The organism is Pseudomonas sp. Z3-6 (assembly GCF_051131985.1).
GTDB classification, from domain to species: Bacteria; Pseudomonadota; Gammaproteobacteria; order Pseudomonadales; family Pseudomonadaceae; genus Aquipseudomonas; species Aquipseudomonas zanjanensis.
Map to the genome: position 1 here is coordinate 6,550,031 of NZ_CP071644.1, position 57,533 is coordinate 6,607,563.

Sequence of the window (57,533 nt, forward strand, 5' to 3'; positions counted from 1 at the left end):
AGGTTCTCCAGGTCTTCGCTGGCGATGCGGGTCGAGGCCAACAGGCCGAAACCGGTGTTGATGCCGTAGGCGGTACGGTTCTCGGCGAGGATCTGTTCCACGCACGCAACACTGGCTTCGATCTGCGCCGACGCGCTGGCGTCCAGGCTCAGGGTGACCGGGTGCTGATAGATGTCACGCAATTGAGCCAGGCTCAATTGGCCGGGAATCAGGTTTAAGGCAGTCATGTATTGCTCCTTTTGAGAGTTTTGTTTTTCACCCGCCAGTCGCTCCGGAATGTTCCGTTATCCGTCACCTTCGCTTTTTGGGCGATGCCTTGTGGGCTATAGGTGCCTTGGCACGCTGGCGCTATTTTTGATCAGTTCAAATGGGGTAGTACGTTGTGCAGCACGTTCGGATCCTTTAGCAGCCCGGCGGCGCTGGCGATGTCCGGCGCCAGCCAGCGATCCTGGTCGTAGGCCGGAACACGCTCGCGCAGCAACTTCCAGGCGATGTCCGTCCCGGCGCCGAAGCGCTGCGTCTTGAGAAATTCAAAGGCCTGGGCCGCCAGCAAGTATTCGATGGCGAGGATCTGCGTGCAGTTTTCCAACGCCCGGTGCAGCTTCAGGGCGGCGTTGGTGCCCATGCTCAAATGGTCTTCCTGCAACCCGGAGGTGACGAAATTGTCCAGCACCGCCGGTTGCGCCAATTGCTTGTTTTCCGCGCACAGCGATGCGGCGACGTATTGCACGATCATCATTCCCGAGTTCACGCCGGGGTTGGCCACCAGGAAGGCTGGCAGGCCGCTGACGTGCGGGTTGATCAGCCGGTCGAGGCGGCGCTCGGCGATAGAGCCGATCTCTGCCATGGCAATCGCCAGCAGGTCTGCCGCCAACGCCACCGATTGGCCGTGGGGATTGGCCTGGGACATGACCCGGAAGTTCTCCGGTGTCCCCAGCAGCAGCGGGTTATCGGTCACCGAGTTGAGCTCGGTTTCGATCTGTTGCCGGGCATGGGCCAATTGGTCGCGAGCAGCGCCGTGTACCTGGGGAATCGAACGGATACTCAAGGCGTCCTGGGTGCGAATGCCCAGGCTCGCGGCGATGACTTCGCTGCCGTCGAGCAATGCCCGCAGATTGACGCCGACCTGCTGCATGCCCGGATGCGGCTTCAGCGCCATGACGTCGGCGTCGAACGCGGCGATCTGGCCGCGCTGGGCCTCGAAACTCATGGCGCCGATCACGTCGGCCCATTGCACCAGCCGCGTGGCATCGGCCAAGGCCAGGCAACTGAGACCGGTCATGCATGGCGTGCCGTTGACCAGGCACAAACCGTCCTTGGCCCCCAGTTGCACCGGTTGCAAACCTTCGGCGGCCAGGGCCTGTTGCGCCGGGACGATTTGCCCGCGATAGCTGACCTGGCCAACGCCCAGCAACGCAATGCCGATGTGGGCCATGTGGGTCAGGTAACCCACCGAACCCTGGGACGGCACTTGCGGGGTGATGCCGCGATTGAGCAGGGCCAGCAGCGCCTCGACCACGCGGCGGTGGATGCCGGACTTGCCTTGGCTGTAGTTGTGGATGGCCGCGCAGAGAATCGCCCGGGTCTGCTCGTCGCAGAGCACCGGGCCGACGCCACAGGCATGGCTGAGCAGGGTATTGCGCGACAGTTGGCTGAGTTGTTCGTCCTTGAGCGAGACATTGCACAAGGCGCCCAGGCCGGTGTTGACGCCATAGGCACGCTCGCCGCTGGCGACGATGCGCTGGACGATGGCCTGGGCATTGTCGATCCGTGCCCAGGTCTGGGTCGACAGCTCGAGCACAGCGCCGAAGCGGGCGACGGCGACCACGTCCTGCCAGCGCAACGGGGCGCCGGTGATGATGATTTTTTCAGCCTGGGACATCTCAAACCTCATGGAAAATTCTTTTCAGCAGCACATCTGGCTAAAGGCACAGCCTCTGTGGCGAGGGAGCTTGCTCCCGCTGGACTGCGCAGCAGGCCCAAAAGAAGCGGCCGCTACGCGCCCGAGCGGGAGCAAGCTCCCTCGCCACAAAAGCGCGCCAGCCACCACAACCTCAAACCACCGCAGCCCTGCGCTGCACGAACCGATCGACATACTCATCCGCCGGCGAGTGCAGGATCTCCCGCGGCGTGCCGACCTGGATCAGCTTGCCGTCCTTGAGAATCGCAATGCGATTGCCGATGCGCACGGCCTCGTCGAGGTCGTGGGTGATGAAGACGATGGTCTTGTGCAGGGTCTTTTGCAGTTCCAGCAACTGGTCCTGCATTTCCGCGCGGATCAGCGGGTCGAGGGCACTGAACGCTTCGTCCATCAGGATGATGTCCGTGTCCGCCGCCAAGGCCCGGGCCAAACCGACGCGCTGGCGCATGCCGCCGGAGAGCTGGTGCGGGTATTTGTTCTCGTAGCCTTTCAGGCCCACGGTGTTGATCCAGTGCAGCGCTCGCTCGGCGCACACCTGCTTGCTCTCGCCGCGCACTTTCAAGCCATAGGCGACGTTGTCCAGCACACTCTTGTGGGGCAGCAGGCCGAAGCTCTGGAACACCATGCTGATCTTGTGCCGGCGAAACTCGCGCAAGGCGTCCATGTCCAGTTGCAGGATGTCTTCGCCGTCCACCAGGATCGCGCCGCTAGTGGGATCGATCAGCCGGTTGAAATGGCGCACCAACGTGGATTTGCCGGAGCCGGACAGGCCCATGATCACGAAGATCTCACCGGTGCCGATGCTCAGCGACAGGTCGTTCACGCCGACCACGCAGCCGGTTTCGGCCAGCACCTGGTCCTTGGTCTTGTTCTGGCGGATCAGCTCCAGGGCTTCCTTGGAGCGGTTGCCGAAAATCTTGAAGACGTTTTTGACTTCTATCTTGCTGATGGCTGCGTTGCTCATTTGCTCACCTCATGCCGAGGACGACCATAGGCCTGGGTAATGCGGTCGATGACCACGGCGAGAATCACAATGGCCAGGCCCGCTTCCAGGCCACGCCCGACGTTGAGGGTCTGGATGCCCACCAACACGTCTTCACCCAAGCCACGGGCACCGATCATCGAGGCGATGACGACCATCGACAGGGCCATCATGGTGGTCTGGTTGATCCCGGCCATGATGCTCGGCAGGGCCAGGGGCAGTTGCACGCCGAACAGCTGCTGCCAGCGGTTGGCGCCGAAGGCGTTGATCGCCTCCATCACTTCGCCGTCCACCTGGCGGATACCCAGGTCGGTCAGGCGAATCAACGGCGGCGCGGCGTAGATCACCGTGGCGAAGATCGCCGGGACCTTGCCCAGGCCGAACAGCATCAATACCGGAATCAGGTACACGAAGCTCGGCATGGTCTGCATGATGTCCAGCAACGGCATCAGCACCGAACGCAGGCGATTGCTGCGCGCCGAGAGAATGCCCAGGGGAATGCCGATCATCACCGAGATCAGCGTCGCCACCAGCATCAGGGCGAGGGTCTGCATCAATTTGTCCCACAGGCCCACCGCACCCACCAGGAACAACAGGCCGACGATCACCGCCGTAGCGACGACCTTGCGGGTGGCGTGCCAGGCAACGCCGCCGACGATGGCCAGCATCAACCACCACGGCGCCATGCGCAGCAGGCCTTCGAGGTTGACGATGGCCCACAGCAGGGTGTCGGAGATGTGCCGGAACACATCGCCATAATTGGTCACCAGGGAATCGACCCAACCGTTGACCCAGTCGGCGATGGAGAAGGTAAAGCTTTCGGGAAACATAAGAGACTCTCGATCAGGTGGATGCGGTGAATGTCCCGGCCAGCCCCACGGTTGGCCGGGAAAGATTCGACCTACAGAGCCGCGTCGATTTTCTTGGCAGCGTCTTCACTGACCCAGGCGTGCCAGACTTCAGGATGTTCCTTCAGGAAGATCTTCGCCAGTTTCGGCGACTCGATCCGCTCTTTGGCCATGCGCCCGAGGTTCTGGTTCAGGATATCGATCGGCAGGTTGACCTTTTCCAGCACCGCCACCAGCTCCGGGGCTTCGTCGTGGAAGGTCTTGGACAGGCCGACCTTGATGCTCACGCTTTTATCCACGCCGGGTTTTTCTTCGAGTTTGACCAAGTCCACCTGGCCCATCAGCGGCGTTGGCGACCAGTAGTAGAACAGGATCGGCTCGCCACGCTTGTAGCTCGACAGCACCGCCGCATCCAGGGCCGGGCCGGTGCCTGGACGGAAGTTGGTGTAGGTTTTTTCCAGGCCGTAGCTCTTCAGCATTTCGCTGTTGTCCAGCTCGCAGGTCCAGCCGGCCGGGCAGTTGTAGAAGCGGCCCTTGGACGGCTCTTCCTGGTCCTTGAACACGGCGGCGTACTGGCCCAGGTCGGCGATGTTCTTCAGGCCCGGGGCCTTGGCTTCGAGCTTGCGCTTGGCATCGCCTTCGATCACGTAGCGCGGCACGTACCAGCCTTCGATGGCGCCCACCACCGGGGCCCCGACGCCGACCACCTTGCCGGCCTTCTCGGCCTTGTTCCAGACCTCACTGCGGCCGACCCACTCTTCGGCAAATACCTGGATGTCGTTGCTGCTCAGGGCGTTTTCCATGGTGATGGAGTTGCCGGGCAGGCTGTCGGTCTTGCAGTCGTAGCCTTTTTCCAGCACCACTTGCAGGACGTCGGTCAGCAGCATGCCGCTTTCCCAGTTCAGGCCGGCGAATTTCACCGGTTTACCCGACTCGCACCAACCGGCCGCTTGCGTGGCGCCGGCGCTGGCCAGCAGGCCCATGGAAAGCAATGTGGTCAGCAGGGTCTTGTTCGACTTCATTATGTGACGCTCCTAATCAGTTGGATTGGCTTACGGCAGTCAAGAGGCATCCAGCCCTGTCAACGTCCCATCAGACCGCTTGGATGCGGCCCGCCCTGCTCGGTTGTGCGTCAACCGCGTCCTGCTCGACCGGCAGGATCAATTGATCGGGTACTGCGCTGTGCCACTTCCTGGCGAGGACGTAATACAGCGCCGCCGGGACCACCAGGCCGATGATCCAGGAGATGTCCACACCGCCCATGGCTTTCACCAACGGACCGGTATAGAACTTGGTGGCAATGAACGGCAACTGAACCAATACACCAAAGACGTAGACGCTGATGCCGAGGGCATTCCAGCGACCGTAGCGACCCTTCGGATCGTTCAATGCCGGCACGTCATAGCGCTCGCGCGTGATGCAGTAGTAGTCCACCAGGTTGATTGCGCTCCACGGCGTGAAGAACGCCAGCAAGAACAAGATGAAAGACTTGAACGCACCGAGGAACGAGTGCTGGCCGAGCAGCGCGATCAAGGTCGCCGCGCCGACAATGAACAGCACGAACACCAGACGCTGCACACGCGTTACGTTCAGGTGTCCCCGGAACCCGCTGATGATGGTCGCGATGCACATGAAGCTGCCGTAGGAATTCAGCGTGGAGATGGTGACCTTGCCGAACGCGATGCTGAAGTACAGCAACGCAGCCGTGGCACCGGTACCGCCCAGGCCAACGATGTAGGCCACTTCGTGACCGGCGAACTGCCCGTTGGCCGAGGCGGCGGCAAACACGCCGAGGATCATCGCCACTTGTGCGCCGATGACTGAACCGGCACCTGCGGCAAAAAAGGTTTTCACCGAAGAGGTTTTGCTCGGCAGGTAACGCGAGTAGTCCGCCACGTAGGGGCCGAAGGCGATCTGCCAGGAGGCCGCGAGCGACACCGCCAGCAGGAAACTGCTCCAGCTGAAATGGCGGATTTGCAGGAGTGCGCCCACGTCGGTCTGGCTGATCAGGCGAGCAAACAGGTAAACAAAGGCAATCACACCAATCACGCTGGCGACACGGCCAATGAAGTGAATCACCCGATACCCGAGCACCGTGACCAACACGATGACACTGGCGAAAATGAGGATGCCGACACTGTCGCTGACGCCGAACAACTGGCCCAGTGCCTGGCCGGAAAGCACCGTGCCCGTTGCGGTGAAACCCAGGTACATCAGGCACACCAGCACGATCGGGATGGCCGCGCCATACACACCAAACTGCACCCGGCTGGAGATCATCTGCGGCAGGCCCAGCTTTGGCCCCTGGGCGGCATGCAACGCCATGACGCCACCGCCGAGCACTTGGCCTATCAGCAAACCGATCAACGACCAGAACACATCACCGCCCAGCACCACCGCCAATGCACCGGTGACGATTGCAGTGATTTGCAGGTTGGCCCCCATCCAGAGGGTGAACTGGCTCAACAGCCGACCGTGTCGCTCCGCTTCCGGGATGTAGTCGATCGAACGTTTCTCGATCAACGGCTTGCTGCTTGCGCGTGTGCTGGTGACAGCCATGGTTCAACCTCTGTGGATTGTTCGGGTTCGGGCGATATTTTTTTGTGGGAGCGGGCTTGCTCGCGAAAGCGGTGTGTCATTCAACACCTGCCTCGGATGTAAAACCGCCTTCGCGAGCAAGCCCGCTCCCACATGGAGTGTTGCGTTATTTGCCAGTAATCATCGGCAGGTTCAGCCCCTGCTCCTTCGCGCAATCAATGGCGATCTGGTAACCGGCATCGGCATGGCGCATCACCCCGGTACCCGGGTCGTTGTGCAGTACGCGAGCAATCCGCTCGGCCGCTTCGTCGGTGCCGTCGCAGACGATCACCATGCCCGAATGCTGGGAGAAGCCCATGCCGACGCCGCCACCGTGGTGCAGCGATACCCACGTCGCGCCGCTGGCGGTGTTGAGCAAGGCATTGAGCAGCGGCCAGTCGGAAACGGCGTCGGAGCCGTCCTGCATGGATTCGGTTTCACGGTTCGGGCTGGCCACGGAGCCAGAGTCGAGGTGGTCGCGGCCGATGACGATCGGCGCCGACAACTCACCGCTGCGCACCATCTCGTTGAACGCCAGGCCCAACTTGGCGCGCTGGCCCAGGCCAACCCAGCAGATACGTGCCGGCAAGCCCTGGAAGCTGATGCGCTCGCGAGCCATGTCCAACCAGTTATGCAGGTGGGCGTCGTCGGGGATCAGTTCCTTGACCTTGGCGTCGGTCTTGTAGATGTCCTGCGGGTCACCCGACAGCGCCGCCCAGCGGAACGGGCCGATGCCACGGCAGAACAGCGGACGGATGTACGCCGGGACGAAGCCGGGGAAGTCGAAGGCATTTTCGACGCCTTCTTCCTGGGCCATCTGGCGGATGTTGTTGCCGTAGTCGAAAGTCGGCACACCCATTTTCTGGAAGGCCAACATGGCTTTGACGTGGACGGCCATCGATTGCTTGGCGGCCTTCACCACGGCGGCGGGCTCGGTCTTGGCGCGGGCACGGTATTCGTCCCAGGTCCAGCCGGCCGGCAGGTAGCCGTTGAGGGGGTCGTGGGCGCTGGTCTGGTCGGTGACCATGTCCGGGCGCACACCCCGACGGACCATTTCCGGCAGGATTTCAGCCGCGTTCCCACACAGCGCAATGGAAATCGCCTTGCCTTCGGCGGTGTATTTCTCGATGCGCGCCAGGGCATCGTCGAGGTCGGTGGCTTGCTCGTCGACGTAGCGGGTTTTCAGGCGGAAATCGATGCTCACCTGCTGGCACTCGATGTTCAGCGAGCATGCACCGGCCAAGGTCGCGGCCAGCGGTTGTGCGCCGCCCATGCCGCCCAGGCCGGCGGTCAGGACCCAACGGCCCTTGAGGTTGGAATCGTAGTGCTGGCGACCAGCCTCGACGAAGGTTTCATACGTGCCTTGGACGATGCCCTGGCTGCCGATGTAGATCCAGCTGCCGGCGGTCATCTGGCCGTACATGGCCAGGCCCTTGGCGTCGAGTTCGTTGAAGTGCTCCCAACTGGCCCAGTGCGGCACCAGGTTGGAGTTGGCAATCAGGACGCGAGGCGCGTTGCTGTGGGTCTTGAACACACCCACCGGCTTGCCGGATTGCACCAGCAGGGTTTCGTCGTCGTTCAGGTGGGTGAGGCTTTCGACGATCTTGTCGTAGCACTCCCAGTTGCGCGCCGCGCGGCCGATGCCACCGTAGACCACCAACTCCTTGGGGTTCTCGGCCACTTCCGGGTCGAGGTTGTTCATCAGCATGCGCAGCGGCGCTTCGGTCAGCCAGCTCTTGGCGGTCAGCGTGTTACCGCGAGGGGCGCGAATTTCAACGTCACGGTATTTTTCGGGTTTGCGGGTAGCGTCGGTCACAGCAAAAACTCCTCAGCGATCAATCCAGACCAGCCCGGGCAGTGGGCAGCGATTTCTATGAACATTGCGTTGAATATCGGCGACTCATACGCATACGTCTTTACTTGTATGTACAAGCATATGCAATCAAGCGGCCAACTTGTTAGAGGTAGTGTTCAGAAACGGTTGGGGAATTGCTGAAAGCCTTGTGATTCAAGGGCTGCTGAGCGGCATGAAATTTTTGACGGGGGGTTTCAAAGGGAGGAATCGGGGGGACACAAAAGCGTGATATTGCGCCACGCTGGGGCATTCAGTAACAAGTTGGTGCGTGCGGAAGGAACAATAAACACGCTTTTTGTGGCGAGGGAGCTTGCTCCCGCTGGGCTGCGAAGCAGACCCCAAAAAACAGGGCCGCTGCGCGCTGGAGCGCCAGCCCGGCCCAGCGGGAGCAAGCTCCCTCGCCACAAAAGCTCTGTCGCAGGATTTCTTTAGTGGGCCGTCAGCTCGATCACGCAGCATTGGCCGTGGGTGGTGATTTCCAGCAGCCCGGTGTTGCCGCTCAGTTGCAGGCAGTCATAAAGCCCCAGCGCCTCGACAGCCTCATCCATCTTGATCCTCAGCGTCGGCGCGGCACTAAACACCAACACCGTTCCCGCCTCGCTGAAAAACCGCTGCTGCCCGCCCAACCATTGCAATCGCGCGCGGTAACGCTGCGGTGCGTAGATCAGGTTGAAGTCACGAATCGGTCCGCCCAGCAGCGTGCAATGCACATGGCTCTCGCCGCTGAACGCAAAAGCGTCCAGCGGATAAAGCGCCCGCGTAGCCTGACCATCGACATTCAACGTCATGCCGTCACCCTGCAAGACACTGATGACCCGCTCGTAGCCGGCGAAGGTGGAAAAACCACCCGACTCACCGATATCGGCAATCGACAGTCTCCAGCCGAAACCTTCCAGGCCCGTGCCGGCATCGCGAGTGATTTCCTCGGTGCTGCCGCCACCGTTCTTCCAAGGCATGCGCGGGTAATCCGCGGCACGTAACACTTTCAACTGGCTCATTTATGAAAACGCCCTTCCAGACTGTGACGGGAGCCCGGATGGATCAGGCGTGCGGCGGTGACCGGCTGGCGTCCAGACCAAGTGCGGCGGCGAATCAACAAGCACGGCTCGCCCCTTTCGATCTGCAACAGCTTGCACTCACTCGGCTCGGCCAGGATCGCCTCCACTACGTGCTCGCCTTCGGTCAGCGGTGCAACCTGGTTCAGGTAGGCGTAGGGGGTTTGCACGGTGAAGTCCTGCTTGAGGTACTCAGGTGCCACCAGTGCGTTGACGAAACGGTCCTCGATTTGCACGGGGATGTCGTTCTCGAAATGCACGATCAGTGAATGGAACACCTTCTGGCCTTCACGCATGTCCAGGGCCAGGGCCCGCTCGGAACCGGCCGCCTCTTCTTCCAGGGTGATGACCTTGCAGCTGTGACGATGACCACGGGAGGCGATTTCATCCGCGATGTTATGCACTTCGAACAACGCGGACTGGCTCTTGGGCTCGGCCACGAAGGTGCCGACACCCTGCATGCGCACCAACAGGCCGTCCGCGGTCATTTCCCGCAGGGCACGGTTGATGGTCATGCGGCTGAATCCCAGCTGGCTGACCAGCTCGCTTTCCGACGGCACACGGTAATGCGGCGGCCAGTTTCCACTGTCGATCTGCTGGGTGATCATTTGTTTAACGCGGGCGTACAAGGGCGCCGGACTGTCACCCATGTTTGCGGCCAGCGGTGGTTTGGCAGGCGGAGTCGGCACGGCGGTTCCCTGTTCTGCGAATAAGGTTGCTAGCTTGCCGGAGTTTACCGGCCAGGCAAACGTCTGTATATGTATATACAAATTACGCACGATGAGGTTGAACCATGTCCGCCTTCTTTGCCGAACGCGCGCTGCTGCCTAGTGGATGGGCCGATGATGTACGTCTTGAGGTGGATGCCGCAGGCGTCCTGACCCATATCCAGGTCGGCTCCCACGCAGACGGCGCCGAACGGCTGGGCGGTCCGCTATTGCCGGGCATGCCGAACCTGCACTCCCACGCCTTCCAACGGGCGATGGCCGGGCTGGCGGAAGTGGCGGGCAATCCCAACGACAGTTTCTGGACCTGGCGCGACTTGATGTACCGCCTCGTCGGAAAAATCAGCCCCGACCAACTCGGCGTCATCGCCCGCCAGCTGTACATCGAAATGCTCAAGGCCGGCTACACCTCGGTCGCCGAATTCCACTACGTCCACCATGACACCGACGGCGCGCCCTACGCCGACCCGGCGGAGCTGGCCCTGCGTATCAGCCACGCCGCCAGCGCCGCCGGCATTGGCCTGACGCTGCTGCCGGTGCTCTACAGCCATTCCGGCTTTGGCGGCCAGGCACCCAACGACGGGCAGCGCCGCTTCATCAACAACACCGAAAACTACTTGAAACTTCAGTCGCGCTTGCAGCCGATCCTGGCCGGGCAAGCGTCCCAGGCGCTGGGCCTGTGCTTCCACTCGCTGCGCGCCGTGACACCCGGGCAGATCCAGGACGTGCTGGCTGCCAGCGACCGTGATTGCCCGGTGCACATCCACATCGCCGAGCAGCAAAAGGAAGTCGACGACTGCCTGGGCTGGAGCGGCGCGCGTCCGCTGCAATGGCTGTATGACAACACCGAGGTCGATCAGCGCTGGTGCCTGGTCCACGCCACCCACGCCAACGCCCAGGAAGTCAGCCTCATGGCCAAGAGCCGGGCGATTGCCGGTCTGTGCCTGACCACCGAAGCCAACCTGGGGGACGGGATTTTCCCGGCCGTGGATTTCCTCGCCCAGGGCGGACGCCTTGGTATTGGCTCCGACAGCCATGTGTCATTGAGCGTGGTCGAAGAATTGCGCTGGCTGGAATATGGCCAGCGCCTGCGGGATCAACGGCGCAACCGCTTGTATCGGGCGGATCAGCCGATGGTTGGTCGCACCTTGTTTGACGCCGCATTGGAAGGCGGCGCCCAGGCCCTGGGGCAGCCGATCGGCGCTCTCGAAATCGGCAAGCGCGCCGACTGGCTGGTGCTCGATGGCAACGACCCATACCTGGCCACGGCCCAGGGCGACGGGATCCTCAATCGCTGGCTGTTCGCCGGCGGCGATCGCCAGGTGCGCGATGTGATGGTCGGCGGACAGTGGGTGGTGCGTGAGAGGCGTCATGCCGGCGAAGAAGAAAGCGCCCGGGCGTTTACCCAGGTACTGCGCGAACTGCTGGGCTGACCCCAAGAATCAATGTGACAGATACCAAATGTGGGAGCGGGCTTGCTCGCGAATGCGTTGTACCAGACACCTAGATGTTGACTGATACACCGCATTCGCGAGCAAGCCCGCTCCCACACTATGATCCCAGGCGTCGCTTAGTCCGAAGTCTTGGCCATCTGCCGGTCCGACGCGCGCCAGACCAGGCGTGTCGTGTCGTAGCCCTGCTGGCGCGCCTTGCTCAGCAATTCCTCGCGCACAACGCTGTTGACGGTCGGTGTGCGGGACAGCAGCCACATGTAGCGACGGCTCGGGTCGCCGACGATGGCGGTCTTGTAGTCATCGCTGACATAGAGCACCCAGTATTGCCCCTTCGCCACGCCCGGGACGATCCGGGAAAACCAGTTATCAAATTCGACCCAGAGCTTGTCGGTCTTGCCCGGCACCTGCGGCGTCGCGGTGCCCCTGGCTTCTTCCCACTGCCAGTCCGAGGTCAGGCAGCGATTGAGCACGCCAACGTTGCCGTCTGGCTTGAGGGTGTAGTGCGCTTCCGATTGCGCGCAATTGCGCTGGAAATACATGGGCAGGCGGGCCAACTCATACCAGGTCCCCTGGTAACGCTTGAGATTGACGCTGTTGACCGTCTTGGGTGCCAACGGATCCTCGCCAGAAGTGGCACAGCCAGCCAATATCAGGCCGGCCAAAAGCACAAAAACTAACCGCATCATTATTTTTCTCCCGCAGGCCTGTGGCCTCGGTTTACTTCAGGCCTTGGCCGGAAAACATCAACACTTTGTCACCGGCGTACTGCACGCTGATAAAGCTTTTCTGGTCGCCCCAGGTGCAGCTGGACATGCCGAGGGCGCCTGAGCAATCGGTCGGTTTCCCCAGCAACGTTTCGACTTCGGCCTTGGGCATGCCAGCCGACAGCTTCGAATAGTTTTCCTGGTTGACCTTGCTGCATGCGGTCAGCACGACGCACATAAACAGCAGAGCGATAGAACGCAGCGACATGGTGTAACTCCTGGAGCGGAAGGGAGGTGGCAGGGTGCCAACCTGATCCTTAGAAGAGAAAACCCCTATCTGGTTCCCTCGCGCCGCCAGTATTTATTGGCCATACAGAGGTGTGTCAGGAATGAATCAACCGGATTGTGACGCCGTCGTACCTTTCGTCGGGATTGGACCCGGGACGCCTGATGAGCCGGGCTTCTACGCCGATAAAAAGTCACAGCGCAAAATCCTGCGTTATGGCAAATTGACAGCCCGTCCTGACCCGTCCCTCCGCGGTAGTGTTCTTAATGACCAGAAACATGAAATTCAGCCATAAAATTCTGCTGGCTGCCGCCCTCGTGGTGGCCGTTGCATTCGCCTGTTTCATCCTGTTCAACGACTATCGTCAACGCCAAAGCCTGCACGCCAGCACCGAGACTTCCATGCAGGAACTCGGCAGCCTGACCAGCCGTAACATCCAGACATGGGTCGACAGCCGTATCCAATTGCTGCAATCGCTGGCCCAACAGATCGCCGTGGACGGCAGCGGTGCCGACAGCCTCAAGCGCGCCGTGGGCCTGCCGGCCTACACCGGCAACTTCCAGCTCAGCTATTTCGGCGGCACCGACGGCGTGATGTTCTCGGTGCCGGCCGGCAATCGCGCCGCCGACTACGACCCTCGCGCCCGTGGCTGGTACAAGGCTGCCAACAGCGCACAGCAAACCATCGTCACTGAACCCTACATCGCCGCCTCGTCGGGCAAGCTGGTGATCACCGTCGCCACTCCGGTACAACGCCAGAACCAGATGATCGGCGTGGCCGGTGCGGACATCGACCTGTCCAACGTCAGCGCCATCATCAACTCGCTGAACTTCGGCGGCCACGGCCACGCGTTCATCGTCAGCGCCGACGGCAAGATCCTGATCCACCCCGACAGCAAGCGCGTGCTCAAGACCCTGGCCGAGGCCTACCCCAACGGCGCGCCGCAAATCAGCCCGGGCGTGAAAGAAGTCGATCTCGACGGCAAGTCCCAATTCATCTCCTTCACCCGGGTCAATGGTGTGCCGGGCGCCGATTGGTACGTGGCGCTGGTGCTCGACAAGGACACCGCCCTGGCGATGCTCAGTGAGTTCCGCACTTCGGCACTGATCGCCATGTTCATCGCCGTGGTGTTCATCATCGCTTTGCTGGGCATGTTGATCCGCGTGTTGATGCAACCGCTGCTGACCATGGGCCGCGCCATGCATGACATCGCCGAAGGCGAAGGCGACCTGACTCGGCGCCTGGTGATCCACGGCCAGGACGAATTCGGCGCCCTGGGCACGTCGTTCAACCGTTTTGTCGAGCGCATTCACACCTCGATCCGCGAAGTGGCCTCGGCCACCGGCCAGGTCAACGAAGTCGCCCTGCGCGTGGTCAGTGCATCCAACTCGTCGATGTTCAACTCCGACCAACAGGCGTCGCGCACCAGCAGCGTGGCCGCGGCCATCAACCAGCTCGGCGCCGCCGCCCAGGAAATCGCCCAGAATGCCGCCCTCGCCTCGCAACATTCCAGCGAGGCCCGCAACCTGGCCGAAGATGGCCAGCAAGTGGTGGATAAAACCATCGCGGCCATGCAGCAGTTGTCAGCCAAGATCAGCGATTCGTGCGGCAACATCGAAACCTTGAACAGCAACACGGTGAACATCGGCCAGATCCTCGAGGTGATCACCAGCATCTCCCAGCAAACCAACCTGCTCGCCCTCAACGCCGCCATCGAAGCGGCACGGGCCGGTGAAGCCGGGCGCGGCTTCGCGGTGGTGGCCGATGAGGTGCGCAACCTGGCCCACCGCACCCAGGACTCGGCGCAACAAGTGCAGAAGATGATCGAAGAACTGCAAGTCGGCGCACGGGAAGCGGTACTGACCATGACCGACAGCCAGCGCCAGAGCGAAGGCAGCGTCAGCATCGCCAACCAGGCTGGCGAACGACTGGGCAGCGTGACCCAACGCATCGGTGAAATCGACGGCATGAATCAATCCGTGGCAACCGCCACCGAAGAACAGACCGCCGTGGTGGAATCGATCAACGTCGACATTACCGAGATCAACACGCTGAACCAGGAAGGCGTGGAAAACCTGCAAGCCACCTTGCAGGCCTGTGCCGACCTCGAACAACAGGCGGCGCGGCTTAAGCAGTTGGTGGGCAGTTTCCGGATCTAGTGCTTTCAAGGGCCCTTTCGCGAGCAAGCCCGCTCCCACAGTTGACCGCGTTCCGTCAGGGAAACCTGATCAGCTGTGGGAGCGGGCTTGCTCGCGAAGAGGCCGGCACATCCAACATTTTCGTCGACTGTGGCACCCCTATCGCGAGCAAGCTCGCTCCCACAATGGTCTTGCGGTGTCACCGAATTGGATGAGATGGATCTTCAATGAGCGTACATGGAGAATTTACAGACTTGCCCCGCTCTTAAGCAGCAAGCATCGCGGTTGAAGCATCTGGCCCCATCGCGAGCAGGCTCGCTCCCACACTGGGTTTCTGTTGAGCAGCAAAAGGTGCGTCCGTGGAAGATCAACTGTGGGAGCGAGCCTGCTCGCGATGGCGATAGCGGCCACAACACTATTTAGAACCTGGACCCAGGCCTACTCAAGAACTCCACTTCCTCAGCCGTGGACTCGCGCCCCAACACCGCATTGCGATGGGGAAAGCGGCCAAACCGCGCAATGATCTTCTGATGCCGTTCGGCATAATCCAGGTTGTCCTCAAACACCGCACGCTGCGCCTCGGGCTGTTCTCGAACCAACTCGATGAACCGTGACACGGCTTCGTTCTGCACCGCGAGGTTTTCGCAGTGTTCGAGTACGAGGTAGATGAATACGCGCTGGATGGGTTTGAGTTGCCGGTCGAAGCCCGCCGCCAGTCCTTGAGCCACCAGCGCTTGGGCACGCAGGTCGCCGGAAAAACCTTCGGGGGTGTTGCGATAGATCATCCGGGGAAGTTGATCCAGTAGCAGCACCAAGGCCAGCCAACCTTCCGGGCGTTGCGCCCAATCGGTCAATCCGCCGGCCAGTGCCTGCTCGACCTGATCACCGAAGCGCTCTTCCGCCTGGCGATCATGGCCTTTGCCAAACCATAGCTTGCCCTTGTCAGCCGCGATCTCATCTGGTTTTTCGGCTGTGCCAAACCACCAATCGAGCAACGGCTGCCAGGGCTCGGCCATGATTTACTCCTTGTGGTAAGCCGTGGCGCGGGCCACTTCTTCCTTCGAACCGAGGAACACGGCCACGCGCTGGTGCAGGCCTTCAGGCTTGATATCGAGAATGCGCTGGTGCCCATCGGTGGAAGCGCCACCGGCCTGCTCCACCAGGAACGACATCGGGTTGGCTTCGTACATCAGGCGCAGCTTGCCTGGCTTGGAGGGCTCGCGGCTGTCGCGCGGGTACATGAACAGGCCGCCACGGGTCAGGATCCGGTGCACATCGGCAACCATCGCGGCGACCCAGCGCATGTTGTAGTTCTTCTTCAGCGGGCCTTCTTCACCGGCCAGCAACTCACTGACGTAGCGTTGTACCGGAGCTTCCCAGTGACGCTGGTTGGACATGTTGATGGCGAATTCCTGGGTGGTTTCAGGAATGGTGATGTCTTCGTGGGTCAGGACGAAGCTGCCCATCTCGCGGTCCAGGGTGAAGCCCTTGACGCCGTCGCCCAAGGTCAGCACCAGCATGGTCTGCGGGCCATAGATGGCATAACCGGCGGCAACCTGCTCGGTGCCTGGCTGCAAGAAGGCCTTTTCATTCAGGGCTTCGTTCTGGCTCAGGTACTCGTTCGGGCAACGCAGAACCGAGAAGATGGTGCCGACCGGCGCGTTGATGTCGATGTTCGACGAACCGTCCAGTGGGTCGAACACCAGCAGGTAGGCACCCTTGGGGTATTTGCCCGGGATCTGGTAGGCATTGTCCATTTCCTCGGATGCCATGCCGGCCAGGTGACCGCCCCATTCGTTGGCTTCGAGCAGGATTTCGTTGGACAGCACGTCCAGCTTCTTCTGCACTTCGCCCTGCACGTTTTCGGTGCCCATGCTGCCCAGGACACCACCCAAGGCGCCTTTGGAGACGGCGTGGCTGATCTCCTTGCACGCACGCGCCACCACTTCGATCAAAAAGCGCAGATCGGCAGGGGTATTGTTGCTGCGGGTCTGCTCAATCAAATAGCGACTCAAGGTAACGCGGGACATGGACGGCTCCGAAGAATAGGGGGCGGAAAACCCGCGCAGTTTAGCGCGAGTCGGGACTTAATTCCTCCTATGAGACGGGATATGGAGGATTGAGTTCACAGGCCGGCGGTTGCTCGTGGATTTTGGGTGGATGGAAGACCGCTTTCGCGAGCAAGCCCGCTCCCACATTGGAATGCGGACTCCTGTGGGAGCGGGCTTGCTCGCGAAACAGGCGACTCGGTTTATCGGTTGTCCCAAACTCAGGATTTGACCGGCGGCTTGCGCAGCAGGCTGAAGGCCATCGCCGCGAGGAACAGCACACTGAGCAGCAACACCGCCCACAAGCCGATTTTCTTCCAGTTGGTATCGACCGTCGCCGGCACAGTGGCAGCGGCCGCAGTCGGCGTCGAAGTGGCCGAGCCGTTCACTGTCGCCGTCCCCAGCGTCGCCAGGCGCGACGGCTTGTAATCGGGCACCAGCGTGGTCAATGGCAGGCTGGCCGTCTTGGCTGTCGCGCTGCCCAGCGCCAGGCGGTAGGGGCCTTCGCCCCGCGCCAGGAACACCACTTGGGTCGGACGCACGGCAAAGCGCAACGCCGGGGCTTCGGCTCCCAAGCCACCGCCGCGCTCGTCCACGGTCAATTTCAGTTGCTGCACGGTCTGGCCGGACAGTTGCAAACGGTTTTGCAGCACGTCCTGGCCGTTCTGGGTCAGGCGATAAAGCAAACCAGCGCCCAGCGGCTGCCACGGATGGCTGCTTTCGCGGCGGCCAGCCAGGGTCACCGGCGCCAGGCTGTTGGCCTGGCTCAGTTCGACCTCCACCTGTTCGATGTTCAGCCCCATGGGCAGCTGCCAGGTGTATTCACCGGTCTTCGTCGTGCTGCCGGCCAACGGCTGCGACCAGGCCAGTGGCAACGGCAGGTTTTCGCGGCTGGCGCTTTGCAACTGGGCCGAGGTCAGCACCGGCGCCGAGGATGGCGAATCCCACAGCAGCCGCAAATAGCGCGCCGGCTGCCCCGGCAGGTTCACTTCATGCTGTTCGACCTGCTCGTCGGCAAAGGTCAGGCGCGCCACCTGGCCTTCGCCCCATGACTGCCAGTGCTGCAAATCGTCGCTGGCTTCGATGGTGAATCGCTGGAAGCCGTCGCGCTCGCTGGTCCAGTCAAGGATCAACTGCTGCAGCGGTGCCTTGATCGCACTGGCATCCAACAACCAGCCACGCAACGCCTCTTCCCCGGCTTCGAGCCGGCTGGCGGGTTGGACTTCCACCAGGGTGCCATTGGCGTTCGATTGCACCCGCACACTAGGCGCACGCTCGTTATCATCGGCGGCGTTGTACAGCGGGAACCACTTCACGTCGGTGAGGGTGCGGTTTTCCCGGCTCTGGGCCGACTCGCGCACCAAGGCGTAGGCCTGGGCCTGGCCGGCGGCGTTGAAGACCCGCAGGTCACTCAGGTCGGTCTGCCGCGCTTGCAATTGAACGTCCAATGGCAATGGCAGGCGATACCACGGCCCTTCGCCGCTCAGGGCCAACGGCACCTGATGGGCGAAATCCGCCGGTTGCTCCTGGGCCGTAGCCGACAAGGCCACCCACAACCCGACCACACCCAGCCCGATCCGATTCAACGTGCGACTCAAGATGACACTCCCTCACTGACAGGCATCGGCGGCTCGACCGGTGAGGCCGTTTCCGGACGTTTTGGCGGCAGCGGCGCGAAGTAGCCCACCACCAGCAACAACACGCCCACGCCGATAAACGACACGATCCGCGCCAGACCGCCACGGTTACTCAATTCGACAAAGAACAGCTTCGCCACGACCACGGCGATCAACGCCGCGCCCACCAGCCACACTTCCCGGCGATGGCGCAGGTGCCCCCCGATCATCAGGCCCAGGGCGATCAGGGTCCAGACAATGGACAAGCCGGCCTGCACGAACATTGACTCGAGCAGCGCATCCAGCTCGTACGGGACGCCCATCCACTGGTGAGCCGTGCGCATCACCAGGGCAGTGAAGAAGGCGAACAGCGACACACCGGCGATCAACTGGGCGATGTGCCCGACGCGACTCCAGCGGTTCGTCGATTGCGCCACGGCGTTGCGGGCCCACACATAGATACCGAACAAGGCGAACAGCAGGCCCAGTTCCAGGGGATTGAGCAACGGCACATAAGGCAGTGGCTCTGAGTTGCCATCGCTGAAGGTGTTGGTCAGCCAGAACCAACCGAGCATCAACAGCGCCATGGGCGCCGCCGCATAGACCCGGTATTCGCGCGGCTGGGCCGAGACCGGCCATGGCAAGGTACGCGGCGTGGCCATCAGCACCAGGTACAAGCCAGGCAGGATCGCCCAGGCCAGCCAGCGCCAGGCATTGTACTGCTCGGACAGCAACAGCAGGCCGTAACGCAACTCCAGCATCAACACCGCCATCAGCAACCAGCAACCGAGGACGTGGGCCGTGCTGCGCGCCTGCGCCGGCAGCGTCTCGGCCAAGCGCTTGAGCGAGAGGAAATGCACGGCGAATACCGCCAGCCAGGCCAGCCAACCAAAGTTCGCCGCCGGGTGGTAATGGCTGTGCCCCGTTGCCACCAGCACACAACCCGCCGCCGGGATCAACAAGGTGCACAGCAGCCCCAGCGCCGGCCATTTCAAGCGCAGCGACAATACGCTCCACACCGCCACGCTGAGCGCCGCGACCGCCAACAACAAGCTGCCTTGCAGATTCGCCGGGGCGAAGCGCAGCACTTCGCTGACCCACGCCAGCGCCCACCAACCGGCGCCCCAGATCAGCAACAGCTCGGACAGGCGCTGCAAGCTCAAGGCATCGAGTTCCTGCGCCGCATGCGCCCGCTGCAGGCGCCATGCCCCTACCAGCGCTGCCAGCCCCAGCACCAACGGCGTCCAGAAGCCGCTATGGGCCAGGGGCCGCAGGTCCTCGGCATTGAGCGGCCCCAACAGCGCCGGCCCCGCCGTCAGGAACGCCGCACCGCCCAGCAGTTGCAGCAGCAGGCCGAAGACAAAGCTCACCCGTTGTTTCAGGTACAGGCTCAGCCAGATGATCAACAGGCCGCTGGCCGCCCATACGCCGCTCGCCGTTTGCCACGGCAGGACGAACAGCACCGCGAGATTGATCAGCACCAGCCCCGCCAGCAATACCACCGACAAGCCGCGCAGCAACCGCACATCGTTGCGCACCATGTCGTCGCGCGCCGCCAGCAACATGCCGCCGATCAACGCCAGGCCGATCAGCGAGGCACTGAGCAAACCGCTCCAACCCGCGCTGAACACCGCTGACGCATCGCCCTCGGCACCTTGCAAGCGCAACAGGAACAGCGCGCCGCCGAGCAATTGCACCGCAAACGCCGTGAACAGGAAGCTACGCGATTGCAGGCGCAGGCCGACAAACAGCGTCGCCAAACCGGCGAGGGCCCAGGCAATGGCAGTGCCGTGGGTGAGGAAGAACAGCGGCGCCAGCAGATAGAGGAAACTCAGCCCCAGCACCGCCAGCATCGGCCGGCCTTGGCGTTCCCAATGCGAACAGTGTCCGGGCTCAGCCTTGAGCAACTGGTAGAAGGTGAACAGCAAGGCGCCGCCGAGCATCAATGCTCCCAGCGGTGAACCATCGAGCAGGCTGCCGTCGCCAGTGCGCAACTCGCTGAGGAACGCCAGTGCCGAACCCAATTGCAGCAACAAGGCAAAAGCCCGGGCCAATGGACGTTGCTGGCGCAGGCCCAGCCAGAAGATTCCCGCGCCTTCCACGGCCCACGCAGCCGCGGTCCAACGGGCATCGAGCCCCAACGGGATCGCCAGGCTGGCAAAAATCACCCCCAGGGCCAGGCAGGTTTCCGCCAACAGCAGGGCGCGCCCACCCATCAATAGCCGAGCCAGGCCCATGTAGATCATACCCAGGGCCAGGGCGCTGAAGGCGGCGGCGAAATCCAGGTGCTGCACCAACGCGAACTGCAAGCCGAAGCCCACCAGCGGCGGGCCGAACAGCATGCTGCCGTCCACGTAATCGCCCTTGCGCGCCGACCAGCGCAGCAACGCCTCGCGGCTAGCGTCTTCGGGAGCGTCGCTCATTTCCAACAATTTGCGCCGCGTGAACAGCAAGCCAATCGCCAGGTAGATGAGGAAGAACAGGATCAGGAACGGCTCGGTGCTCCACAGCAGTTCCGGTGCGTAGGAACGCAGGCCCCAGGCGAAACCGATGCCGAAGGTACCGACAAAACCGATCAGGTTGAGCAGGCGCCAGGCCTTGAACCAGGCGATTGCAAGGATGCCGGCATTGAGCAGGATGAAATAGCTGAACAGGGCAACGTGGTTGCCGCTGCCGGTGGAGGTCAGGATCGGGGCGGCAAACCCGCCCAGCGCCGCCGCAGCAGCCAGGCCCATGGCGTTCTGGGTAACCGCGAGGATCGCCGAGAACACCGTGACCGCCACCAGCAAACCCAGGGCCGCCTTGGAGTCGAGCAACGGATGCAGGCGCATGGCGGCGAACACCGTCAGGTACAGCACGGCGATCCCGGTCCCCTGGAGCATCAGCGCATAACTGCTGTTGCGTTGGCGCAACCACCAGCCCAGGCCCAGCAGGCCCAACGCACTGGCCGCGACACCGGCATAACGCACTTCGATTGGCACCACCATGCCTTCGGTGGCGTAGCGCAGCAGGAACGCCAGGCCGAGGAACAACAGCAGCACACCGACTCGCAGCACGGTGTTGCCGCCAAACAGCCAGTTGCGCGCGCCCGTCACGGCGCGGTCGAACAGATTCGGGCCACGCGGGGCCGCCGGCTCCGCAGCGATCGGCTCCAGGGGCAAAGGGGCAAAGTCGCGGTTGGCACGTCGACTGGACGTCTCTGGCGCGGGTTTCCAAATGTTCTCGGGCAACGGCTGGCTGGCCTGGCTGGCCATCGCGGAAACGGGTTCGAGGTCTGTCGGCAATTCCCAGACGAGCTGCGGCTCGCTACGCGTCGCGGGCTGCGCGGCCTGGGGCACGGCAACCTCGGGCGCTGGCGTCGGATCAGGCGGTTCGGCCACCTTGCCGCGTTCGAGAACCGCCAGGCGGGCTTCCAACGTGAGCACGCTCTGCTGGGCTTCCTGCAACAAGATCTGTTGCTTGGCCGCCTGGACTCCCAGGCGCCCCAGTCGAAACGCCTGGGCGATGCCAAGCCCCACCAGTGCGCCTATCAGCGCATCGGCGAACGACTCGTCCACCACCCAGCCGAGTGCCAGGCCCAACAACGTCAAGATCCATTGCATGGTCGATATCCCTAAGCGGCCCGTTGCGGGCGTAACCGGGGTGATGCGGTGCCTGGATCAGTCTAGTGGAAAACCCCCAAGCCCTGTGGGAGCGAGCTGTGTGGGAGCAAGGCTTGCTCGCGATCCAGGCGCTGCGGTCCTCAAGAGACCGCGGCGTTTTCATCGCGGGCAAGCCTTGCTCCCACACAGTTCGCTCCCACATTGGATGGTTGGCATTTCCAGTACCGAGTCCGGCTGCACAGCCCGGCGAAACTGGCGCCTAGTATATCGACGAAGCCCAACCGCCGTTGGGCTTCGCTCACATTTCTTGCAGTAAAGGCTATTCCAGGGCTTTCCAGATGTCGGTGGCGTATTCCCGGATGGTCCGGTCCGAGGAGAACCAGCCCATGCGCGCGGTGTTGAGCACCGCCGAGCGCCACCATTGCTTGGAGTCGTGCCACTTCTCCTCGACCTTGGCCTGGGCGTTCCAGTAGGCGTCGAAATCGGCGCACACCAGGAAGCGGTCGTAATCCACCAGCGAGTCCACCAGCCCGGTGTAGCGCATCGGATCGTCCGGCGAGAACACCCCGCCACGAATCGCCTGCAGCACATCATTGAGCCGATGGGACGCGGCGATGTCCGGCGCGGCGCTGAATTCGCCGTTGCGCTTGCGCGCCTCCACCTGCTCGGCGGTCAGGCCGAAGATGAACATGTGCTCGCCACCGACGCGGTCATGCATCTCCACGTTGGCGCCGTCCATGGTGCCGATGGTCAGCGCACCGTTGAGGCCGAACTTCATGTTGCTGGTACCCGAGGCCTCGAAACCGGCGGTAGAAATCTGCTCCGACAAGTCCGCCGCCGGGATGATGCTTTCGGCCAGGCTGACGTTGTAGTTGGGCAGGAACACCACCTTGAGCAAGCCGCGCACGGTCGGGTCGTTGTTCACCACCCGGGCGATGTCGTTGGTCAATTTGATGATCAGCTTGGCCTGGTGATAACTGGCGGCGGCCTTGCCGGCGAAGATCTTCACCCGCGGCACCCAGTCCACTTCCGGCTCGGCACGAATCGCCTGGTACAGCGCCACGGTGTGCATCAGGTTGAGCAACTGGCGCTTGTACTCGTGGATCCGCTTGACCTGCACGTCGAACATCGCCGCCGGGTTGACGGCGATGCCCAATCGTTCATGAATCAAGTAAGCCAGGGCCTTCTTGCTGTGCAGGCGCTGCTCGGCGAACTGCTTGCGAAACGCCGGCTTGTCGGCAAACGGTTCCAGTTCGATCAAGCGCTCCTCTGGGTTGTCGAGCACGCTCGGGCCGAGGGCGTCGACCATCATCGACGTCAATTCAGCGTTGGCCTGGAACAGCCAGCGGCGGAAGGTGATGCCGTTGGTCTTGTTGTTGATCCGCTCCGGATAGAGCTTGTGCAGCTCGGAGAACACCGTGCTGCGCATCAACTGGGTATGCAGCCCGGACACGCCATTGACGCTGTGGGAACCGAGGAACGCCAGGTTGCCCATGCGCACCCGGCGGCCGTTGTCCTCCTCGATCAGCGACACCGCGCGCAGGACGTCGAAATCGTGCACACCCTTGGCCCGCAGCGAATCGATGTGCTGGGCGTTGATCAGGTAGATGATCTGCATGTGCCGGGGCAACATGCGCTCCATCAACCCCACCGGCCAGGTCTCCAGGGCTTCGGGCAACAGCGTGTGGTTGGTGTAGGACAGCGTGTCCTGGGTGACCTGCCAGGCCGCGTCCCAGGCCACGTCGTAGACGTCCACCAATTGCCGCATCAACTCGGCCACGGCAATGGACGGGTGCGTGTCGTTGAGCTGGATGGCCGCGTGATCGCCCAGGGTCAGCACCGAGGTGTGCATGTTGCGATGCCGGCGCAGCAAGTCCTGCAACGAGGCGGCGACGAAAAAATACTCCTGGCGCAGGCGCAGCTCCTGCCCGGCTTCGGTGCTGTCGGCTGGGTACAGCACGCGGGAAATACTCTCGGCCCGGGCCACTTCCGCTACCGCGCCCAAGTGGTCGCCGGCATTGAAGCGCTCCAGGTGCAACTCTTCCATGGCCCGGGCACGCCACAGGCGCAGGGTGTTGACGCTCGCGCCGCGCCAGCCCACCACCGGCGTGTCATAGGCAATGGCCCGCACGGTTTCGGCCGGAGACCAGACCTGGCGGGTCTTGCCGGTGTCGTCGGTGACGGTCTCGACGCTGCCGCCAAAGCCGATCGGGTAGACCACTTCCGGACGTTCGAACTCCCACGGGTTGCCGAAATCCAGCCAGTGCTCGGTCTGCTCCTGCTGCCAGCCGTCGACGATGGCCTGGCGGAACAAGCCGTGTTCGTAACGAATACCGTAGCCATGGCCGGCGATACCCAGTGTGGACATGCTTTCCATGAAGCACGCCGCCAGGCGGCCAAGGCCACCGTTGCCCAGCGCCGCGTCGGGCTCGAGCAGGCGGATGCGCTCCAGGTCCACGCCCAGCTCAGTCAAGGCCTCACGGGCGGTGTCCAGCAAGCCGAGGTTGCTCAGGCTGTCGTAGAGCAAGCGACCGATGAGAAATTCCAGGGAAAGGTAATAGACCCGCTTCTGGCCCTTGCGGTAGATCTGCCGCGTGTGGTCCATCCAGTGTTCGACCATGTGGTCGCGGGCGGCGAGGGCAATGGCTTCGAACCAATCGTGATCAAACGCATGATCGGGGTCCTTGCCGACGGCATAAGTGAGTTTGGTCAACACGGCGTCGCGAAATGCCGCAACTTCAGCTTCGCGAACAAGTGGTTCTTGAGTCATTGATAAGACCTCGAACGAGCATGGAATTGTCTGAGCCTAGACGGTCTGACAGACGGTACAGGCTCTTGGTTCGGTGGATTTCCCCGAGTGCCGGAGAATCGCCGCCATGAAATTGCCGGATGGCCGAATGAATGCAGGGGCCGTGCCGGTCCGGACAGGTTTTACCGGGATGCAAAAAAAACCGGCAGATGGTCGTTCAAAATTTCACCAGTCCCGGTATGATCGCGCGCCCTGATGCATGCTGGTAAACCGTGATGATGAAGCCCAACCTGATCGCCGCCGCGGAGATCGACCGACTCGATACCTGGGCCAAGTACTCCGCCCCGATGTGCGGTTCCTGCGTGTCGAGCTGCTGCACGCTGCCGGTGGAGGTCAAGATCAAGGACCTGATCCGCATTGGCATCGTCGATGAGTTCGAACTGGGCGACCCACCGAAGAACATCGCCAAGCGCCTGCAAAAGGAAGGGATCGTCGAGCGCTACAACCAGAAGTCGGAAATCTTCACGCTCCAGCGCATGAGCAACAACGATTGCCTTTATCTGGACCGCAAGAGCCGGTTGTGCACCATTTACGAAAAGCGCCCGGACACCTGCCGCAACCATCCGCGGGTCGGGCCACGGCCAGGCTATTGCGCCTACAAGCCCAAGGAAGTGGAGCGCGAGCGCAACCCGCGGACGTTGGACAAGTTTTGATCAACTGATAGTTTCTGCGGCGTTTGGCCGATAGCTTTCGCGAGCAAGCCCGCTCCCACAATGGATCTACGGCGGATACAAAATCTGTGCCCACTGAAAATCAACTGTGGGAGCGGGCTTGCTCGCGAAGGGGCCCTATCAGACACCCAATAATTCCCAGGCATAAAAAAACGCCCCTGATCTCACGACCGGGGGCGTTTTTTTTCAGCTGCTAACTAAGTCGAGACTCAGTTGCCGCTTTTCTTGGCAGCGCGGGTACGCTCGCTTTCGCCAAGGATTTTCTTACGCAGGCGAATCGACTTAGGCGTCACTTCACACAGCTCGTCTTCCTGTACGAACTCCAGCGCTTGTTCCAGGGTGAACTTGACCGGCGGAACCAGGGCGATGGTTTCGTCCTTGCCCGAAGCACGCATGTTGTCGAGCTTCTTGCCTTTGGTTGGGTTCACGCCCAGGTCGTTGTCGCGGCTGTTCAGGCCGACGATTTGACCTTCGTAGATATCCTGGCCGTGCTCGACGAACAGCTTGCCGCGCGCTTGCAGGGTCTCCAGCGAGTAGGTCAGGGCCTTGCCGGTGGCAACCGATACCAGCACGCCGTTCTGACGGCCGGACATGTCGCCGGACTTCATCACGTCGTAACGATCGAAGATCGAGGTCAGGATGCCGCCACCGGAGGTCAGGGTCAGGAACTCGTTACGGAAACCGATCAGGCCACGGGCCGGGATGTTGTACTCAAGGCGCACACGGCCCTTGCCATCCGGAACCATGTTGGTCAGGTCGCCTTTACGCAGGCCCATTTGTTCCATGATCGCGCCCTGGGATTCTTCCGGCAGGTCGATGGTCACGTTTTCGTACGGTTCGTGCTTGACGCCATCGACCATGCGGATGATCACTTCAGGACGACCCACGCCCATTTCGAAGCCTTCGCGACGCATGGTTTCGATCAGTACCGAGAGGTGCAGCTCACCACGGCCGGAGACCTTGAACTTGTCGGCCGAGTCGCCTTCTTCAACGCGCAGGGCAACGTTGTAGAGCAGTTCCTTGTCCAGGCGTTCCTTGATGTTACGGCTGGTCACGAACTTGCCTTCGCGGCCGCAGAACGGCGAGTCGTTGACCTGGAAGGTCATCGAAACGGTAGGTTCGTCAACGGTCAGCGGCTTCATCGCTTCGACGTTCAGTGGGTCGCACAGGGTGTCGGAGATGAACAGCTGGTCGAAGCCGCTGATGCAGACGATGTCGCCGGCCGCTGCTTCTTCAACGTCGATGCGGTGCAGGCCGTGGTGACCCATCAGCTTGAGGATACGACCGTTGCGCTTCTTGCCTTCAGCGTCGATGGCAACCACCGGGGTGTTCGGCTTGATGCGACCACGGGCGATACGGCCAACACCGATCACACCCAGGAAGCTGTTGTAGTCCAGTGCCGAGATCTGCATCTGGAACGGACCGTCACGGTCGACTTTCGGTGCCGGTACGTCGTCGACGATCGACTGGTACAGCGGGGTCATGTCTTCCGCCATGGCGGTGTGGTCCAGGCCGGCAATGCCGTTCAGGGCCGAGGCGTAGACGACTTTGAAGTCCAGCTGTTCTTCGGTGGCACCCAGGTTGTCGAACAGGTCGAAGATCTGGTCCAGAACCCAGTCCGGACGCGCGCCTGGACGGTCAACCTTGTTGATGACCACGATCGGACGCAGGCCGGCTTCGAACGCCTTCTTGGTCACGAAACGGGTTTGCGGCATAGGGCCGTCTTGAGCGTCAACCAGCAGCAGTACGGAGTCGACCATCGACATCACGCGCTCTACTTCACCACCGAAGTCGGCGTGGCCCGGGGTGTCCACGATGTTGATGTGGTAGCCGTTCCAGTTGATGGCGGTGTTTTTCGCCAGGATGGTAATACCGCGCTCTTTTTCCTGGTCGTTGGAGTCCATCACGCGCTCGTCGTTGAGCTCGTTGCGCTCCAGGGTGCCGGATTGACGCAAGAGTTTGTCTACCAGGGTGGTCTTACCATGGTCAACGTGAGCAATGATGGCGATGTTGCGTAGATTTTCGATCACTTGTGTATCTCGATCAGAGGATTCGGTGTGCTGACAGGTCGTGGCAGCGATTTACGTTGAGTCCGACAGTTACAGCGTGTCGGCGGCGTCGGGGGGCCGGTGACGCAGGCCACAGGCAAACAGCCCCGGGCACTTAGCTCGGTCGATAAACGCGCACATTGGCATGCCCCTCACTGAGCAAATGGTGGGCATGCAGGCGACTCATCACGCCTTTGTCGCAATACAGCAGGTACTGGCGAGTAGGGTCCAGTTCCTTGAAACGCGCGTTCACGGCATAGAACGGCATCGTTTTTACCTCGATGCCGGCGACACTCAGCGGGTCGTCTTCAGCATCATCCGGGTGGCGGATGTCGATGATGATCTGACCGGCCAGCGCTTCGCCGACTTCTTCAATTTGAACATCCTGGCCCAATTCATCGATAACCCGATCAATCGGCACCAGCCTGGCGTTTTCGAGCGCACGCTCGAGCACCGCCATGTCGAATTCTTTCTCTTCGTGCTCTACCCGCCCGCGCTTGGCCGCCGTCTTCGGATTGACCGAGATGACGCCGCAATACTCCGGCATGTGCCGGGCAAACTCGGCGGTGCCGATTTCATTGGCCTGGTCGATGATGTCCTGCTTGTGGCTGGCGATCAGTGGACGCAAGACCAGCTTCTCGGTCACGCAGTCGATCACCGACAGGTTCGGCAACGTCTGGCTCGACACCTGGGAGATCGCCTCGCCGGTCACCAGCGCGTCGATTTGCAGGCGGTCGGCAATTCGTGAAGCGGCGCGCAACATCATACGCTTCAAAATGACGCCCATATGACTGTTATCGACTTTGCCGAGAATCTCGCCCAGGACTTCCTCGAACGGCACACTCACAAATAACACGCGTTGGGAGCTGCCGTACTTCTTCCAGATGAAGTGCGCCACTTCCATCACGCCCAATTCATGGGCGCGCCCGCCCAGGTTGAAGAAGCAGAAATGGCTCATCAACCCGCGACGCATGATCTGATAGGCGGCTACCGTGGAGTCGAAGCCACCGGACATCAGCACCAGGGTCTGCTCCAGCGAACCCAGCGGATAACCGCCGATGCTGTTGTGCTGGCTGTGGATCACGAATAGCCGCTGGTCGCGAATTTCGATGCGGACTTCGATTTCCGGATCTTTCAACGAAATACCGGCCGCGCCGCATTGCCGGCGCAATTGGCTGCCGACGTACTTCTCCACATCCATCGAGCTGAACGCATGCTTGCCCGCACGCTTGCAACGCACCGAAAAGATCTTGCCGGTCAGTGCGTCACCATAATGAAGCATGCACTTGGCAAGGATGTCGTCGAAATCACCCAACGGGTATTCATCGACTTGCAGAAAATGCGCGATGCCCGGCATGCAGCTCAGGCGCTCGGTCATTTCCTTGAGGACCTTGGGTTCGCTGACACGGGTTTCCAGCTCGAGGTTGTCCCACACGCCATTCACCACCACAGCCGGGTCCAGGTCTCGGAGCACGGCACGGATGTTCTTGGCCAACTGGCGGATGAAACGCATCCGTACCGGGCGGCTCTTGATGGTGATCTCGGGGAAGACTTTTACGATTAGTTTCATGAAAACAGCGCGCGAACGGCCAGCCGAAAAAAGGGGGGCGCGGATTATAGCGGAAATTGCTCAAGGTTTAACCAGTTTCTGTGCAGATGGTTTTGCATGCACCAAAACAGGTCATTATCGATTGACGGCGCCACATTGCAGTGCGTTATTGTCTGACAATCTGTGATTTACGCCTTTAAAAGCGAGGATTTGGTGCAAAAAACCCATGGTGGGGCACTGGCATGCAATTTGCTCCCTTGTGAGGCAGGTTGCCTTGGCAGAGTATTCGCGCCGGCATCACCCATATCTAAGGGCACTCCACTACCCGCCCGAAGCCACCCGGAGGACATATGTCGAAGTCGGTTCAACTCATCAAAGATCATGACGTCAAGTGGATTGATCTGCGCTTCACTGACACCAAAGGCACTCAACATCACGTGACCATGCCGGCCCGTGATGCGCTGGACGACGAATTCTTCGAAATCGGCAAGATGTTCGACGGTTCCTCCATCTCCGGCTGGAAAGGCATCGAAGCCTCCGACATGATCCTGATGCCGGACGACGAAACCGCCGTCCTGGACCCGTTCACCGAAGAGCCGACCCTGATCCTGGTCTGCGACATCATCGAACCTTCGACCATGCAAGGCTATGACCGCGACCCACGCGCCATCGCCCACCGTGCCGAGGAATACCTGAAGTCCACCGGTATCGGCGACACCGCTTTCTTCGGTCCTGAGCCTGAGTTCTTCATCTTCGACTCGGTCAAGTTCAAGTCCGACATCTCCGGCTCGATGTTCAAGATCTTCTCCGAACAAGGTTCGTGGATGTCCGACCAGGACGTGGAAGGCGGCAACAAAGGCCACCGCCCAGGTATCAAGGGCGGTTACTTCCCGGTTCCACCGTTCGACTTCGACCACGAGATCCGTACCTCCATGTGCAACGCACTGGAAGAAATGGGCCAGACCGTCGAAGTTCACCACCACGAAGTGGCGACTGCCGGCCAGAACGAAATCGGCGTGAAATTCAACACGCTGGTCAAGAAGGCTGACGAAGTTCAGACCCTCAAGTACTGCGTGCACAACGTGGCTGACGCCTACGGCCGCACCGCGACCTTCATGCCGAAGCCTCTGTACGGCGACAACGGTTCGGGCATGCACGTTCACATGTCGATCTCCAAGGACGGCAAGAACACCTTCGCAGGCGAAGGCTATGCCGGCCTGTCGGACACTGCCCTGTACTTCATCGGCGGTATCATCAAGCACGGTAAGGCCCTGAACGGCTTCACCAACCCGTCGACCAACTCCTACAAGCGTCTGGTCCCAGGCTTCGAAGCACCGGTCATGCTGGCCTACTCGGCTCGCAACCGTTCCGCCTCGATCCGTATTCCTTATGTGAACAGCCCTAAAGCCCGCCGTATCGAAGCACGCTTCCCGGATCCGGCTGCCAACCCGTACCTGGCTTTCGCTGCACTGATGATGGCCGGCCTGGATGGTATCCAGAACAAGATCCACCCTGGCGATGCTGCTGACAAAAACCTGTATGACCTGCCGCCTGAAGAGGCCAAGGAAATCCCACAGGTCTGTGGCAGCCTGAAAGAAGCCCTGGAAGAGCTGGACAAGGGCCGTGCCTTCCTGACCAAGGGCGGCGTATTCAGCGATGACTTCATCGACGCTTACATCGCACTGAAGAGCGAAGAAGAAATCAAGGTTCGCACCTTCGTACACCCACTGGAATATGAGCTGTACTACAGCTGCTGATCCAGTAAGCGCCGCCACGCACGGCGTGAACTAAAGAGAGGCCTCCTTCGGGAGGCCTTTTTTATGGGTGCAGGTTAAGTGCATGATGCCTCGTCGCTCCCCCACAGAAGACGAGACTGACCATGACGTTGCGCTTCAAGCTCTGCCTTGCCCTGTCTGCCGCGCTGCTGGCTACCACCGCCGAAGCCGCCTCGACCCGCGCCCCTGACGACCTCACCCCGCTGCTCAACGCCATTGGCGAACGCCTGGCCATCGCCGACCAGGTAGCGTTGAGCAAATGGGACAGTGGCAAACCTGTGGAGGACCGTCAGCGCGAGCGTGAAGTCATTGCCGCCGCCGTTGCCCAGGCGCCGGCCTACAAGCTGAGTGGTGAAACCGTGGAAGCGTTTTTCGCCGCCCAGATAGAAGCCAACAAAATGGTGCAATACATCAACTTGTCCGACTGGGCCCTGGACGGCAAGGCCCCGGACCTGCCACGCCCGGACTTGGTAGGCGAGATCCGCCCACAACTTGATCGACTGCAAAAACGCCTGCTGCAACAACTGGCCGATTTCGCCCCCTACCGCACCGACCCGCACTGCCCGCAATGGCTGGCCCAAGCCACCCACCACAACAAACAGCACCCGGTGCACCGCCTCGCGCTCATCCGAGCGACCGGAGGACTGTGTATCTCCACAAAAGCTTAAGACAGCCCCCCCCTTCCCTTGTGGGAGCGAGCCTGCTCGCGATGAGGCCTGTACATTCAACATATCAGCGTCTGACACACCGCTTTCGCGAGCAGGCTCGCTCCCACAGTGGTTATGCATCGGGCACAAGATTTGTGTTCACTGCAGATCCCCTGTGGGAGCGGGCTTGCTCGCGAAGGGGCCGGCACATTCAATATCTCAGCGACTGACACACCGCCTTCGCGAGCAAGCCCGCTCCCACAGGGGATTTGCTGTGAACACAACACTGGGCCAACCATCCGCCCTGGCCTATGCTGCATCCATCACTTTGGTTTTCGGTCGATTTCCCATGGGTCGCGGTTTTTCAATCATCCTGTTGTTGCTGCTGGCACTGCCCGCCGCCGCGCAGATCTACAAGTACACCGACGCCGAGGGCAACACCGCCTACAGCAACCAGCCGCCCCAAGGCGTACCGGCGCAGACGGTGGAGTTGCCGCCGCTCAACAGCATCGAACGTCAATCCCCGACCAGCCCGGACACGCCACCAGCCCCCGCGAACAGCGACGAGCCGCGCAATGCCTATGAGATCCTGGAACTGATCGACATCCCCACCGAGGAGGCCCTGCGAGCCAACAACGGCACCTTCACCGTGGGCGTGCATGCCCAACCGCGCCTGCGCAGCCCCCATCTGTTCCGCTTGCTGCTGGACGGGCAGCCCTACGGCCAGCCGAGCAACCTGCCGCGCCTGCAATTGGTGAATATCGATCGGGGCGAACACAGCCTGGCGGTTCAGGTCATCGACGGACAGAACCTTGTGCAGCAAAGCGAAACCGTCACGTTCACCGTGCAACGGGTGCACCGACCATGATCCGCTGGTGGCTCGCCCTTGGCCTGGCATTGGCGGCGCTGCCCGGGGTGGCGCAGGTCTACACCTACATCGATGCCCAGGGTAATCGTGTGTTCACCGATCAGCCGCGCCCCGGCAACGCAAAGAAAGTCCAAGTGTCACCCGGCAACCGGATGCCGACGCCGCCCGCGAGCACACCCTCGGTGCCTGCGGCCGAAGCCCGGCCCGAGCCGCTGTTCCATTACGAAATGCTCCGGCTGTTGATACCCGAGCCGGACGCGACGATACGCAGCACCGCAGGCGAACTGATCGTCAGCGTCACCAGCGAGCCCGGCCTGAGAAAAGGCCACCGCTACCGCCTGTTGCTCGACGGCCAGCCGACGGGCGCGCCGGGGTCGAGCCCGGTATTCGCCTTGAGTAATATCGATCGAGGCACTCATCACCTGGCGGTCGAAATCCTCGACGAGCAGGACCGCATCGTCGAGCGCACCGCCAACCAGCCCTTCCACATGCAGCGCATGTCCCTGGCGCAAAAGCGCCGCATCAAGCCCTGCGCCACGGCCGACTACGGTCAAAGGCCCGAGTGCCCTCTCGCCGAAAAACCTGAAGAAGAAAAAAGCAGCATCTTGCCGTTCTTCTAACACCACCGAAACCTACGCACTATATTGGTGCAATAGCTTGCACGATACCCAGTTCCAAAACCCATTTTGGTTCGAAAGTACCCGAAAAAGCTGGCAGAACGCCACGCAACCGACCGAAAAACACCCTTTTGAGGCTCTAAACGCTTCTTTTCGGAGCCTTGGTTTGGTTTTTGCATTTTCCTCGCAACAGCGCATTAATCGCGCGCGCAATTTGGGATCGGTCCCCAGTTGCTACGCTCCAAAAGAGGTCCTGATGACCATTAGCGACGCACTACACCGCTTGCTGCTCGACAACCTCACCACCGCGACCATCCTGCTCGACGCCGAATTGCGCCTCGAGTATATGAACCCGGCGGCAGAGATGCTCCTGGCCGTCAGCGGCCAGCGCAGTCACGGGCAGTTCATCAGCGAGTTATTCACCGAATCCGCCGAAGCGCTCAACTCCCTGCGCCAAGCGGTGGAGCAGGCCCACCCGTTCACCAAGCGTGAAGCAATGCTCACCGCCCTGACCGGCCAGACGCTGACCGTGGATTACGCAGTCACGCCGATTCTGAACAATGGTGCCACTTTGCTGCTGCTGGAAGTCCATCCCCGTGATCGGCTGCTGCGCATCACCAAGGAAGAGGCGCAATTGTCCAAGCAGGAAACCAGCAAGATGCTGGTGCGTGGTCTCGCCCATGAGATCAAGAACCCCCTCGGCGGGATACGTGGCGCGGCGCAGTTGCTCGCCCGTGAACTGCCGGAAGAAAGCCTCAAGGACTACACCAACGTCATCATCGAGGAAGCCGACCGCCTGCGGAACCTGGTGGACCGCATGCTGGGATCGAACAAGCTGCCGTCCCTGGCGCTGTGCAACGTCCATGAAGTGCTGGAGCGCGTCGGCAGCCTGGTGGAAGCCGAAAGCCAGGGCTGCATCACCTTGGTGCGCGACTATGACCCGAGCATTCCCGATGTCTTGATCGACCGCGAACAAATGATCCAGGCCGTACTGAACATCGTGCGCAACGCCATGCAGGCCATCAGCAGCCAGAACGAACTGCGCCTGGGCCGCATCAGCCTGCGGACCCGCGCCATGCGCCAGTTCACCATCGGCCATGTGCGCCATCGCCTGGTGACCAAGATCGAAATCATCGACAACGGCCCGGGCATCCCAGCCGAGCTGCAGGAAACCATCTTTTTCCCCATGGTCAGCGGCCGTCCGGACGGTACCGGGCTGGGCCTGGCCATTACCCAGAACATCATCAGTCAGCATCAGGGCTTGATCGAATGTGAGAGCCACCCCGGCCACACCACCTTCTCGATCTTCCTGCCACTGGAACAAGGAGCCACATCGACATGAGCCGTAGTGAAACCGTGTGGATCGTCGATGACGACCGTTCTATCCGTTGGGTCCTGGAGAAAGCCTTGCAACAGGAAGGCATGACCACCCAGAGCTTCGACAGCGCCGATGGGGTGATGAGTCGCCTGGCGCGTCAGCAACCGGACGTCATCATTTCCGACATCCGCATGCCGGGCGCCAGCGGCCTCGATCTGTTGGCGCGGATTCGCGAACAGCATCCGCGCCTGCCGGTGATCATCATGACCGCCCATTCCGACCTGGACAGCGCCGTGGCGTCCTACCAGGGCGGCGCTTTTGAATACCTGCCCAAGCCATTCGACGTCGACGAAGCGGTGTCGCTGGTCAAGCGCGCCAACCAGCACGCCCAGGAGCAACAGGGCCTGGAAGAAGTGCCGGCCTTGGCCCGCACCCCGGAAATCATCGGCGAAGCGCCGGCGATGCAGGAAGTGTTTCGCGCCATCGGGCGCTTGAGCCACTCCAACATCACCGTGCTGATCAACGGCGAGTCGGGCACTGGTAAAGAACTGGTGGCCCACGCCCTGCACCGCCACAGCCCACGGGCGGCGTCGCCGTTCATCGCGTTGAACATGGCGGCGATTCCCAAGGACCTGATGGAGTCCGAACTGTTCGGCCATGAGAAAGGCGCGTTCACCGGCGCGGCCAACCTGCGCCGCGGGCGCTTCGAGCAAGCCGACGGCGGCACGCTGTTCCTCGATGAAATCGGCGACATGCCGGCTGACACCCAGACCCGCCTGCTGCGCGTATTGGCCGATGGCGAGTTCTATCGGGTCGGCGGCCATACGCCGGTCAAGGTCGATGTGCGCATCATCGCCGCGACCCACCAGAATCTGGAAACCCTGGTACACGCCGGCAAATTCCGTGAGGACTTATTCCATCGCCTGAACGTGATCCGCATCCATATCCCGCGCCTGGCGGACCGTCGTGAAGACATCCCGACCCTGGCCCGGCACTTCCTCAGCCGCGCGGCCCAGGAACTGGCGGTCGAGCCCAAGCTGCTCAAGAGCGAAACCGAGGAATACCTCAAGAACCTGCCGTGGCCGGGCAACGTGCGCCAGTTGGAGAACACCTGCCGCTGGATCACGGTGATGGCTTCGGGTCGCGAAGTGCACATCAGCGACCTGCCGCCGGAGCTGTTGAGCCTGCCGCAGGATTCGGCCCCGGTGACCAACTGGGAACAAGCCCTGCGCCAGTGGGCCGACCAAGCCCTCGCCCGTGGCCAGTCGAGCCTGTTGGACAGTGCCGTGCCCAGCTTCGAGCGGATCATGATCGAAACCGCCCTCAAGCACACCGCCGGCCGCCGCCGCGACGCCGCCGTGCTACTGGGCTGGGGCCGCAATACCTTGACCCGCAAGATCAAGGAACTGGGGATGAAGGTCGATGGTGGGGATGATGATGATGGGGATGAGGGCTGATCAGCCTTCGCCCCTGTGGGAGCGGGCTTGCTCGCGAAAGCGGTGTATCAGACAAAGTGATGTCGACTGATACACCGCATTCGCGAACAAGTCGGATCGCCGCACCGCCGTTCCCACATTGGATCTTCATGCACCGCATCAATGCACTGCGAACCGCAATTGCACATGCACCGCAAGCCAAACCCCATCGGCACAGCTCGAAAAAAACCGCACAAACAAAAGCAAAAGCCCCGAAATACGGGGCTTTTCACATTACCAGCAATGTTTTTGTGACAAGCCATTTAAAACTGGCACGCCCCCTGCAATAGCTAGATCACTACCCAGTTTCGGGGACCTTGGTACAGGCAGGCCGGGGATTCCCCATTTTATACGGGCTCAGTGAGCCCACTGTTTTGGGGGCCTTGATACAGGCAGGTCAAGGTTTCCCTTCTTTATACCCAGGGCCATGCGCCCAGCGCGCGCCCTCCCGTTTTGGGGACCTTGGTACAGGCAGGCCGGGGATTCCCTCTTTTATTGCTCCTGGAGACGGACCTCCAGCCGCCAGCGATCATCGACTTCGCTGCCGGTCCACTCCCCTCGCAACGGACGCGCCGCCACCAGCGTCAGCAACAACCCCTTGTCACTCAAACGCACCCGCCAGTTCACGTCCTTGCCGTTGACTTTCAACTGGCCCTTCTGCGGCCGGCCTTCTGCCTGGAACAGCAGCGCCACCGAGCCGTCGACGATTTCCCCATGGAGCTTGGGTTCATTGTTGAACCAGGCCACCAGCACCCCGTCTGTCACTTCGACCTGTTGCAACGCGCTCGGGTCGGGCGTGGTCAGGCGCCCGATCATCAGCCCCGCCATCATGCCGACGATCGCCAACGAACCCATCACCCGAGGCATTAGCTTCGAACGTCGGTCGGTTTGCGGCGTAGAATGCCGCTCATCTTTATCTGCGGAGCCGTGCATGTTTCACGTCATCCTTTTTCAACCGGAAATACCGCCCAATACCGGCAACGTCATCAGGCTGTGCGCCAACAGCGGCTGCCACCTGCATTTGATCGAACCGCTGGGCTTCGACATGGACGACAAACGCCTGCGCCGCGCCGGCCTCGACTACCACGAATATGCCACCTTGCAGCGTCACACCGACCTCGCCAGCTGTCTGGAGAGCCTCGGGCATCCGCGCCTGTTCGCCTTTACCACCAAGGGTTCGCGGCCGTTCCATGACGCCAGCTTCGTCGCTGGTGATGCGTTCCTGTTCGGCCCGGAAAGCCGTGGCCTGCCGGCTGACGTGCTCGATGCCCTGCCCGCCGAGCAGCGCCTGCGCCTGCCGATGCGCGAAGGGTGCCGCAGCCTGAACCTGTCCAATACCGTGGCGGTGGCGGTTTATGAGGCGTGGCGGCAGAACGGCTTTCAATAACACCGCATAACAAATGTGGGAGCGGGCTTGCTCGCGACAGCGGTGTGTCAGTTAACATCAATGTCGCCTGACACACCGCTTTCGCGAGCAAGCCCGCTCCCACATTGGACTTGCGCCGACCGGTTTACTGAACGGTCGCGCCGCCTTCCTGTTGCATGCGCTGCAGTTCTTGCGCATACAGGGCATCGAAGTTCACCGGAGCCAGCATCAGGGCCGGGAACGAACCGCGGGTCACCAGGCTGTCCAGGGTTTCGCGGGCGTAAGGGAACAGGATGTTCGGGCAGAACGCGCCCAGGGTGTGGCTCATCGAAGCGGCGTCCAGGTTCTTGATCAGGAAGATACCGGCCTGTTGCACTTCGGCGATGAACGCCACTTCGTCACCGTTCTTCACGGTCACCGACAGGGTCAGCACCACTTCGTGGAAGTCATCTTCCAGGGCTTTCTGACGGGTGTTCAGGTCCAGGCCTACGCTCGGCTCCCACTGCTGGCGAAAGATCGCCGGGCTTTTCGGGGCCTCGAAGGACAGGTCGCGAACGTAAATGCGCTGCAAGGAGAATTGCGGTGCGGCTTCTTCTTCAGTGGCAGCTGTGTTCTGTTGGTCAGTCATCGCAGATCCTTCTTACTTTCAGGTTCTATTAATTGGGAATTCAGGCCTTGAGCAGCGCGTCGAGCTTGCCGGCGCGCTCCAGGGCGAACAGGTCATCGCAACCGCCCACGTGGGTGTCGCCGATCCAGATCTGCGGCACGGAGGTGCGCCGGGCCTTCTGGGTCATTTCGGCGCGCAGTTGCGGCTTGCCGTCGACCTTGATCTCTTCGAAAGCCACGCCTTTGTTCTGGAGCAGGTGCTTGGCTCGGGAGCAATAAGGGCAGTAATCGCTGGAATAGACAACTACGTGGGGCATGTCACTTCACCAGGGGCAGATTGTCGGCTTTCCAGCTCGCAACGCCACCGGACAGTTTAGCGGCGGTGAAGCCGGACTTCATCAGTTCGCGGGCAAGGGTACCGGCCTGCTGACCCTGGGCGTCCACCAGAATCAGCGTCTTGGCCTTGTGTTTTTCCAGTTCGGCCGCACGAGCGATCAGTTTGTCCTGAGGAATGTTCAGCGCGCCGACAATGTGACCGGCGGCGTAGTCCTTGCTCGGGCGGATATCGACCACGACGCCGGCGTCCTTGTTGACCAGTGCGGTCAGCTCGCCGGTGCTCAGGCTGCGTCCGCCGCCCTGCATCGTGTGGGCAACCAGCAACGCCAGCAGTACGACGAAGATACCGACGAGAATGTAGTGGTTAGTGGCAAATTCAATCAGGTGAGCAACCATCGAAGGAGGTTCCAGGGCGTTAAAATGTCGGCCAGTATACACAGCACGCAAGGCCGGCCAAACCCCGCCCGGCGGTGACGCCGTCGGAACTTACCTTTAAACTGCCCGTCCCTTTTCCATCGTCTTCTTTTAACCCGCCACGAGTGGATTCCATGACTACCACGCCTAAACCTTTGGTCCTGATGATTCTCGACGGCTTCGGTCACAGTGACAGCCACGAATCCAACGCCGTGTATTCGGCCAACAAGCCAGTGCTGGACCGTTTGTGGGCCACCGTGCCCAACGGCCTGATCTCCGGCAGCGGCATGGATGTCGGCCTGCCGGACGGGCAGATGGGCAACTCCGAAGTCGGCCACATGAACCTCGGCGCAGGCCGTGTGGTGTACCAGGACTTCACCCGCGTGACCAAATCGATCCGCGACGGCGAATTTTTCGAAAACCCGACCATCTGCGCCGCCGTGGATAAAGCCGTGGCCGCCGGCAAGGCCGTGCATTTCATGGGCCTGTTGTCCGACGGTGGCGTGCACAGCCACCAGGATCACCTGGTCGCCATGGCCGAACTCGCTGCCAGGCGTGGTGCTGAAAATATTTATCTGCACGCCTTTCTCGATGGCCGCGATACGCCACCGAAGAGCGCCGAGTCGTCGATCAAAGTATTGGACGACGCGTTCAAGGCGCTGGGCAAAGGCCGGATCGCCAGCCTGATCGGTCGCTACTTCGCCATGGACCGCGATAACCGCTGGGACCGAGTCGCCCAGGCTTACAACCTGATCGTCGATGGCAATGCCGAGTTTCACGCCGCCACCGCGCAAGAAGGCCTGCAAGCCGCCTACGAGCGCGGCGAAAGCGACGAATTCGTCAAGGCCACCACCCTCGGCGCGCCGGTTAAAGTCGAAGACGGCGATGCCGTGGTGTTCATGAACTTCCGCGCCGACCGCGCCCGCGAACTGACCCGCGTATTTGTCGAAGACGATTTCCAGGAATTCGAACGCGCCCGCCAGCCGAAACTGGCCGGTTTCGTGATGCTGACTCAATACGCCGCCAGCATTCCCGCGCCATCGGCCTTCGCCGCCGGCAGCCTGGAAAATGTGCTCGGCGACTACCTGGCGAAAAACGGCAAGACCCAGCTACGCATCGCCGAGACCGAAAAGTACGCCCACGTGACGTTCTTTTTCTCCGGTGGCCGTGAAGAACCTTTCCCGGGTGAGGAACGCATCCTGATCCCGTCGCCAAAAGTCGCCACCTACGACCTGCAACCGGAAATGAGCGCGCCGGAAGTGACCGACCGCATCGTCGATGCCATCGAGAACCAGCGCTACGACGTCATCGTTGTGAACTATGCCAACGGCGACATGGTGGGCCATAGCGGCGTGTTCGAGGCGGCGGTCAAGGCCGTGGAATGCCTGGATGCCTGCGTGGGTCGCATCGTCGAGGCTTTGGAAAAAGTCGGCGGGGAAGCGTTGATCACGGCCGACCACGGCAACGTCGAGCAAATGTCCGACGAATCCACCGGCCAGGCCCACACCGCCCACACCACCGAGCCAGTGCCGTTCATCTATGTCGGCAAGCGTGACTTCAAGGTTCGCGACGGCGGCGTGCTGGCTGACGTAGCGCCGACCATGCTGATGTTGCTGGGCATGGAGAAGCCGGCGGAGATGACCGGGACGTCGATCCTCGTCTGACGAAACACAAATCCCGCAAACCTGTGAGAGCAAAGCTTGCTCGCGATAGCAATCCAACCATTTACATCTTCGTTGGATGTGCCGACGTCATCGCGAGCAAGCTTTGCTCCCACAGGGGTTTGGCGGGAAATGAGTGCCTTGCCCTGCTCCAGTTATCACACAGCCCCAAATGGGCGTTTTTTTTGCAGCGTGGGGCGGGCATACTAGGCCGTCCCTTTCCCTGGTGTCGCCCGCCTCTATGCTTCGCGTCCTGATAGCCCTCGCTCTGACCTGCCTGCTTCAACCGGCCTTTGCCGACGAGCGCGCGCAAACCCAACAGCAGTTGGAAGCCACGCGCCAGGACATTGCCGAGCTGAAAAAACTGCTGGGCAAGTTGCAGGAAGAAAAATCCAGCGTGCAGAAAGACCTGCGCGGCACCGAAACCGAGATGGGCAAGCTGGAGAAGCAGGTCGACGCCCTGCAAAAAGAGCTGAAGAAAAGCGAATCCGAGCTGCAGCGGCTCGATGGAGAGAAAAAAAAACTCCAGGGCGCGCGCACTGAGCAGCAAAAGCTGATCGCCATCCAGGCCCGGGCCGCCTACCAGAACGGCCGCCAGGAATACCTCAAGCTGCTGCTCAACCAACAGAACCCCGAGAAATTCGCCCGCACCCTCACTTATTACGACTACCTGAGCCAGGCCCGCCTGGAGCAACTCAAGAATTTCAACGAAACCCTGCGCCAATTGGCCAATGTCGAAAAAGACATCGAGCTGCAGCAAGCCCAGTTGCTGGTGCAGAAAAGCAGCCTCGACACCCAGCGTGAAGAACTCGAGAAGGTTCGCAAGGAGCGCCAGGTGGCCCTGGCCAAGCTCAATGACGACGTGAAGGCCCGCGACAGCAAGCTCAAAGCTCGCGAGCAGGACCAGGCCGAACTGGCCAATGTGTTGAAAACCATCGAGCAAACCCTGGCCCGTCAGGCTCGAGAGGCAGAAGAAGCGCGTCAGAAAGCGCTGATCGCCCAGCAGGAAGCCGAAAAAAAGCGCTTACGTGAAGCCCAGGCCGACGCGGACGCCGGCGACGCTCCGCGCAAACCGGCAAAAACCAGCCCCGGCGCGCTGGTTTCCAGTGATGGCGAAACCTTCGGCGGTGCTTTTGCTTCAGCCCGAGGCAAACTTCCATGGCCGGTCAATGGTCGATTGCTTGCGCGCTTCGGTGAAACCCGCGGCGACGACACCCGCACCAAGTGGGACGGGGTCATGATCAGCGCTTCCGCCGGCAGCCAGGTGCATGCCGTGCATGGCGGTCGCGTGGTATTCGCCGACTGGTTGCGTGGCGCCGGCCTGTTGGTGATCCTCGATCACGGCAACGGTTATTTGAGCCTGTACGGCCACAACCAGACGCTGCTCAAGGCGGCGGGCGATGTGGTCAAGGCCGGTGAGTCCATCTCCACGGTCGGCAACAGTGGCGGGCAGGATACGCCAGCGCTGTATTTCGCTATTCGTCAGCAGGGTCGCCCCAGTGACCCGGCCCAATGGTGTCGTGCGCAAGGATAGCGCGCCCATCCTATTAAGGAGTTCGTTCGACATGCTGCATTTGTCCCGCCTCACCTCGCTGGCCCTGACGATCGCCCTTGTGATCGGTGCGCCCCTGGCTTTTGCCGCCGAACCGGCCCCATCGGCACCCGCCGCCACCGCCGCCACCGCCGCGACCACCAAGGCCCCGCTGCCGCTGGACGAACTGCGCACCTTTGCCGAGGTCATGGACCGGATCAAGGCCGCCTATGTCGAGCCCGTGGATGACAAGATGCTGCTGGAGAACGCCATCAAGGGCATGCTCAGCAATCTTGACCCGCACTCGGCCTACCTGGGGCCGGAGGATTTTGCCGAGTTGCAGGAAAGCACCAGCGGCGAGTTCGGCGGCCTGGGCATCGAAGTCGGCAGCGAAGACGGTTTCGTCAAGGTCGTCTCGCCGATCGACGACACGCCTGCCTCGAAGGCTGGCATCCAGGCCGGTGACTTCATCGTCAAGATCAACGGCCAACCGACCCGCGGCCAGAGCATGACCGAAGCCGTGGACAAGATGCGCGGCAAGATCGGCCAGAAGATCACCCTGACCCTGGTACGCGACGGCGGCACGCCGTTCGATGTGACACTCACCCGCGCGGTCATCCAGGTCAAGAGCGTGAAGAGCCAGTTGCTGGAATCGGGCTACGGCTATATCCGCATCACCCAATTCCAGGTCAAGACTGGCGAAGAAGTCGCCAAGTCCCTGGCCAAGCTGCGCAAGGACAACGGCAAGAAACTCAACGGCCTGGTCCTGGACCTGCGCAACAACCCCGGCGGCGTGCTGCAATCAGCGGTGGAAGTGGTGGATCACTTCATCACCAAGGGCCTGATCGTCTACACCAAGGGGCGCATCGCCAATTCCGAACTGCGTTTCTCGGCCACTGGCAACGACTTGAGCGAAGCCGTGCCACTGGTGGTGCTGATCAACGGCGGCAGTGCCTCGGCCTCGGAAATCGTCGCCGGCGCCCTGCAGGACCAGAAACGCGGCGTGGTCATGGGTACCACCAGCTTCGGCAAGGGCTCGGTGCAGACTGTGTTGCCACTGAACAACGAGCGCGCCCTGAAGATCACCACCGCGCTGTACTTCACGCCTAACGGCCGCTCCATCCAGGCCCAGGGCATCGTCCCGGACATCGAAGTGCGCAAGGCCAAGATCACTAGCGAGGCGGATAGCGAATACTTCAAGGAAGCCGACCTGCAAGGTCACTTGGGCAATGGCAACGGCGGCGCCGACAAACCGACCGGCTCCGGCGCCAAGGCCAAGCCAATGCCGCAGGACGACGACTATCAATTGGCCCAGGCCTTGAGCTTGCTCAAGGGGTTGAACATCACGTCCGGCCGCTGAGATGGGCTTGCGCTTCACCTTCGTCCTGCTGTGCCTGCTGGCGGGAGCCGTTAACGCGGCCCCCGCCACACCTTCTTCGCCGCACAAGGCGTACCTGAGCCTGATCATCGACGACCTGGGGCAGAACCTGCCTCGGGATCGCCGGGTATTGGCCCTCCCTGGTCCGGTCACCGCCGCGATCATGCCCGACACGCCCCATGCCGCCGAGTTCGCCCGCGAAGCCCATCGCGCCGGCAAGCTGGTCATGCTCCACATGCCCATGGACCCGGCCACCGGGCCATTCGCCTGGCATCCGGAACTGCCCATCGAAGAACTGGGCAAACGCCTGGACGCCGCGTTCGCCGCCGTGCCCTATACCAGCGGGATCAACAACCACATGGGCAGCCGCATGACCGCCCAACCCCAGGCCATGGCCTGGCTGATGGCGAATTTGCAGCAGCGTCACAAGTTTTTCGTCGACAGCCGCACCAGCGCCCAAACCGTCGCCGCCGCCGAGGCGCAGAAGATCGGCCTCGCCAGTGTGTCGCGGGATGTGTTCCTGGATGACGAGCGCACCGAAGCCGCCATAGCCGGCCAGCTCCAGATCGCCATTGACCTGGCCCGCCGGCAAGGCTCGGCCGTGATGATCGGCCACCCCTACCCGCAGACCCTGGCCGTGCTCGAACGCGAACTGCCCAAGCTCAAGGCCCAGGGCATCGAATGGATCGACATCAAATCGATGATCAGCCTGCGCAGCAACCGGGCGATGGTTGGGCATGGGAAAGATGGGGTTTATCGGTAGCAGCCCATCGCGAGCAAGCTCGCCCCCACAGGGGATCTGAGATAGGCACCGCAGTGAACACCCGGGCAACCTTGTGGGAGCGGGCTTGCTCGCGAAGGGGCCAGCACATCCAACATCTCTGCAAGCTGATCCACCGCATTCGCGAGCAGGCTCGCTCCCACAGGGATTCTGAGGTGGGCATCGTATCTGTGAACACCCAGGCAACTTTGTGTGCGGGCTTGCTCGCGAAGGGGCCAGCACACTCAACACCTCTGCAAGCTGATTCACCGCTTTCGCGAGCAAGCCCGCTCCCACATTTTGATCTGTGGTGAATGCAGTATCTGGGGTCGCCCCGATACCTGTGGGAGCGAGCCTGCTCCGGGCGGCGATCCGACGAAGGCAGCAGCGCGGCGGCTGAAGTTCTAGAGATACCGCGCCATGATCGCGTCCACTTCACCTTCCTTGCGCAGCTCATCCAAGGCCTTTTGCAGCCGGGCAACCACGTCGTCAGGCACGTCCTTGTTCAAGGCCAGGTACAGCTCGGCACTGTTGAAGCGCAGCACAGTCTTGAGATCGCTCACCCCTTCCTGTCGCGCCAGGTACCGCCCGGCCGGGTCACCGGTGGCCCACAGGTCGATCTGGCCATTGACCAGCTTGCGGGCATTGTCCTGGTCACGCAGCACGACCATCGGCTTCAGCCCTTGCTTGGCCAACGTCTCGGCGATCGCGTCGCCCTTGTAGGCACCGATCTTGTATTGGCGCGCCTGCTCCGGCGAGTCGAGGGCGATCTTGCTGTCGGCCTTGGCGAGCAAGATCCAATCATCCGGGCCGATGGGGCCGACCCATTTGAACAGCTTTTCACGCTCCGGTAACCGCGCCATGACAAACACACCGTAACCCGGACTTTCCAGGGCGAGTTTGTAGATCCGTTCCCAGGGGAAACGCAGTGTCAGGCTGTAGGAGATATCGGCACGTTTGAAGATTTCGCGGACAATGTCCACGGCAATGCCATGGATGTTTTCGTCCTGGGCGAAGTTCTTGCCGTTCTTGGCCATGTTGTACGGCGGGAAGTTTTCCGTCAGCAACACCAGCGATGTATCAGCGGCGCGGACGGTACCGGCGAGCAGCAGCGTGGCACCGGCAAAGGCAAGAACGAGGCGTTTGAGCATGTCGGGCTACCGCAATCCATGGTGTGCCCAAGAGTGCCTTGGGCCCGCCATGGTGTCCAGCGGTCAGCGAACGCAGATACCGCGATGCGCCATGTAGGCCTTGGCTTCCGGCACGGTGTATTCGCCAAAGTGGAAAATGCTCGCCGCCAACACCGCGCTGGCGTGGCCTTCGAGGATGCCGTCGGCCAGGTGTTGCAGGTTGCCGACGCCGCCGGAAGCGATCACCGGAATGCCCAGGGCATCGCTGATGGCGCGAGTGACGCCGAGGTCGAAGCCGTTTTTCATGCCGTCCTGGTCCATGCTGGTCAGCAGGATCTCACCGGCGCCCAGGCCTTCCATCTTCTTCGCCCACTCGACGGCGTCCAGGCCAGTGGGTTTGCGCCCACCGTGGGTGAAGATTTCCCAGCGCGGGGTTTCGCCCGGGCCGGAGACCTTCTTCGCATCGATAGCCACGACGATGCACTGCGAGCCAAAGTGCTGGGCCGCTTCGCCGACGAACTCCGGGTTGAACACCGCCGCGGTGTTGATCGACACCTTGTCGGCCCCGGCATTGAGCAGGTTGCGGATGTCTTGCACGGTGCGTACGCCACCGCCCACGGTCAGCGGGATGAACACCTGGCTGGCCATGCGCTCGACGGTATGCAATGTGGTATCGCGGCCATCGACGCTGGCCGTGATGTCGAGGAAGGTAATCTCGTCCGCACCCTGTTCGTCGTAGCGACGGGCGATTTCCACCGGGTCGCCGGCATCACGGATGTTCTCGAACTTGACGCCCTTGACCACCCGGCCGTTGTCCACGTCCAGGCAAGGGATGATGCGTTTGGCCAGCGCCATGGTGAGTCCTCAGCCTTTATAGGTGTCGCAGAAGGCCTGGGCCTCGGCGACGTCCAGGGTGCCTTCGTAGATCGCGCGACCGGTGATCGCACCGATGATGCCCGGCGCCTTGGCGTCGAGCAGCGCCTTGATGTCACCCAGGTTGTGGATGCCACCGGAAGCGATGACCGGGATCTTCGTCGCGGCGGCCAGGGCGGCGGTGAACGGGACATTGCAGCCCTGCATCATGCCGTCTTTGGCGATGTCGGTGTAGACGATGGCAGACACGCCGTCGGCTTCGAAACGCTTGGCCAGGTCGATCACCTGCACGGTGCTGATTTCAGCCCAGCCATCGGTGGCGACGAAACCGTCTTTGGCATCCAGACCGACGATGATTTTGCCGGGGAACGCGCGACAGGCTTCGGCGACGAAAGCCGGGTCTTTCACCGCCTTGGTGCCAATGATCACGTAGCTCACGCCAGCCTTGACGTAGTGCTCGATGGTTTCCAGCGAGCGAATGCCGCCGCCGATCTGGATCGGCAGGTTCGGATAGCGCTTGGCGATGGCCGTAACCACTTCGCCATTGACCGGCTGCCCTTCGAAGGCGCCGTTGAGGTCGACCAGATGCAGGCGACGGCAGCCGCCCTCCACCCACTTGGCGGCCATGCTCACCGGGTCATCGGAAAACACCGTGGAGTCTTCCATGCGGCCCTGACGCAGACGGACGCAAGCGCCGTCCTTGAGATCGATAGCGGGGATAATCAGCATCTGGCAAACCTTCAAATACGAATATTCAGCTTGGCTCGAAAATCAGTTTTTCTCGAGCGCCCACAAGTCGCTTTCAATGCTTTCGAACCTTTCTTTAAGGTGCGCCTGCACATCGAAAATCGCCCTGTTGTAATAATGCGGAGCAATTTCGCGGGTAAACAGGTCAAGAATTTCCGCCGCCTCGAACGAGCCAAGGTCCAGCTCGAAACGTTCCTCCATGAACCGCTGGATCTTGCGGTTCGCTTCACTCTCCTGCTCGGGCGTGAGGGTGAGGATCGGCGGTTTCTTGCGGGCCATTACCAGCGCCCGTCCCATGCCGCGAAGTTCTGCAACAGTTGCAGGCCGTGGGTATGGCTCTTCTCCGGGTGGAATTGCACGGCGAAGCGCGAACCGTCGGCCAGGGCCGCGGCGAAATCGACGCCATAGTGACCGCTGCCCACCACCTGCCGCGCATTACCGGCGGCGATGTAGTAGCTGTGCACGAAGTAGAAACGCGCCAGGTCCGGAATGTTGTGCCACAGCGGGTGATCCACCGCCTGCTTCACTTCGTTCCAGCCCATGTGCGGGACTTTCAAGTGCTCGCCGTCTTCATGCAGGCCCTTGCCAAAGAACTTCACCTGGCCTGGGAACAGCGAAATGCAATCGACACCGTCGTTCTCTTCACTGCGATCGAGCAAGGCCTGCATGCCCACGCAAATTCCGAGGAATGGACGGTCCAGGCTGACTTCGTGCACCAGCTTGTCGAAGCCCAGGCGACGAATCTCGGCCATGCAATCACGAATCGCCCCGACGCCGGGGAACACCACCCGGTCGGCTTCGCGAATCACGTCGGCATCGCTGGTGATCAGTACCTTGCCGGCGCCCACGTGCTCGAGGGCCTTGGCCACCGAGTGCAGGTTGCCCATGCCGTAGTCGATAACCGCGACCGTCTGCATTACAGGACGCCTTTGGTGGAAGGCATCTGGCCGGCCATGCGGTCGTCGAGCTCCACAGCCATGCGCAGCGCGCGGCCGAACGCCTTGAACACGGTTTCGATCTGGTGGTGGGTGTTGTGCCCGCGCAGGTTGTCGATGTGCAGGGTCACGTTGGCGTGGTTGACGAAGCCCTGGAAGAATTCCTGGAACAGGTCAACGTCGAAGCCGCCGACGGTGGCACGGGTATAGGGCACATGCATTTGCAGGCCAGGGCGACCGGAGAAGTCGATGACCACGCGCGACAGCGCTTCATCGAGCGGCACGTAGGCATGGCCGTAGCGGCGGATGCCTTTCTTGTCGCCGACGGCCTTGGTAAAGGCCTGGCCCAAGGTGATACCGACGTCTTCCACCGTGTGGTGGTCGTCGATATGCAGGTCGCCCTTGCTGACGATGTCCAGGTCGATCAGCCCGTGACGGGCGATCTGGTCCAGCATGTGCTCAAGAAAAGGCACACCGATATCAAACCGGGCCTTACCGGTGCCATCCAGGTTGATCGAGGCTTTGATCTGGGTTTCCAGAGTGTCGCGCTCGACAGACGCCTTACGTTCGGCCATCACCAGCTCCGCAAAATCATTGGGCGAAAAAGGCAGCCATTATAGGGGCGCGAGCGGCAAACAGAAACAAAAGAGGTGACATCACTGACGGGCTGAAGCCCGGGCTGTCGGTGCTAGACATGTCCATACAAGCCTAAGCCATGCCCATAAACAACTGTGGGAGCGGGCTTGCTCACGAAAGCGGCGTATCAGTCGACATCATCGTTAACTGACACACCGCTTTCGCGAGCAAGCCCGCTCCCACATTTTGTGCTGCCCTGGCCTGATGGCCAGGGCGACGGTCTTAGCGGAACAACACCGCCGTCTTCTGCAGGGTCACCCACACACCCCACGCCAACGGAATGCCCACCACCAGCCAGGCCGCGATCGCCAGGGGCTTGGTGCCCGGTGCGGCTTTCCATTCCAGCGAAGTGGTGCTGTCGGCGCCTTTGTCATGGCCCAGCGCCTGTTCGGCGGCCAGTTCGGCGTCGGTCATGAAGTACTTGTCGGCGACCGGACGGACCATCAGGTTGCACAGGAAGCCCAGTACCAGCAGGCCGGCGAGGATGTACAAGGTGATGTCATAGGCCGCGGCACGTTCAACGCCGATGCTCAGTTGATATTCACGCAGGTAGTTCACCAGTACCGGACCCAGCACGCCTGCCGCAGCCCAGGCGGTCAGGAGACGACCGTGGATTGCACCGACCATTTGCGTACCGAACAGGTCCGCCAGGTAGGCCGGCACGGTGGCGAAACCGCCGCCGTACATCGACAGGATGATGCAGAACGCCGCCACGAACAGCGCGACGCTGCCCAGGTGACCGAGGTTCGGGATCAGCGCGTACAGGGCAAAGCCCAGGGCGAAGAACACGAAATAGGTGTTCTTGCGACCCAGGTAATCCGAGAAGGATGCCCAGAAGAACCGGCCGCCGATGTTGAACAGGCTCAACAAACCGGTGAAGCCGGCCGCGATGGCCGCGATCTGGCCCAGTTGCACGGCGTCCAATTGACCGAACGGCAGGTCATTGCCCAGCAGCTTGCCGCCGAACACTTCCTGCAACAGTGGCGAAGCCATGCCAAGGATGCCGATACCGGCGGACACGTTCAGGCACAGCACCAGCCAGACCAGACGGAACTGCGGGGTTTTCCAGGCCACGTTCACGTGAACGTGGCGATGGGTAATCATCGCGTTCGCGGCTTTCTTCGGTGCCGGAGTCCAACCTTCAGGCTTCCAGCCGGTTGGCGGAACGCGGTACGACAAAGCGCCACCGATCATGAACACGAAGTAGATCGCAGCCATGACCAGGAAGCTCTGCCAGACGCCCACGCCAGTCGGCGAAGCGAAGTGGTTCATCAGCGCCGCAGCCAGCGGAGCACCGACCATCGCACCACCGCCGAAGCCCATGATCGCCATGCCGGTCGCCATGCCGCGCTTGTCCGGGAACCACTTGATCAGCGTGGACACTGGCGAGATGTAGCCCAGGCCCAGGCCGATACCGCCGATCACCCCGGAACCGACCCACATCAGCCAGATCTGATGGGTATAGATACCCAGCGCGGAAATCAGCAGGCCACCGCACCAGCACAAGGCCGATACAACGCCGGCCTTGCGTGGCCCGGCGTGTTCCAGCCAGCCGCCCCAGATCGCTGCCGAGCAGCCCAGGAAGATGAAGAACAGGGTGTAGATCCAGCCGAGCATCGAGATCGGCCAGTCACATTGGGACGAAAAGACTTGCGAGATGAAGCTCATATCCGGTGCACAGGCCACAGGCTTGGTAATCCCCAAGGCTTTGGACAGTGGCAACCAGAACACCGAGAAGCCATAGGCCATGCCGATGCACAAGTGAATGGCCAGTGCGGCCGGTGGAACCAGCCACCGGTTGAAACCCGGCTTGGCGATGATGCGCTCCTTGGAGAGGAACGCTGGCTGGTCGGCGACGCCGCCCGCCGTGATGCTCGTGCTCATTGTGTATCCCCCAGTTATTGGAATGGTTCGTCAGCCACGCATCACCCTCAGCCTTCATTGCACGCAGGCATGGCTGTATTTTCTGGTGAAGCTCCATAGTGTGCGACATCAAGTCGCAGAAGGACGGACGAACGGGCAAAGGTTACCATTTGCTCGTGGCAGAAAAACCAAAGTGATATCACCTTTTTCGTGCCATCTGTCTTATCGCACGCTTGCTCGCTTTCTGTAGGGGACTAACGATTTATTTTTTCCGCGGCTGAAACCAGCCCCGTCCCCATGGGTCTTTGTTCGGCAGGCCTGCCGGAAGAACGATCACTCAACGCGCCACCAACTCGGGGCGTTATACTCGCGGCTAAATTTTGAACTCAACCTACAAGGATTCGCCCATGAAAGCGTTCGGCAAAATCCTGGGTCTGGTACTTCTCGGGCTGTTGCTGATCATTGTGGCCCTGGGCTTTGCCCTGACCCACCTGTTCGATCCCAACGACTACAAAGAAGAGATCCGCCAGATAGCCCGCGACAAGGCCCACATCGAGCTGACCCTCAATGGCGATATCGGCTGGAGCCTGTTTCCATGGCTGGGCCTGGAGTTGCACGACGCCAGCGTCGCGACCTTGGCCAATCCAACCCAACCTTTCGCCGACCTGCAGATGCTCGGTCTTTCGGTCCGGGTCATCCCGCTGCTGCGCCGGGAAGTGCAGATGAGCGATGTGCGCGTCGAAGGCCTGAACCTGCGGCTCAACCGTGACAAGAACGGTCACGGAAACTGGGAAGACATCGGTAAAGCGCCGGCCTCCGCGACGACGGCGAACACCCCGGCACCGACGCCGGCCGAACAGCCAGCCCCGCCTGCTAGCACCCCGGCAGAAAAACCTGCCCAGCCGACCCGCCTGGACATCGACAGCCTGACCGTGAACAACGCCCGGGTCGAATACACCGACGAGCAGACCGGCAAGCTGTTCACCGCCGAAAGCATCCAACTGAGCACCGGCCCGGTCCACGACTCCACCAATATTCCGGTGACCCTGACTGCATTCCTGTCCAGCAACCAGCCGGCCGTGCGCGTACGCACCGAAGTGACCGGTGAACTGCGCTTCGAGCGCGCCTTGCAGCGCTACAAGTTCGAAGACCTGAAACTGTCCGGCGAGGCCACCGGCGACCCGTTGCAGGGCAAGACCCTGAATTTCGCTGCCCAAGGCCAACTGTTCCTGGACAAGGCGGCCAACGTCGCCGAATGGACCGGCATCAAGCTGTCGCTCAACCAACTGCGCGCCCTCGGTGAGCTGAAGGTCAACGACCTCGACAAGACCCCGCAATTGAATGGCGGAATATCGATCGCCCAGTTCGATCTGGCGAAGTTCATCGACAGCGTCGGCCAGACACTCCCGGCCATGGCCGAAGGCAGCCTGAGCAAGGTCGAATTGGCCAGCCGCATTGCCGGCACGCCAAGCAGCGTCGAACTCAACGACATCAACCTGAAGGTCGACGACAGCCACTTCAGCGGTCGTATCGCCGTGGCAGACTTTGCCAAGCAGGCCTTGCGCGTGCAGCTCAAGGCCGACACCTTCAACGTCGACCGCTACCTGCCGCCAAAATCCGCCGAAGCCGACAGTTCCAAGGCGGCCCGTGAGGCTGAAGTCAGCAACACCGAAGCCAGCGCCATGGCCGGTGCCGGCAGCACACCGTTGCCGAGCGCCCCGACCCAGGGTGCCTGGAGTAACGATCGGCTGTTTCCGGTGGAGCGCCTGGGCAAGCTGGACCTCGATGCCGACCTGACCTTCGGGCAACTGACCCTCGATAAACTGCCGATCGAGAACGCCGCGCTCAAGGCCAGCGGCCTGGGTGGCCTGCTGACCCTGGAGAACCTGCGGGGTGACCTGTACAGCGGCAACTTCGAAACCAAGGGCACCCTGGATGTACGTCAGCCTACGCCACAGTTGAGCCTGCAAACCCGCATCAACCGGGTCCCCGCCGAGAAGATCATCGAAAGCCAGGGCAAGAATCCGCCGGTCAAAGGCCTGGTCACGCTCAACAGCACAATAACCGCCAATGGCAATAGCCAGAAGGCCCTGATCGACAGCCTCAACGGCAACGCCGGGTTCGTCATCAACGATGGCGTGCTGCTCAATGCCAACCTTGAACAGCAATTGTGCAAAGGCATCGCCACCCTCAATCGCAAGTCCCTCAGCGGCGACCCCCGGGGCAAGGACACGCCGTTCCAGCAACTCAACGGCAATCTCACCTTCAACAATGGCGTTGCCCACAACCCGGACCTGAAAGTCCGCATCCCCGGCATGACCGTCAACGGCAACGGCGACATCGACTTGCGAGTGCTGGGCATGGACTACCGTGTCGGCGTCATCGTCGAAGGCGACAAGAGCGACATGCCCGACCCGGCCTGCCAGGTCAACGAGCGCTATGTCGACGTCGAATGGCCGTTGCGCTGCCGCGGTCCCCTGGAGCTGGGGGCGAAGGCCTGCCGCCTGGACAACGACGGGCTGGGCAAGGTCGCGGCGAAGCTGGCCGGCGACCGGCTCGGCGACAAGATCGATGAGAAGCTCGGCGACAAGGTCAGCCCCGAACTGAAAGATGCGCTCAAGGGGCTGTTCAAGCGATGAGAGCCGAGCAGTTTTCCACGGCCGTCCTGGATTGGTTCGACCGCCACGGGCGTCACGATTTGCCTTGGCAACAAGGCATCTCGCCCTATCGGGTGTGGGTCTCGGAAATCATGTTGCAGCAGACCCAGGTCAGCACCGTGCTCAATTACTTTGACCGGTTCATGGCCTCGCTGCCCACCGTTCAAGCCTTGGCCGCCGCGCCGGAGGACGAAGTGCTGCACCTGTGGACCGGGCTGGGTTACTACACCCGTGCGCGCAACTTGCAGAAGACCGCGAAAATCGTCGTCGAGCAGTACGGCGGCGAATTCCCCCGGGACGTGGAAAAACTCACCGAGTTGCCGGGCATCGGCCTGTCCACCGCCGGCGCCATCGCCAGCATCAGCATGGGCCTGCGGGCGCCGATCCTCGATGGTAACGTCAAGCGGGTGCTGGCGCGTTTCACCGCCCAGGAAGGCTACCCAGGCGAACCCAAGGTGGCGAAACAGCTCTGGGCCACCGCTGAGCGCTTCACGCCGCAGGACCGAGTCAACGCCTACACCCAGGCGATGATGGACCTTGGCGCCACGCTCTGCACCCGCAGCAAGCCCAGTTGCCTGCTCTGCCCGCTGAAGCAAGGCTGCGAGGCGCATATGCTGGGCCTGGAAACCCGCTACCCGATCCCCAAGCCGCGCAAGGAGGTGCCGAAAAAGCGCACCTTGATGCCAATGCTGGCCAACCACGAGGGCGCGATCCTGCTTTACCGTCGCCCTTCCACCGGGCTGTGGGGCGGGCTGTGGAGCCTGCCGGAACTCGACGACCTCGACGACTTGCAGCACCTGGCCCTGCAACACTCGCTGGAACTGGGCAGCCAACACGAAATGCCGGGCCTGGTGCACACCTTCAGCCACTTCCAGCTGGCGATCGAACCCTGGCTGGTCCGGGTCCGGGAAACCGGCCATCACGTGGCCGAGGCCGACTGGCTCTGGTATAACCTCGCCACCCCGCCGCGCCTGGGCCTTGCCGCCCCGGTCAAAACCTTGCTCGAACGCGCGGCCGCCGTAATGAACGCAGGAGAGTTGCAATGACCCGCACCATCATGTGCCGCAAGTACAAAGAACAACTGGAAGGCCTGGAGCGTGCCCCATTCCCGGGCGCCAAGGGCCAGGACATCTATGACAACGTCTCGGCCAAGGCCTGGGGCGACTGGCAGAAACACCAGACCCTGCTGATCAACGAAAAGCGCCTGAACATGATGAACGCCGAAGATCGCAAATACCTTCAGGGCGAGATGGACAAGTTCTTTTCCGGCGAAGAATACGCCAAGGCCGAAGGCTACGTACCGCCGTCCGAATAAGCTGTTCAGCGCGGGGGCGGATCGTAAGCGACGGTAATAATTAAATATTTTTTGAAAACTTGCTTGACGCCCCCCTGAAAAACCCGTTTAATGCGCCCCGTTGCCCAGATAGCTCAGTCGGTAGAGCAGGGGATTGAAAATCCCCGTGTCGGCGGTTCGATTCCGTCTCTGGGCACCAAATACCGAAAACCTCGATCAAGTAATTGATCGGGGTTTTTTATTGCCTGGATTTTCTTCCTCCGCCTTAACGACTCAGCTACATTCGTCCGCTCCCCTCCAGCAAGCGAGTCGACATGGACATCACGGGCATTCCCTTCGGCACCACCGATTGGTCAACCATCGAACCCACCGAGCACAAGGGCGTCACCGGAACTGCCTATTGGCGCACGCGGCAATTCGGAAACATTCGGGTGCGGATGGTGGAATACACGGCCGGGTATCTGGCCGACCATTGGTGCACCAAGGGCCATATCCTGTTTTGCCTCAAGGGCGAGCTCAATACTGAACTCGAAGACGGTCGGCAATTTTTGCTCAAGGCCGGCATGAGCTACCAGGTCGCCGACCAGGCCGAACCCCATCGATCCTCCACTTCGTCGGGGGCTACGCTCTTCATCGTGGATTGAGATTCGAAGCGTCCGCGTTGAAGCTGTAGGATAGGTGGCCTTATTTTCCAGCAAGGAACCGACCCATGGCATCGGTCAACAAACAGCAGAAACGAAACCAGCGCGCCAAGGTGAAAGCCAAGCAGAACCGGGTTAAGCGCGCCACTGCGCCGAATGACTTCCTCGACCCGAACGATGAGCGCATCGATCTGGAAACCGTGGACCTATCGGACCTGTTCCAACTGATGGGTGCCGCCGAAAAGATCAGCCAACAGGCCATGTGCACGGCCTTCCTGGGCCATCCACTGCTGGAGTTGGTGCTGGAGCAGGAAGGTGAGGAAGAAGCCACTGACTTCATCATTACCGCCCTGATCGAATATCGCCGCCTGACCACGGGTGTCGATGAGCAGACGGCGCTGGACTGGGTGGAGAGCAAGCAATTCCAGGCTGACTATGTCGCTGCCTCCCAGGCTCTGGCGCAAGGTAAGGTCTGAGCAGCGAAGGGACTCGCGCTTGACTACAGGCTGTAGGGATAGCTCCTACACACCAAGGCCAACGGACATAGGACGGCGTCATCCCCGTCCTGCATAAATCAGTTATTTTTCCCTCCAAGCAATCAGCCCCGTCCGGCATCATCGAAACGTCGCCTGGAGCATCCTTGCGGTCCGCCCCCTCTCAATGGCTGGATACCGCGATGACGCCACTGCTGCCCCAGGATGACCCACAGCTTGCCCCCTTGATCAACGAACTCGGCGAGCTGATTCGTCAGGCTCGCCAGAAGGCCATCACCCATATCAGGGAGATGAACCTCGGTACAGAGGACGCCATCAGGGATCCGGCAGTTCTGAAACTCCTCGGGCTGCCCATTGCTGGTCCCCTTCTGGAAAGGGGACTGGAGCAGGCCTTGATCGACTATCTGCAGGGCTTCCTCCTTGAACTGGACAAGGGCTTCGCTTTCGTCGCCCGCCAACAGCGCATCAGCACCGAAAGCAAAGACTTCTACATCGACCTGGTCTTCTACAACTACTTGCTCAAGTGCTTTGTGATCGTCGATCTCAAGCGCGGCGAGCTCAGCCACCAGGACATCGGCCAGATGGATATGTATGTGCGCCTCTACGATGACCTCAAGCGCGGCCCCGACGACAAACCTACCGTGGGCATCATTCTCTGCGCTCAAAAGGATGAGTCGGTGGTGCGTTATTCCGTGTTGCAGGGCAATGAACAGCTATTCGCCAGCCAGTATCAATTGGTGCTCCCCACCGAAGAAGAGCTGCGCAACGCGCTGGATCGCGAACAGGCACGCCTTGAGGAAGGGGCAATCGGGCGCAGTGACTTCAAGGAATAAAAGCTGATCGCGCACTCAGAAAACCCATGTAAGCTTGATGCGCTTTTTTTCCAGCAACGCTCCAGTCAATGAGCTCCATCTTGCATGTCACCGGCCTCTTCACCCTCTTCCCTGATCCAGACATTGCGGACCGAAACCGCGGAGCTGCACGTCGCCCTGGAAAAACGCCTGCCGTTTTTCTCGCCAGAGTTGGACCTGGATCTATACCGGCGCTTGATGGCGGCCTACTACGGTTTTTATCAGCCCCTGGAGCAGCGGCTTCACAGGCTGGCGCTGATTCCAACCGGGCTGGACCAATCCTTGCGCATCAAACTCCCGGTATTGCGGGCCGATCTCGCGGCTCTGGGCCTGGATGACGCCGCTATAGAGGCACTGCCCACCTGCCAGGCACTGCCACGAATAGACTCCCGAGCCGCCGCCCTCGGCGTTTCCTATGTGTTGGAAGGCGCAACCCTCGGCGGGCAGATCCTGCGGCGCAGGGTGGCCGAGCAGCTCGGTCTTGATGCGTCCAGTGGCGCGGCCTTTCTCGATGTGTATGGCGAACTCACCGGCCGACGTTGGAAGGATTTCCTCCAATACCTGGACGACAGGAACCTGGGCGAGGCCCGGACGCTCGAAGTCACACGCGCCGCCAAGGCGACGTTCACTCATTTTGAACACTGGCTGGACAGCCAAAAGGTACTGTTATGACCTCGGAAAACCAGGAAGCCTTCGAAGAACTGCTGGCCAATTGCGCAGACGAACCGATTCGCTTCCCCGGGGCCATCCAGCCTCATGGTGTGTTGTTGATGCTGTCCGAGCCCGATTTCGTGATCCGTCAGGTCAGTGCCAACGTGTTGCAATTGATGGCGCACGATCCCCACAGGCTGTTGGGCCAGACCCTCGACGCACTGTTGGGGCTGGAACAGGCCGAAGCGATCCTCGTCGCCTGTCGCGCTGCCCCGGATAGCGACAACGTGCCCGTGGCTATTGTCGTCAACCAGCAGCGCTTTGATGCCCTGGTGCATCGCCATCAGGGGGCCCTGATCGTCGAACTGGAACAGCACCTGAGCGACTATCGTCCCGAAGGCGTCAGCGGCGAGGCCAACCTGGGCCGCATGCTGCAACGCCTGCAAAGTGCGAAGACCCTCCAGGCCTTGTATGAAATCAGCGTGCGGGAAATCCAGGCCATGACCGGTTACGACCGGGTGCTGATCTATCGCTTCGAGGAAGAAGGCCACGGCCAGGTGATCGCCGAGGCCAGCGCACCTTCAATGGAACTCTACAAAGGGCTGTTTTTCCCAGCGTCGGATATTCCCGAACAGGCCCGTGAGCTGTATCGCACCAACTGGCTGCGGATCATCCCCAACGCCGACTACGCACCGGTGCCGCTGGTCCCGGAGCTGCGGCCCGACACCCTGGCGCCCCTGGACCTGAGCTTTGCCACATTGCGCAGCGTCTCGCCGATCCACCGTCAGTACATGAAAAACATGGGCGTGTTGTCGTCCATGAGCATCTCGTTGATGGAAGGCGAGCGCTTGTGGGGGCTGATCAGTTGCGGCAATCGCCAGCCATTGCTGGTGCCCCATGAAATGCGCATGGCCTGCCAGACTATCGGCCAGGTGCTGTCGCTGCAGATCAGCGCCATGCAGGCGCTGGAACTCACCCGGCAACGGGACGCCAAGCTGGAAGACCTCAAGGTCCTCGCCACTGCCATGGTCGAGTCCAGCGACAATGTCTTCGATGGCTTGTCCCACGAGCCGCAACGCCTCATGGACCTGACCGGGGCCGGCGGTGTCGCGATTTTCGAG

Annotated in this window: 51 protein-coding genes, 1 tRNA gene and 1 pseudogene (2 of these 53 running past the window's edge); 24 read left to right on the plus strand and 29 right to left on the minus strand. The window is 61.5% G+C overall.

What is annotated here, in order from left to right:
• From hutH (J3P88_RS28295) to hutC, 9 genes are all read right to left on the minus strand, one after another.
• A protein-coding gene (gene hutH / locus J3P88_RS28295; protein WP_434572923.1) for a histidine ammonia-lyase crosses the window boundary here: on the minus strand, positions 1–227 show its 5' end (the start). The gene continues 1,306 nt to the left of window position 1, outside the view; only the first 227 of its 1,533 coding nucleotides appear in the window; the start codon lies at positions 225–227; its stop codon lies off the left edge, out of view.
• Between the two features lie 131 nt (positions 228–358).
• Positions 359–1,882 (minus strand): histidine ammonia-lyase, encoded by a 1,524-nt coding sequence (gene hutH, locus J3P88_RS28300; RefSeq protein WP_434576641.1) that lies wholly within the window; start codon positions 1,880–1,882, stop codon positions 359–361.
• Between the two features lie 172 nt (positions 1,883–2,054).
• On the minus strand, positions 2,055–2,885 hold the full coding sequence (locus tag J3P88_RS28305) for a quaternary amine ABC transporter ATP-binding protein (protein WP_050586211.1): 831 nt from the start codon (positions 2,883–2,885) through the stop codon (positions 2,055–2,057).
• The gene (locus J3P88_RS28310) at positions 2,882–3,733 is read right to left on the minus strand and encodes an ABC transporter permease (protein ID WP_181290757.1); all 852 of its coding nucleotides are present in this window, start codon (positions 3,731–3,733) and stop codon (positions 2,882–2,884) included. The genes J3P88_RS28305 and J3P88_RS28310 overlap by 4 nt, the downstream gene beginning before the upstream one ends.
• A gap of 71 nt (positions 3,734–3,804) precedes the next feature.
• Positions 3,805–4,773 carry an ABC transporter substrate-binding protein gene (locus tag J3P88_RS28315; protein ID WP_186706118.1) on the minus strand — a complete coding sequence of 323 codons (969 nt, stop codon included), beginning with the start codon at positions 4,771–4,773 and terminating at the stop codon, positions 3,805–3,807.
• A 70-nt stretch (positions 4,774–4,843) separates the two neighbouring features.
• A complete protein-coding gene (locus J3P88_RS28320) occupies positions 4,844–6,310 on the minus strand; it encodes a purine-cytosine permease family protein (RefSeq protein WP_434572926.1) in 1,467 nt (488 codons plus the stop codon).
• A gap of 145 nt (positions 6,311–6,455) precedes the next feature.
• Entirely contained in the window at positions 6,456–8,144 is a 1,689-nt protein-coding gene (gene hutU, locus J3P88_RS28325; RefSeq protein ID WP_434572928.1) for a urocanate hydratase, read from the minus strand.
• A 467-nt stretch (positions 8,145–8,611) separates the two neighbouring features.
• Complete coding sequence (locus tag J3P88_RS28330) at positions 8,612–9,181, minus strand: HutD/Ves family protein (RefSeq protein WP_434572930.1); 570 nt, start codon at positions 9,179–9,181, stop codon at positions 8,612–8,614.
• Positions 9,178–9,888 carry a histidine utilization repressor gene (hutC, locus tag J3P88_RS28335; RefSeq protein WP_014336125.1) on the minus strand — a complete coding sequence of 237 codons (711 nt, stop codon included), beginning with the start codon at positions 9,886–9,888 and terminating at the stop codon, positions 9,178–9,180. Before hutC ends, J3P88_RS28330 begins: the two co-directional genes overlap by 4 nt.
• 143 nt (positions 9,889–10,031) lie before the next feature.
• On the opposite strand from hutC, the gene J3P88_RS28340 reads away from it, so the two are divergent.
• Complete coding sequence (locus J3P88_RS28340; RefSeq protein WP_434572932.1) at positions 10,032–11,396, plus strand: formimidoylglutamate deiminase; 1,365 nt, start codon at positions 10,032–10,034, stop codon at positions 11,394–11,396.
• A 137-nt stretch (positions 11,397–11,533) separates the two neighbouring features.
• Here the strand turns inward: J3P88_RS28340 and J3P88_RS28345 are convergent, their stop codons facing one another.
• Complete coding sequence (locus J3P88_RS28345) at positions 11,534–12,103, minus strand: lipocalin family protein (RefSeq protein WP_186706123.1); 570 nt, start codon at positions 12,101–12,103, stop codon at positions 11,534–11,536.
• A 31-nt stretch (positions 12,104–12,134) separates the two neighbouring features.
• Positions 12,135–12,389: a hypothetical protein gene (locus tag J3P88_RS28350; RefSeq protein ID WP_003186715.1), complete on the minus strand. Its 255-nt coding sequence runs from the start codon at positions 12,387–12,389 to the stop codon at positions 12,135–12,137.
• A 284-nt stretch (positions 12,390–12,673) separates the two neighbouring features.
• On the opposite strand from J3P88_RS28350, the gene J3P88_RS28355 reads away from it, so the two are divergent.
• On the plus strand, positions 12,674–14,566 hold the full coding sequence (locus J3P88_RS28355; protein ID WP_434572935.1) for a methyl-accepting chemotaxis protein: 1,893 nt from the start codon (positions 12,674–12,676) through the stop codon (positions 14,564–14,566).
• Positions 14,567–14,964: 398 nt separating this feature from the next.
• Here the strand turns inward: J3P88_RS28355 and J3P88_RS28360 are convergent, their stop codons facing one another.
• From J3P88_RS28360 to J3P88_RS28380, 5 genes are all read right to left on the minus strand, one after another.
• On the minus strand, positions 14,965–15,561 hold the full coding sequence (locus tag J3P88_RS28360) for a DUF924 family protein (protein ID WP_434572937.1): 597 nt from the start codon (positions 15,559–15,561) through the stop codon (positions 14,965–14,967).
• Positions 15,562–15,564: 3 nt separating this feature from the next.
• Entirely contained in the window at positions 15,565–16,575 is a 1,011-nt protein-coding gene (locus tag J3P88_RS28365; RefSeq protein WP_030141457.1) for a class 1 fructose-bisphosphatase, read from the minus strand.
• 239 nt (positions 16,576–16,814) lie between these two features.
• On the minus strand, positions 16,815–18,191 hold the full coding sequence (locus J3P88_RS28370) for a DUF3999 domain-containing protein (RefSeq protein ID WP_434572939.1): 1,377 nt from the start codon (positions 18,189–18,191) through the stop codon (positions 16,815–16,817).
• Positions 18,188–21,811 carry a DUF2339 domain-containing protein gene (locus tag J3P88_RS28375; protein WP_434572941.1) on the minus strand — a complete coding sequence of 1,208 codons (3,624 nt, stop codon included), beginning with the start codon at positions 21,809–21,811 and terminating at the stop codon, positions 18,188–18,190. Before J3P88_RS28375 ends, J3P88_RS28370 begins: the two co-directional genes overlap by 4 nt.
• A gap of 319 nt (positions 21,812–22,130) precedes the next feature.
• A complete protein-coding gene (locus J3P88_RS28380; RefSeq protein ID WP_434572943.1) occupies positions 22,131–24,581 on the minus strand; it encodes a glycogen/starch/alpha-glucan phosphorylase in 2,451 nt (816 codons plus the stop codon).
• Positions 24,582–24,835: 254 nt separating this feature from the next.
• Here J3P88_RS28380 and J3P88_RS28385 point away from each other — a divergent pair, with 254 nt between their 5' ends.
• Positions 24,836–25,273 (plus strand): YkgJ family cysteine cluster protein, encoded by a 438-nt coding sequence (locus tag J3P88_RS28385; protein ID WP_003196865.1) that lies wholly within the window; start codon positions 24,836–24,838, stop codon positions 25,271–25,273.
• A 227-nt stretch (positions 25,274–25,500) separates the two neighbouring features.
• Here J3P88_RS28385 and typA read toward each other — a convergent pair whose 3' ends face one another.
• Together typA and thiI are read right to left on the minus strand one after the other, a co-directional pair.
• Positions 25,501–27,321, minus strand: coding sequence for a translational GTPase TypA (typA, locus tag J3P88_RS28390; RefSeq protein WP_250961897.1), 1,821 nt, complete (start codon positions 27,319–27,321; stop codon positions 25,501–25,503).
• Positions 27,322–27,454: 133 nt separating this feature from the next.
• On the minus strand, positions 27,455–28,909 hold the full coding sequence (gene thiI, locus J3P88_RS28395) for a tRNA uracil 4-sulfurtransferase ThiI (RefSeq protein ID WP_434572946.1): 1,455 nt from the start codon (positions 28,907–28,909) through the stop codon (positions 27,455–27,457).
• A 329-nt stretch (positions 28,910–29,238) separates the two neighbouring features.
• On the opposite strand from thiI, the gene glnA reads away from it, so the two are divergent.
• The 7 genes from glnA (at position 29,239) to J3P88_RS28430 (ending at position 35,878) form a co-directional block, all read left to right on the plus strand.
• Positions 29,239–30,645 (plus strand): type I glutamate--ammonia ligase, encoded by a 1,407-nt coding sequence (gene glnA / locus J3P88_RS28400; protein ID WP_014336114.1) that lies wholly within the window; start codon positions 29,239–29,241, stop codon positions 30,643–30,645.
• Between the two features lie 122 nt (positions 30,646–30,767).
• The gene (locus J3P88_RS28405; RefSeq protein WP_434572948.1) at positions 30,768–31,331 is read left to right on the plus strand and encodes a chorismate mutase; all 564 of its coding nucleotides are present in this window, start codon (positions 30,768–30,770) and stop codon (positions 31,329–31,331) included.
• 328 nt (positions 31,332–31,659) lie between these two features.
• Positions 31,660–32,178, plus strand: a complete 519-nt coding sequence (locus J3P88_RS28410; protein WP_434576643.1) for a DUF4124 domain-containing protein — start codon at positions 31,660–31,662, stop codon at positions 32,176–32,178.
• A complete protein-coding gene (locus J3P88_RS28415) occupies positions 32,175–32,798 on the plus strand; it encodes a DUF4124 domain-containing protein (RefSeq protein ID WP_434572950.1) in 624 nt (207 codons plus the stop codon). Before J3P88_RS28410 ends, J3P88_RS28415 begins: the two co-directional genes overlap by 4 nt.
• Positions 32,799–33,051: 253 nt before the next feature.
• A complete protein-coding gene (glnL, locus tag J3P88_RS28420) occupies positions 33,052–34,137 on the plus strand; it encodes a nitrogen regulation protein NR(II) (protein ID WP_186730097.1) in 1,086 nt (361 codons plus the stop codon).
• Complete coding sequence (gene ntrC / locus J3P88_RS28425) at positions 34,134–35,570, plus strand: nitrogen regulation protein NR(I) (protein ID WP_186706133.1); 1,437 nt, start codon at positions 34,134–34,136, stop codon at positions 35,568–35,570. Before glnL ends, ntrC begins: the two co-directional genes overlap by 4 nt.
• A gap of 128 nt (positions 35,571–35,698) precedes the next feature.
• Complete coding sequence (locus J3P88_RS28430; RefSeq protein ID WP_434572952.1) at positions 35,699–35,878, plus strand: hypothetical protein; 180 nt, start codon at positions 35,699–35,701, stop codon at positions 35,876–35,878.
• A gap of 202 nt (positions 35,879–36,080) precedes the next feature.
• Here the strand turns inward: J3P88_RS28430 and J3P88_RS28435 are convergent, their stop codons facing one another.
• The gene (locus J3P88_RS28435; RefSeq protein ID WP_434572954.1) at positions 36,081–36,521 is read right to left on the minus strand and encodes a hypothetical protein; all 441 of its coding nucleotides are present in this window, start codon (positions 36,519–36,521) and stop codon (positions 36,081–36,083) included.
• Between J3P88_RS28435 and trmL the strand changes: the two genes are divergently transcribed.
• Positions 36,520–36,975: a tRNA (uridine(34)/cytosine(34)/5-carboxymethylaminomethyluridine(34)-2'-O)-methyltransferase TrmL gene (gene trmL, locus J3P88_RS28440; protein WP_434572956.1), complete on the plus strand. Its 456-nt coding sequence runs from the start codon at positions 36,520–36,522 to the stop codon at positions 36,973–36,975. The genes J3P88_RS28435 and trmL overlap by 2 nt on opposite strands.
• Before the next feature lie 124 nt (positions 36,976–37,099).
• On the opposite strand, the gene secB is transcribed toward trmL, so the two are convergent.
• From secB to J3P88_RS28455, 3 genes are read right to left on the minus strand one after another with little or no spacing between them, the layout of a single operon-like run.
• Positions 37,100–37,582: a protein-export chaperone SecB gene (gene secB / locus J3P88_RS28445; protein ID WP_058546235.1), complete on the minus strand. Its 483-nt coding sequence runs from the start codon at positions 37,580–37,582 to the stop codon at positions 37,100–37,102.
• Positions 37,583–37,622: 40 nt separating this feature from the next.
• Positions 37,623–37,877 (minus strand): glutaredoxin 3, encoded by a 255-nt coding sequence (gene grxC / locus J3P88_RS28450; RefSeq protein WP_186710850.1) that lies wholly within the window; start codon positions 37,875–37,877, stop codon positions 37,623–37,625.
• Position 37,878: 1 nt separating this feature from the next.
• On the minus strand, positions 37,879–38,292 hold the full coding sequence (locus J3P88_RS28455; protein WP_186710851.1) for a rhodanese-like domain-containing protein: 414 nt from the start codon (positions 38,290–38,292) through the stop codon (positions 37,879–37,881).
• A 152-nt stretch (positions 38,293–38,444) separates the two neighbouring features.
• On the opposite strand from J3P88_RS28455, the gene gpmI reads away from it, so the two are divergent.
• The 4 genes from gpmI to J3P88_RS28475 all read left to right on the plus strand — a co-directional run bounded on the left by gpmI (position 38,445) and on the right by J3P88_RS28475 (position 43,643).
• Positions 38,445–39,974, plus strand: a complete 1,530-nt coding sequence (gpmI, locus tag J3P88_RS28460) for a 2,3-bisphosphoglycerate-independent phosphoglycerate mutase (RefSeq protein ID WP_186729733.1) — start codon at positions 38,445–38,447, stop codon at positions 39,972–39,974.
• 238 nt (positions 39,975–40,212) lie between these two features.
• On the plus strand, positions 40,213–41,505 hold the full coding sequence (locus J3P88_RS28465) for a murein hydrolase activator EnvC family protein (protein WP_434572959.1): 1,293 nt from the start codon (positions 40,213–40,215) through the stop codon (positions 41,503–41,505).
• A gap of 31 nt (positions 41,506–41,536) precedes the next feature.
• The gene (locus J3P88_RS28470; protein WP_434572961.1) at positions 41,537–42,862 is read left to right on the plus strand and encodes a S41 family peptidase; all 1,326 of its coding nucleotides are present in this window, start codon (positions 41,537–41,539) and stop codon (positions 42,860–42,862) included.
• A 1-nt stretch (position 42,863) separates the two neighbouring features.
• Positions 42,864–43,643, plus strand: coding sequence for a divergent polysaccharide deacetylase family protein (locus J3P88_RS28475; protein WP_434572963.1), 780 nt, complete (start codon positions 42,864–42,866; stop codon positions 43,641–43,643).
• A 401-nt stretch (positions 43,644–44,044) separates the two neighbouring features.
• Here the strand turns inward: J3P88_RS28475 and J3P88_RS28480 are convergent, their stop codons facing one another.
• The 7 genes from J3P88_RS28480 to J3P88_RS28510 all read right to left on the minus strand — a co-directional run bounded on the left by J3P88_RS28480 (position 44,045) and on the right by J3P88_RS28510 (position 49,845).
• A complete protein-coding gene (locus tag J3P88_RS28480) occupies positions 44,045–44,791 on the minus strand; it encodes a substrate-binding periplasmic protein (protein WP_434572965.1) in 747 nt (248 codons plus the stop codon).
• Positions 44,792–44,854: 63 nt separating this feature from the next.
• Positions 44,855–45,625 carry an imidazole glycerol phosphate synthase subunit HisF gene (gene hisF, locus J3P88_RS28485; protein ID WP_014336099.1) on the minus strand — a complete coding sequence of 257 codons (771 nt, stop codon included), beginning with the start codon at positions 45,623–45,625 and terminating at the stop codon, positions 44,855–44,857.
• 9 nt (positions 45,626–45,634) lie between these two features.
• Entirely contained in the window at positions 45,635–46,372 is a 738-nt protein-coding gene (hisA, locus tag J3P88_RS28490) for a 1-(5-phosphoribosyl)-5-[(5-phosphoribosylamino)methylideneamino]imidazole-4-carboxamide isomerase (protein ID WP_434572968.1), read from the minus strand.
• A 42-nt stretch (positions 46,373–46,414) separates the two neighbouring features.
• Entirely contained in the window at positions 46,415–46,669 is a 255-nt protein-coding gene (locus J3P88_RS28495; RefSeq protein WP_030141479.1) for a DUF2164 domain-containing protein, read from the minus strand.
• On the minus strand, positions 46,669–47,307 hold the full coding sequence (hisH, locus tag J3P88_RS28500; protein ID WP_186707248.1) for an imidazole glycerol phosphate synthase subunit HisH: 639 nt from the start codon (positions 47,305–47,307) through the stop codon (positions 46,669–46,671). Before hisH ends, J3P88_RS28495 begins: the two co-directional genes overlap by 1 nt.
• Positions 47,307–47,900, minus strand: a complete 594-nt coding sequence (gene hisB, locus J3P88_RS28505) for an imidazoleglycerol-phosphate dehydratase HisB (protein ID WP_186707249.1) — start codon at positions 47,898–47,900, stop codon at positions 47,307–47,309. Before hisB ends, hisH begins: the two co-directional genes overlap by 1 nt.
• A gap of 283 nt (positions 47,901–48,183) precedes the next feature.
• On the minus strand, positions 48,184–49,845 hold the full coding sequence (locus tag J3P88_RS28510; protein WP_411386233.1) for an OFA family MFS transporter: 1,662 nt from the start codon (positions 49,843–49,845) through the stop codon (positions 48,184–48,186).
• A 386-nt stretch (positions 49,846–50,231) separates the two neighbouring features.
• Between J3P88_RS28510 and J3P88_RS28515 the strand changes: the two genes are divergently transcribed.
• The 9 genes and pseudogenes from J3P88_RS28515 to J3P88_RS28555 all read left to right on the plus strand — a co-directional run.
• Positions 50,232–52,463 (plus strand): AsmA family protein, encoded by a 2,232-nt coding sequence (locus J3P88_RS28515; RefSeq protein WP_434572971.1) that lies wholly within the window; start codon positions 50,232–50,234, stop codon positions 52,461–52,463.
• On the plus strand, positions 52,460–53,527 hold the full coding sequence (mutY, locus tag J3P88_RS28520; RefSeq protein WP_434572973.1) for an A/G-specific adenine glycosylase: 1,068 nt from the start codon (positions 52,460–52,462) through the stop codon (positions 53,525–53,527). Before J3P88_RS28515 ends, mutY begins: the two co-directional genes overlap by 4 nt.
• Positions 53,524–53,796 (plus strand): oxidative damage protection protein, encoded by a 273-nt coding sequence (locus tag J3P88_RS28525; RefSeq protein ID WP_003186755.1) that lies wholly within the window; start codon positions 53,524–53,526, stop codon positions 53,794–53,796. The genes mutY and J3P88_RS28525 overlap by 4 nt, the downstream gene beginning before the upstream one ends.
• Positions 53,797–53,898: 102 nt before the next feature.
• Positions 53,899–53,974 (plus strand) — tRNA-Phe (locus J3P88_RS28530).
• A 115-nt stretch (positions 53,975–54,089) separates the two neighbouring features.
• Positions 54,090–54,419, plus strand: coding sequence for a DHCW motif cupin fold protein (locus J3P88_RS28535; protein ID WP_434572975.1), 330 nt, complete (start codon positions 54,090–54,092; stop codon positions 54,417–54,419).
• Positions 54,420–54,484: 65 nt separating this feature from the next.
• Positions 54,485–54,892 (plus strand): hypothetical protein, encoded by a 408-nt coding sequence (locus tag J3P88_RS28540; RefSeq protein WP_250961883.1) that lies wholly within the window; start codon positions 54,485–54,487, stop codon positions 54,890–54,892.
• Positions 54,893–55,170: 278 nt separating this feature from the next.
• A pseudogene (locus tag J3P88_RS28545) lies at positions 55,171–55,743 on the plus strand (PDDEXK nuclease domain-containing protein); the annotation flags it as partial.
• 84 nt (positions 55,744–55,827) lie between these two features.
• Positions 55,828–56,433 carry a biliverdin-producing heme oxygenase gene (locus J3P88_RS28550; protein WP_434572977.1) on the plus strand — a complete coding sequence of 202 codons (606 nt, stop codon included), beginning with the start codon at positions 55,828–55,830 and terminating at the stop codon, positions 56,431–56,433.
• Positions 56,430–57,533 carry the 5' portion of an ATP-binding protein gene (locus J3P88_RS28555; RefSeq protein WP_434572979.1) on the plus strand. The gene runs 1,131 nt beyond the window's last position, so the window shows 1,104 of its 2,235 coding nt (coding positions 1–1,104); it begins with the start codon at positions 56,430–56,432; its stop codon lies beyond the right edge, outside the window. The genes J3P88_RS28550 and J3P88_RS28555 overlap by 4 nt, the downstream gene beginning before the upstream one ends.

Bases quoted from the DNA above. Each gene is read 5' to 3' on its own strand.
- glnA (WP_014336114.1), top strand. From the start codon at position 29,239: ATGTCGAAGTCGGTTCAACTCATCAAAGATCATGACGTCAAGTGGATT.
- J3P88_RS28480 (WP_434572965.1), bottom strand. From the start codon at position 44,791: ATGCTCAAACGCCTCGTTCTTGCCTTTGCCGGTGCCACGCTGCTGCTC.
- J3P88_RS28405 (WP_434572948.1), top strand. From the start codon at position 30,768: ATGACGTTGCGCTTCAAGCTCTGCCTTGCCCTGTCTGCCGCGCTGCTG.
- J3P88_RS28495 (WP_030141479.1), bottom strand. From the start codon at position 46,669: ATGGCCCGCAAGAAACCGCCGATCCTCACCCTCACGCCCGAGCAGGAG.
- J3P88_RS28345 (WP_186706123.1), bottom strand. From the start codon at position 12,103: ATGATGCGGTTAGTTTTTGTGCTTTTGGCCGGCCTGATATTGGCTGGC.
- J3P88_RS28305 (WP_050586211.1), bottom strand. From the start codon at position 2,885: ATGAGCAACGCAGCCATCAGCAAGATAGAAGTCAAAAACGTCTTCAAG.
- J3P88_RS28380 (WP_434572943.1), bottom strand. From the start codon at position 24,581: ATGACTCAAGAACCACTTGTTCGCGAAGCTGAAGTTGCGGCATTTCGC.
- J3P88_RS28525 (WP_003186755.1), top strand. From the start codon at position 53,524: ATGACCCGCACCATCATGTGCCGCAAGTACAAAGAACAACTGGAAGGC.
- J3P88_RS28510 (WP_411386233.1), bottom strand. From the start codon at position 49,845: ATGAGCACGAGCATCACGGCGGGCGGCGTCGCCGACCAGCCAGCGTTC.
- J3P88_RS28470 (WP_434572961.1), top strand. From the start codon at position 41,537: ATGCTGCATTTGTCCCGCCTCACCTCGCTGGCCCTGACGATCGCCCTT.
- J3P88_RS28355 (WP_434572935.1), top strand. From the start codon at position 12,674: ATGACCAGAAACATGAAATTCAGCCATAAAATTCTGCTGGCTGCCGCC.
- J3P88_RS28365 (WP_030141457.1), bottom strand. From the start codon at position 16,575: ATGTCCCGCGTTACCTTGAGTCGCTATTTGATTGAGCAGACCCGCAGC.
- J3P88_RS28435 (WP_434572954.1), bottom strand. From the start codon at position 36,521: ATGCACGGCTCCGCAGATAAAGATGAGCGGCATTCTACGCCGCAAACC.
- trmL (WP_434572956.1), top strand. From the start codon at position 36,520: ATGTTTCACGTCATCCTTTTTCAACCGGAAATACCGCCCAATACCGGC.
- J3P88_RS28475 (WP_434572963.1), top strand. From the start codon at position 42,864: ATGGGCTTGCGCTTCACCTTCGTCCTGCTGTGCCTGCTGGCGGGAGCC.
- hisB (WP_186707249.1), bottom strand. From the start codon at position 47,900: ATGGCCGAACGTAAGGCGTCTGTCGAGCGCGACACTCTGGAAACCCAG.
- J3P88_RS28535 (WP_434572975.1), top strand. From the start codon at position 54,090: ATGGACATCACGGGCATTCCCTTCGGCACCACCGATTGGTCAACCATC.
- J3P88_RS28310 (WP_181290757.1), bottom strand. From the start codon at position 3,733: ATGTTTCCCGAAAGCTTTACCTTCTCCATCGCCGACTGGGTCAACGGT.
- J3P88_RS28515 (WP_434572971.1), top strand. From the start codon at position 50,232: ATGAAAGCGTTCGGCAAAATCCTGGGTCTGGTACTTCTCGGGCTGTTG.
- J3P88_RS28360 (WP_434572937.1), bottom strand. From the start codon at position 15,561: ATGGCCGAGCCCTGGCAGCCGTTGCTCGATTGGTGGTTTGGCACAGCC.
- hisF (WP_014336099.1), bottom strand. From the start codon at position 45,625: ATGGCGCTGGCCAAACGCATCATCCCTTGCCTGGACGTGGACAACGGC.
- J3P88_RS28350 (WP_003186715.1), bottom strand. From the start codon at position 12,389: ATGTCGCTGCGTTCTATCGCTCTGCTGTTTATGTGCGTCGTGCTGACC.
- hisH (WP_186707248.1), bottom strand. From the start codon at position 47,307: ATGCAGACGGTCGCGGTTATCGACTACGGCATGGGCAACCTGCACTCG.
- J3P88_RS28315 (WP_186706118.1), bottom strand. From the start codon at position 4,773: ATGAAGTCGAACAAGACCCTGCTGACCACATTGCTTTCCATGGGCCTG.
- gpmI (WP_186729733.1), top strand. From the start codon at position 38,445: ATGACTACCACGCCTAAACCTTTGGTCCTGATGATTCTCGACGGCTTC.
- hisA (WP_434572968.1), bottom strand. From the start codon at position 46,372: ATGCTGATTATCCCCGCTATCGATCTCAAGGACGGCGCTTGCGTCCGT.
- J3P88_RS28320 (WP_434572926.1), bottom strand. From the start codon at position 6,310: ATGGCTGTCACCAGCACACGCGCAAGCAGCAAGCCGTTGATCGAGAAA.
- J3P88_RS28455 (WP_186710851.1), bottom strand. From the start codon at position 38,292: ATGGTTGCTCACCTGATTGAATTTGCCACTAACCACTACATTCTCGTC.
- hutH (WP_434576641.1), bottom strand. From the start codon at position 1,882: ATGTCCCAGGCTGAAAAAATCATCATCACCGGCGCCCCGTTGCGCTGG.
- J3P88_RS28385 (WP_003196865.1), top strand. From the start codon at position 24,836: ATGATGAAGCCCAACCTGATCGCCGCCGCGGAGATCGACCGACTCGAT.
- J3P88_RS28415 (WP_434572950.1), top strand. From the start codon at position 32,175: ATGATCCGCTGGTGGCTCGCCCTTGGCCTGGCATTGGCGGCGCTGCCC.
- thiI (WP_434572946.1), bottom strand. From the start codon at position 28,909: ATGAAACTAATCGTAAAAGTCTTCCCCGAGATCACCATCAAGAGCCGC.
- grxC (WP_186710850.1), bottom strand. From the start codon at position 37,877: ATGCCCCACGTAGTTGTCTATTCCAGCGATTACTGCCCTTATTGCTCC.
- J3P88_RS28340 (WP_434572932.1), top strand. From the start codon at position 10,032: ATGTCCGCCTTCTTTGCCGAACGCGCGCTGCTGCCTAGTGGATGGGCC.
- mutY (WP_434572973.1), top strand. From the start codon at position 52,460: ATGAGAGCCGAGCAGTTTTCCACGGCCGTCCTGGATTGGTTCGACCGC.
- J3P88_RS28540 (WP_250961883.1), top strand. From the start codon at position 54,485: ATGGCATCGGTCAACAAACAGCAGAAACGAAACCAGCGCGCCAAGGTG.
- glnL (WP_186730097.1), top strand. From the start codon at position 33,052: ATGACCATTAGCGACGCACTACACCGCTTGCTGCTCGACAACCTCACC.
- ntrC (WP_186706133.1), top strand. From the start codon at position 34,134: ATGAGCCGTAGTGAAACCGTGTGGATCGTCGATGACGACCGTTCTATC.
- J3P88_RS28550 (WP_434572977.1), top strand. From the start codon at position 55,828: ATGTCACCGGCCTCTTCACCCTCTTCCCTGATCCAGACATTGCGGACC.
- J3P88_RS28330 (WP_434572930.1), bottom strand. From the start codon at position 9,181: ATGAGCCAGTTGAAAGTGTTACGTGCCGCGGATTACCCGCGCATGCCT.
- secB (WP_058546235.1), bottom strand. From the start codon at position 37,582: ATGACTGACCAACAGAACACAGCTGCCACTGAAGAAGAAGCCGCACCG.
- J3P88_RS28375 (WP_434572941.1), bottom strand. From the start codon at position 21,811: ATGCAATGGATCTTGACGTTGTTGGGCCTGGCACTCGGCTGGGTGGTG.
- hutC (WP_014336125.1), bottom strand. From the start codon at position 9,888: ATGGGTGACAGTCCGGCGCCCTTGTACGCCCGCGTTAAACAAATGATC.
- J3P88_RS28465 (WP_434572959.1), top strand. From the start codon at position 40,213: ATGCTTCGCGTCCTGATAGCCCTCGCTCTGACCTGCCTGCTTCAACCG.
- J3P88_RS28410 (WP_434576643.1), top strand. From the start codon at position 31,660: ATGGGTCGCGGTTTTTCAATCATCCTGTTGTTGCTGCTGGCACTGCCC.
- J3P88_RS28430 (WP_434572952.1), top strand. From the start codon at position 35,699: ATGCACCGCATCAATGCACTGCGAACCGCAATTGCACATGCACCGCAA.